Annotated in this window: 61 protein-coding genes; 41 read left to right on the forward strand and 20 right to left on the reverse strand. The window is 66.0% G+C overall.

Annotated elements, in window-relative coordinates; all coding sequences use genetic code 11:
• Window positions 1-88: 88 nt before the first annotated feature.
• The 3 genes from A5688_RS19970 to A5688_RS19980 all read right to left on the reverse strand — a co-directional run bounded on the left by A5688_RS19970 (window position 89) and on the right by A5688_RS19980 (window position 2,828).
• Window positions 89-1,195 (reverse strand): inositol-3-phosphate synthase, encoded by a 1,107-nt coding sequence (locus tag A5688_RS19970; protein WP_067910067.1) that lies wholly within the window; start codon window positions 1,193-1,195, stop codon window positions 89-91.
• Window positions 1,196-1,247: 52 nt separating this feature from the next.
• A complete protein-coding gene (locus A5688_RS19975) occupies window positions 1,248-1,790 on the reverse strand; it encodes a PadR family transcriptional regulator (protein ID WP_067257326.1) in 543 nt (180 codons plus the stop codon).
• 159 nt (window positions 1,791-1,949) lie between these two features.
• On the reverse strand, window positions 1,950-2,828 hold the full coding sequence (locus A5688_RS19980) for a DUF1707 SHOCT-like domain-containing protein (protein WP_067839099.1): 879 nt from the start codon (window positions 2,826-2,828) through the stop codon (window positions 1,950-1,952).
• 120 nt (window positions 2,829-2,948) lie between these two features.
• Between A5688_RS19980 and A5688_RS19985 the strand changes: the two genes are divergently transcribed.
• The 9 genes from A5688_RS19985 to dnaB all read left to right on the forward strand — a co-directional run bounded on the left by A5688_RS19985 (window position 2,949) and on the right by dnaB (window position 12,176).
• Window positions 2,949-3,383 (forward strand): DUF5318 family protein, encoded by a 435-nt coding sequence (locus A5688_RS19985; RefSeq protein ID WP_065029591.1) that lies wholly within the window; start codon window positions 2,949-2,951, stop codon window positions 3,381-3,383.
• A 181-nt stretch (window positions 3,384-3,564) separates the two neighbouring features.
• Window positions 3,565-6,018: a transglycosylase domain-containing protein gene (locus tag A5688_RS19990; protein WP_242660258.1), complete on the forward strand. Its 2,454-nt coding sequence runs from the start codon at window positions 3,565-3,567 to the stop codon at window positions 6,016-6,018.
• Window positions 6,015-7,673, forward strand: coding sequence for a glycosyltransferase family 87 protein (locus tag A5688_RS19995; RefSeq protein WP_067910072.1), 1,659 nt, complete (start codon window positions 6,015-6,017; stop codon window positions 7,671-7,673). The genes A5688_RS19990 and A5688_RS19995 overlap by 4 nt, the downstream gene beginning before the upstream one ends.
• A 108-nt stretch (window positions 7,674-7,781) precedes the next feature.
• Entirely contained in the window at window positions 7,782-8,423 is a 642-nt protein-coding gene (locus A5688_RS20000) for a DJ-1/PfpI family protein (protein WP_067839108.1), read from the forward strand.
• Window positions 8,424-8,556: 133 nt separating this feature from the next.
• Window positions 8,557-8,847, forward strand: a complete 291-nt coding sequence (gene rpsF, locus A5688_RS20005) for a 30S ribosomal protein S6 (protein ID WP_007771721.1) — start codon at window positions 8,557-8,559, stop codon at window positions 8,845-8,847.
• Between the two features lie 110 nt (window positions 8,848-8,957).
• A complete protein-coding gene (locus tag A5688_RS20010; RefSeq protein ID WP_067910075.1) occupies window positions 8,958-9,482 on the forward strand; it encodes a single-stranded DNA-binding protein in 525 nt (174 codons plus the stop codon).
• A 43-nt stretch (window positions 9,483-9,525) separates the two neighbouring features.
• A complete protein-coding gene (gene rpsR / locus A5688_RS20015; protein ID WP_067839118.1) occupies window positions 9,526-9,780 on the forward strand; it encodes a 30S ribosomal protein S18 in 255 nt (84 codons plus the stop codon).
• Window positions 9,781-9,810: 30 nt separating this feature from the next.
• Entirely contained in the window at window positions 9,811-10,269 is a 459-nt protein-coding gene (rplI, locus tag A5688_RS20020; protein WP_067910078.1) for a 50S ribosomal protein L9, read from the forward strand.
• 530 nt (window positions 10,270-10,799) lie between these two features.
• The gene (gene dnaB, locus A5688_RS20025; RefSeq protein ID WP_007771724.1) at window positions 10,800-12,176 is read left to right on the forward strand and encodes a replicative DNA helicase; all 1,377 of its coding nucleotides are present in this window, start codon (window positions 10,800-10,802) and stop codon (window positions 12,174-12,176) included.
• Window positions 12,177-12,182: 6 nt separating this feature from the next.
• Here the strand turns inward: dnaB and A5688_RS20030 are convergent, their stop codons facing one another.
• Window positions 12,183-13,214: a fused (3R)-hydroxyacyl-ACP dehydratase subunits HadA/HadB gene (locus A5688_RS20030; RefSeq protein WP_067910080.1), complete on the reverse strand. Its 1,032-nt coding sequence runs from the start codon at window positions 13,212-13,214 to the stop codon at window positions 12,183-12,185.
• Window positions 13,215-13,361: 147 nt separating this feature from the next.
• Here A5688_RS20030 and A5688_RS20035 point away from each other — a divergent pair, with 147 nt between their 5' ends.
• From A5688_RS20035 to A5688_RS20045, 3 genes are all read left to right on the forward strand, one after another.
• Window positions 13,362-13,835: a GtrA family protein gene (locus A5688_RS20035; protein WP_067910083.1), complete on the forward strand. Its 474-nt coding sequence runs from the start codon at window positions 13,362-13,364 to the stop codon at window positions 13,833-13,835.
• Window positions 13,836-13,917: 82 nt separating this feature from the next.
• A complete protein-coding gene (locus A5688_RS20040; protein ID WP_067910102.1) occupies window positions 13,918-14,202 on the forward strand; it encodes a hypothetical protein in 285 nt (94 codons plus the stop codon).
• Window positions 14,203-14,213: 11 nt separating this feature from the next.
• Window positions 14,214-14,954, forward strand: a complete 741-nt coding sequence (locus A5688_RS20045; protein WP_067910086.1) for an SDR family NAD(P)-dependent oxidoreductase — start codon at window positions 14,214-14,216, stop codon at window positions 14,952-14,954.
• Window positions 14,955-14,963: 9 nt separating this feature from the next.
• Here A5688_RS20045 and A5688_RS20050 read toward each other — a convergent pair whose 3' ends face one another.
• Window positions 14,964-15,593, reverse strand: coding sequence for a DUF5134 domain-containing protein (locus A5688_RS20050; protein WP_067910089.1), 630 nt, complete (start codon window positions 15,591-15,593; stop codon window positions 14,964-14,966).
• A 213-nt stretch (window positions 15,594-15,806) separates the two neighbouring features.
• On the opposite strand from A5688_RS20050, the gene A5688_RS20055 reads away from it, so the two are divergent.
• The 3 genes from A5688_RS20055 (at window position 15,807) to A5688_RS20060 (ending at window position 18,368) form a co-directional block, all read left to right on the forward strand.
• The gene (locus tag A5688_RS20055) at window positions 15,807-17,240 is read left to right on the forward strand and encodes an FAD-binding oxidoreductase (RefSeq protein ID WP_067910092.1); all 1,434 of its coding nucleotides are present in this window, start codon (window positions 15,807-15,809) and stop codon (window positions 17,238-17,240) included.
• Window positions 17,241-17,390: 150 nt separating this feature from the next.
• Window positions 17,391-17,525, forward strand: coding sequence for a hypothetical protein (locus A5688_RS28360; protein ID WP_278185190.1), 135 nt, complete (start codon window positions 17,391-17,393; stop codon window positions 17,523-17,525).
• Window positions 17,526-17,690: 165 nt separating this feature from the next.
• Window positions 17,691-18,368, forward strand: coding sequence for a Crp/Fnr family transcriptional regulator (locus A5688_RS20060; protein ID WP_067839139.1), 678 nt, complete (start codon window positions 17,691-17,693; stop codon window positions 18,366-18,368).
• Between the two features lie 25 nt (window positions 18,369-18,393).
• Here the strand turns inward: A5688_RS20060 and A5688_RS20065 are convergent, their stop codons facing one another.
• Entirely contained in the window at window positions 18,394-19,296 is a 903-nt protein-coding gene (locus tag A5688_RS20065; RefSeq protein ID WP_242660261.1) for an alpha/beta fold hydrolase, read from the reverse strand.
• 391 nt (window positions 19,297-19,687) lie between these two features.
• Here A5688_RS20065 and A5688_RS20070 point away from each other — a divergent pair, with 391 nt between their 5' ends.
• On the forward strand, window positions 19,688-20,041 hold the full coding sequence (locus tag A5688_RS20070; RefSeq protein WP_067839142.1) for a UBP-type zinc finger domain-containing protein: 354 nt from the start codon (window positions 19,688-19,690) through the stop codon (window positions 20,039-20,041).
• 17 nt (window positions 20,042-20,058) lie between these two features.
• Here the strand turns inward: A5688_RS20070 and A5688_RS20075 are convergent, their stop codons facing one another.
• Window positions 20,059-20,910, reverse strand: a complete 852-nt coding sequence (locus A5688_RS20075; protein ID WP_067839145.1) for a LysR family transcriptional regulator — start codon at window positions 20,908-20,910, stop codon at window positions 20,059-20,061.
• Window positions 20,911-21,056: 146 nt separating this feature from the next.
• On the opposite strand from A5688_RS20075, the gene A5688_RS20080 reads away from it, so the two are divergent.
• Together A5688_RS20080 and A5688_RS20085 are read left to right on the forward strand one after the other, a co-directional pair.
• A complete protein-coding gene (locus tag A5688_RS20080) occupies window positions 21,057-22,001 on the forward strand; it encodes a DMT family transporter (RefSeq protein WP_067839165.1) in 945 nt (314 codons plus the stop codon).
• 163 nt (window positions 22,002-22,164) lie between these two features.
• Window positions 22,165-22,839, forward strand: a complete 675-nt coding sequence (locus A5688_RS20085; RefSeq protein WP_242660262.1) for an esterase — start codon at window positions 22,165-22,167, stop codon at window positions 22,837-22,839.
• A 55-nt stretch (window positions 22,840-22,894) separates the two neighbouring features.
• Here the strand turns inward: A5688_RS20085 and A5688_RS20090 are convergent, their stop codons facing one another.
• Both A5688_RS20090 and A5688_RS20095 read right to left on the reverse strand, forming a co-directional pair.
• The gene (locus A5688_RS20090) at window positions 22,895-23,647 is read right to left on the reverse strand and encodes an Mce protein (RefSeq protein ID WP_120312382.1); all 753 of its coding nucleotides are present in this window, start codon (window positions 23,645-23,647) and stop codon (window positions 22,895-22,897) included.
• Complete coding sequence (locus tag A5688_RS20095) at window positions 23,638-24,246, reverse strand: hypothetical protein (protein WP_067839150.1); 609 nt, start codon at window positions 24,244-24,246, stop codon at window positions 23,638-23,640. Before A5688_RS20095 ends, A5688_RS20090 begins: the two co-directional genes overlap by 10 nt.
• A gap of 298 nt (window positions 24,247-24,544) precedes the next feature.
• Between A5688_RS20095 and A5688_RS20100 the strand changes: the two genes are divergently transcribed.
• The 13 genes from A5688_RS20100 to A5688_RS20160 all read left to right on the forward strand — a co-directional run bounded on the left by A5688_RS20100 (window position 24,545) and on the right by A5688_RS20160 (window position 37,196).
• A complete protein-coding gene (locus tag A5688_RS20100) occupies window positions 24,545-25,414 on the forward strand; it encodes an MlaE family ABC transporter permease (RefSeq protein ID WP_067839153.1) in 870 nt (289 codons plus the stop codon).
• A gap of 1 nt (window position 25,415) precedes the next feature.
• Window positions 25,416-26,273 carry an ABC transporter permease gene (locus tag A5688_RS20105; protein WP_067839156.1) on the forward strand — a complete coding sequence of 286 codons (858 nt, stop codon included), beginning with the start codon at window positions 25,416-25,418 and terminating at the stop codon, window positions 26,271-26,273.
• Window positions 26,274-27,836, forward strand: coding sequence for an MlaD family protein (locus A5688_RS20110; RefSeq protein WP_067910095.1), 1,563 nt, complete (start codon window positions 26,274-26,276; stop codon window positions 27,834-27,836). It abuts the gene before it with no gap.
• Entirely contained in the window at window positions 27,833-28,912 is a 1,080-nt protein-coding gene (locus A5688_RS20115) for an MCE family protein (RefSeq protein ID WP_067833503.1), read from the forward strand. The genes A5688_RS20110 and A5688_RS20115 overlap by 4 nt, the downstream gene beginning before the upstream one ends.
• On the forward strand, window positions 28,905-29,951 hold the full coding sequence (locus A5688_RS20120) for an MCE family protein (RefSeq protein ID WP_067833507.1): 1,047 nt from the start codon (window positions 28,905-28,907) through the stop codon (window positions 29,949-29,951). The genes A5688_RS20115 and A5688_RS20120 overlap by 8 nt, the downstream gene beginning before the upstream one ends.
• Window positions 29,948-31,063 carry an MCE family protein gene (locus tag A5688_RS20125; RefSeq protein WP_067833509.1) on the forward strand — a complete coding sequence of 372 codons (1,116 nt, stop codon included), beginning with the start codon at window positions 29,948-29,950 and terminating at the stop codon, window positions 31,061-31,063. Before A5688_RS20120 ends, A5688_RS20125 begins: the two co-directional genes overlap by 4 nt.
• 2 nt (window positions 31,064-31,065) lie before the next feature.
• Window positions 31,066-32,298 (forward strand): MlaD family protein, encoded by a 1,233-nt coding sequence (locus A5688_RS20130; protein WP_067833512.1) that lies wholly within the window; start codon window positions 31,066-31,068, stop codon window positions 32,296-32,298.
• Window positions 32,295-33,545, forward strand: coding sequence for an MlaD family protein (locus A5688_RS20135; protein WP_067910099.1), 1,251 nt, complete (start codon window positions 32,295-32,297; stop codon window positions 33,543-33,545). Before A5688_RS20130 ends, A5688_RS20135 begins: the two co-directional genes overlap by 4 nt.
• A 36-nt stretch (window positions 33,546-33,581) precedes the next feature.
• Entirely contained in the window at window positions 33,582-34,181 is a 600-nt protein-coding gene (locus tag A5688_RS20140; RefSeq protein WP_067833518.1) for an Mce protein, read from the forward strand.
• A 12-nt stretch (window positions 34,182-34,193) separates the two neighbouring features.
• Window positions 34,194-34,979, forward strand: a complete 786-nt coding sequence (locus A5688_RS20145) for a mannan-binding family protein (protein ID WP_067833521.1) — start codon at window positions 34,194-34,196, stop codon at window positions 34,977-34,979.
• Between the two features lie 162 nt (window positions 34,980-35,141).
• Window positions 35,142-36,371 carry a TetR/AcrR family transcriptional regulator gene (locus A5688_RS20150; protein ID WP_207546710.1) on the forward strand — a complete coding sequence of 410 codons (1,230 nt, stop codon included), beginning with the start codon at window positions 35,142-35,144 and terminating at the stop codon, window positions 36,369-36,371.
• 252 nt (window positions 36,372-36,623) lie between these two features.
• Window positions 36,624-36,848: a hypothetical protein gene (locus A5688_RS20155; RefSeq protein ID WP_066995650.1), complete on the forward strand. Its 225-nt coding sequence runs from the start codon at window positions 36,624-36,626 to the stop codon at window positions 36,846-36,848.
• A 12-nt stretch (window positions 36,849-36,860) separates the two neighbouring features.
• A complete protein-coding gene (locus tag A5688_RS20160) occupies window positions 36,861-37,196 on the forward strand; it encodes a hypothetical protein (protein WP_207546713.1) in 336 nt (111 codons plus the stop codon).
• Between the two features lie 40 nt (window positions 37,197-37,236).
• On the opposite strand, the gene A5688_RS27795 is transcribed toward A5688_RS20160, so the two are convergent.
• The 3 genes from A5688_RS27795 to A5688_RS20170 form a co-directional block, all read right to left on the reverse strand.
• A complete protein-coding gene (locus A5688_RS27795) occupies window positions 37,237-37,404 on the reverse strand; it encodes a hypothetical protein (RefSeq protein ID WP_165606927.1) in 168 nt (55 codons plus the stop codon).
• A gap of 114 nt (window positions 37,405-37,518) precedes the next feature.
• The gene (locus A5688_RS20165) at window positions 37,519-38,307 is read right to left on the reverse strand and encodes a hypothetical protein (RefSeq protein ID WP_067833530.1); all 789 of its coding nucleotides are present in this window, start codon (window positions 38,305-38,307) and stop codon (window positions 37,519-37,521) included.
• Window positions 38,304-38,729, reverse strand: a complete 426-nt coding sequence (locus tag A5688_RS20170; protein WP_067833534.1) for a hypothetical protein — start codon at window positions 38,727-38,729, stop codon at window positions 38,304-38,306. Before A5688_RS20170 ends, A5688_RS20165 begins: the two co-directional genes overlap by 4 nt.
• 71 nt (window positions 38,730-38,800) lie before the next feature.
• Between A5688_RS20170 and A5688_RS20175 the strand changes: the two genes are divergently transcribed.
• The 3 genes from A5688_RS20175 to A5688_RS20185 are packed head-to-tail and all read left to right on the forward strand — an operon-like array spanning window position 38,801 to window position 41,333.
• Window positions 38,801-39,385: a hypothetical protein gene (locus A5688_RS20175; protein ID WP_067833537.1), complete on the forward strand. Its 585-nt coding sequence runs from the start codon at window positions 38,801-38,803 to the stop codon at window positions 39,383-39,385.
• Window positions 39,382-39,687: a PE family protein gene (locus A5688_RS20180; RefSeq protein WP_067833540.1), complete on the forward strand. Its 306-nt coding sequence runs from the start codon at window positions 39,382-39,384 to the stop codon at window positions 39,685-39,687. The genes A5688_RS20175 and A5688_RS20180 overlap by 4 nt, the downstream gene beginning before the upstream one ends.
• A gap of 2 nt (window positions 39,688-39,689) precedes the next feature.
• The gene (locus A5688_RS20185; RefSeq protein WP_207546711.1) at window positions 39,690-41,333 is read left to right on the forward strand and encodes a PPE family protein; all 1,644 of its coding nucleotides are present in this window, start codon (window positions 39,690-39,692) and stop codon (window positions 41,331-41,333) included.
• A 21-nt stretch (window positions 41,334-41,354) separates the two neighbouring features.
• Here A5688_RS20185 and A5688_RS20190 read toward each other — a convergent pair whose 3' ends face one another.
• Together A5688_RS20190 and A5688_RS20195 are read right to left on the reverse strand one after the other, a co-directional pair.
• On the reverse strand, window positions 41,355-42,044 hold the full coding sequence (locus A5688_RS20190; RefSeq protein ID WP_067828240.1) for a class I SAM-dependent methyltransferase: 690 nt from the start codon (window positions 42,042-42,044) through the stop codon (window positions 41,355-41,357).
• Window positions 42,045-42,195: 151 nt separating this feature from the next.
• On the reverse strand, window positions 42,196-43,095 hold the full coding sequence (locus A5688_RS20195) for a class I SAM-dependent methyltransferase (protein ID WP_067828244.1): 900 nt from the start codon (window positions 43,093-43,095) through the stop codon (window positions 42,196-42,198).
• Window positions 43,096-43,251: 156 nt separating this feature from the next.
• On the opposite strand from A5688_RS20195, the gene A5688_RS20200 reads away from it, so the two are divergent.
• The 4 genes from A5688_RS20200 to A5688_RS20215 all read left to right on the forward strand — a co-directional run bounded on the left by A5688_RS20200 (window position 43,252) and on the right by A5688_RS20215 (window position 47,339).
• Window positions 43,252-43,674: a nitroreductase family deazaflavin-dependent oxidoreductase gene (locus tag A5688_RS20200; protein ID WP_067828247.1), complete on the forward strand. Its 423-nt coding sequence runs from the start codon at window positions 43,252-43,254 to the stop codon at window positions 43,672-43,674.
• A 324-nt stretch (window positions 43,675-43,998) separates the two neighbouring features.
• Complete coding sequence (locus tag A5688_RS20205; RefSeq protein WP_067828250.1) at window positions 43,999-45,549, forward strand: SulP family inorganic anion transporter; 1,551 nt, start codon at window positions 43,999-44,001, stop codon at window positions 45,547-45,549.
• A gap of 247 nt (window positions 45,550-45,796) precedes the next feature.
• A complete protein-coding gene (locus A5688_RS20210) occupies window positions 45,797-46,762 on the forward strand; it encodes a 2-hydroxyacid dehydrogenase (protein ID WP_067828375.1) in 966 nt (321 codons plus the stop codon).
• Between the two features lie 151 nt (window positions 46,763-46,913).
• On the forward strand, window positions 46,914-47,339 hold the full coding sequence (locus A5688_RS20215; RefSeq protein WP_207546712.1) for an ATP-binding protein: 426 nt from the start codon (window positions 46,914-46,916) through the stop codon (window positions 47,337-47,339).
• A 20-nt stretch (window positions 47,340-47,359) separates the two neighbouring features.
• Here the strand turns inward: A5688_RS20215 and A5688_RS20220 are convergent, their stop codons facing one another.
• Window positions 47,360-48,577 carry a cytochrome P450 gene (locus A5688_RS20220; RefSeq protein ID WP_067828255.1) on the reverse strand — a complete coding sequence of 406 codons (1,218 nt, stop codon included), beginning with the start codon at window positions 48,575-48,577 and terminating at the stop codon, window positions 47,360-47,362.
• 230 nt (window positions 48,578-48,807) lie between these two features.
• Between A5688_RS20220 and A5688_RS20225 the strand changes: the two genes are divergently transcribed.
• Window positions 48,808-49,635: a formate/nitrite transporter family protein gene (locus tag A5688_RS20225; RefSeq protein WP_067828258.1), complete on the forward strand. Its 828-nt coding sequence runs from the start codon at window positions 48,808-48,810 to the stop codon at window positions 49,633-49,635.
• 60 nt (window positions 49,636-49,695) lie between these two features.
• On the opposite strand, the gene A5688_RS20230 is transcribed toward A5688_RS20225, so the two are convergent.
• Complete coding sequence (locus A5688_RS20230; protein WP_067828262.1) at window positions 49,696-51,054, reverse strand: WS/DGAT/MGAT family O-acyltransferase; 1,359 nt, start codon at window positions 51,052-51,054, stop codon at window positions 49,696-49,698.
• 162 nt (window positions 51,055-51,216) lie between these two features.
• Here A5688_RS20230 and A5688_RS20235 point away from each other — a divergent pair, with 162 nt between their 5' ends.
• Together A5688_RS20235 and A5688_RS20240 are read left to right on the forward strand one after the other, a co-directional pair.
• Window positions 51,217-52,224 (forward strand): methylenetetrahydrofolate reductase, encoded by a 1,008-nt coding sequence (locus tag A5688_RS20235; RefSeq protein WP_067828378.1) that lies wholly within the window; start codon window positions 51,217-51,219, stop codon window positions 52,222-52,224.
• Window positions 52,225-52,272: 48 nt separating this feature from the next.
• Entirely contained in the window at window positions 52,273-53,028 is a 756-nt protein-coding gene (locus A5688_RS20240) for a class I SAM-dependent methyltransferase (RefSeq protein ID WP_242660292.1), read from the forward strand.
• 19 nt (window positions 53,029-53,047) lie between these two features.
• On the opposite strand, the gene A5688_RS20245 is transcribed toward A5688_RS20240, so the two are convergent.
• The 4 genes from A5688_RS20245 to A5688_RS20260 all read right to left on the reverse strand — a co-directional run bounded on the left by A5688_RS20245 (window position 53,048) and on the right by A5688_RS20260 (window position 56,258).
• Window positions 53,048-53,251, reverse strand: coding sequence for a hypothetical protein (locus tag A5688_RS20245; protein WP_067828268.1), 204 nt, complete (start codon window positions 53,249-53,251; stop codon window positions 53,048-53,050).
• Between the two features lie 88 nt (window positions 53,252-53,339).
• Window positions 53,340-53,975, reverse strand: a complete 636-nt coding sequence (gene phoU, locus A5688_RS20250; RefSeq protein ID WP_067911131.1) for a phosphate signaling complex protein PhoU — start codon at window positions 53,973-53,975, stop codon at window positions 53,340-53,342.
• A gap of 76 nt (window positions 53,976-54,051) precedes the next feature.
• Window positions 54,052-55,383, reverse strand: a complete 1,332-nt coding sequence (locus tag A5688_RS20255) for an MFS transporter (RefSeq protein ID WP_067828274.1) — start codon at window positions 55,381-55,383, stop codon at window positions 54,052-54,054.
• Between the two features lie 299 nt (window positions 55,384-55,682).
• Entirely contained in the window at window positions 55,683-56,258 is a 576-nt protein-coding gene (locus A5688_RS20260) for a hemerythrin domain-containing protein (RefSeq protein WP_067828277.1), read from the reverse strand.
• Window positions 56,259-56,478 lie beyond the last annotated feature (220 nt).

A 56,478-nucleotide genomic window follows, 5' to 3' on the forward strand; every position in this document is an offset into this window, starting at 1 on the left:
GCCCCGGCCATTAGGTAACTCTCCAAAGCGCTGGCACATGCGCTAGCGAAACCGTGGATCACCTAATGGCCGGGGCGACCGGCCGGCTTTAGCCCTCGATGATGAACTCTTCGAGCTGGGCGCGTGCGATGTCGTCGGGCAGCTGCTGTGGCGGGCTCTTCATCAAATAGGCCGACGCCGGGATCACCGGACCGCCGATGCCGCGGTCCTTTGCGATCTTGGCGGCGCGCACCGCGTCGATGATGACGCCCGCGGAGTTCGGCGAGTCCCAGACCTCGAGCTTGTACTCCAGGTTGAGCGGCACGTCGCCGAAGGCGCGGCCCTCGAGCCGCACGTAGGCCCATTTGCGGTCGTCAAGCCAGCCGACGTGGTCGGACGGGCCGATGTGCACGTCTCTGGTCTTGAACTCCCGCTGCACGTTCGACGTGACGGCCTGCGTCTTGGAGATCTTCTTGGACTCCAGCCGCTCGCGCTCGAGCATGTTGAGGAAGTCCATGTTGCCGCCGACGTTGAGCTGCATGGTGCGGTCCAGCTGCACACCGCGGTCCTCGAACAGCTTGGCCATCACGCGGTGGGTGATGGTCGCACCGACCTGGCTCTTGATGTCGTCACCGACGATCGGCACCCCGGCGTCGGCGAACTTCTTGGCCCACACCGGGTCCGAGGCGATGAACACCGGCAGCGCGTTGACGAACGCCACGCCGGCATCGATGGCGCACTGGGCGTAGAACTTGTCGGCTTCTTCGGAGCCCACCGGCAGGTAGGAGACCAACACATCGACCTTGGCCTCTTTCAGCACCTGCACCACGTCGACGGCCTCGACGTCGGACACCTCGATGGTGTCGGCGTAGTACTTACCGATGCCGTCCAGCGTCGGGCCGCGCTGCACCGTCACGTTGGTCGGCGGCACGTCGGCGATCTTGATGGTGTTGTTCTCCGACGCGAAGATCGCCTCGGACAGGTCGAAGCCAACCTTCTTGGCGTCCACGTCGAAGGCGGCGACGAACTTCACGTCGCGGACGTGATACTGGCCGAACTTCACGTGCATCAAGCCGGGCACGGTGCTGCTCGCGTCGGCGTCATAGTAGTACTGCACGCCCTGAACCAGCGAAGACGCGCAGTTACCGACGCCGACAATGGCGACTCGTACCTCCGACTGCGCCTCTTCCGCCTTCGGCGGCTGATGCTCACTCATATGGGCGTTCTCCTAACCTCTAACCACTGGGATGCTGGGGTCGTACTGGGGTTTACGTTTGCTCGGAGAGGCCGGGCATAGCCCGCTCCGCAGCGATGAGCTCGTTGAGCCACTTGACTTCGCGCTCACTGGACTCGAGCCCCAATTGATGAAGCTGACGGGTGTAGCGGTCGAACGAGCTACTCGCCCGCGCAACGGCGTCGCGCAGACCTTCCCGCCGTTCCTCGACCTGACGGCGGCGACCTTCCAGAATGCGCATCCGCGCCTCTGCCGGAGTCCGGTTGAAGAACGCCAGGTGTACCCCGAAGCCGTCATCGGTGTAGTTGTGGGGACCCGTGTCGGCCACCAGTTCACCGAAGCGCCGGCGGCCCTCGTCGGTTAGCTGGTAAACGCGCCGGGCCCGCCGGACCGGCGTCCCGGCCGGGGCGGCATCCTCGGCAATCAACCCTTCGGCCTGCATGCGCCGCAGGGCTGGGTAGAGCGAACCGTACGAAAACGCCCGGAACGCACCGAGTAGACCGGTCAGCCGTTTGCGCAACTCATAACCGTGCATGGGCGATTCGATCAGGAGACCCAGGATGGCGAGCTCCAGCAATCGGATCACCTCCCGTGAGATAGATATGCATGGCTGGTTACGACGGTTCGACGCCTCGCGCAATCGTATCGTCTCGATATATTAGCCACAACACCACTCACTGTTGGTTTGCCGTTCGTCACAGCGCAGGGGGTGCGAATCGGGCCGGGAGACGGGCCTTTACGTGGGCAGACTCATCTGCTTGACGGTGCCGTCACCCGTGAAGGCGACGTAGCCGCCTCCGTAGTCGCTGGAGACGTACAGCGAGAGCGTGAGCGCCCCGGGCGTGGTCGGGTCGGTTGCCGGCTCGACGATCAGGTAACTGGTTTTGACGTCGGACGGCTTCATGTGCAGGGTCTCGGGCGCGCCGCGCATGATGCCCACGGTCTTGGTCACGTCGAACTTGCTCAGGTCGACGGGGGCGGGGCCGTCCGAGGAACTCTTGGCCGAGCTGGTCGGATCGCCCCACCCGCCGCGGTAGGTATATGCCAGCACCCGGCGATCGTCGGCGGGGTCGGGACGGTCCAGCGCCGCGTAGGTCGGGTAGATCACCAGCCGGTAGCCGACGGTGTCCCCGAACCGCTTGCGCATCTGCTCGAGCAGCCCGGTGAGCCCGCCGACCGAATGCAGTTGTGTCGGTGGAGTGAGCACCACCGCGTTGACTCCGTCGGGTTTGGCGCCCGGGTCGGTCGTGAAGTCCAGCGGCGAGCGCGTGTTGCCGTACAGGCCCCACCCGATGCCGACGCCCAGCAGCACCGACACGACGAAGGCGGCGGCCAGCACTCCCCATCCGCCGACTCGCGGCACCTTCGGCCGCGCGTCCAGGTTGGGGAGTTGCCGCGCGGCGCTGGTCTGCAGATCGGCCACCAGGGCGTGCAAGTCGCCCAGGGTCACCGCCTTGGTGGCCGCGCTGACTCGCTCCCGGTGCTCTTCGGCGGACAGCTCGCCGTCGGCCAGGGCGCCGTCGAGGACCGTGCAGGTGTTTTGGCGGTCGCTGTCCTTGGCCCGGGTAGTCGTCGTCGCTCCGCCGCCCAGCGGTGCCCCGAGCCATTTCGCCACGGGGATGATCGTAGAAGTCCGTTCTCGGTTTGGCGCAGAAATCACCGTCGATCACCTGGCACGGCCCGCCACGGTTCGGTTGCGTATCCCCGCTTGGGATGGCGACGTACTCTGGTGGGCGTGCGACTGCAGCGACAAGTGGTGGACTACGCGCTCCGGCGGCGCTCACTGCTGGCCGAGGTGTACTCGGGCCGCACCGGTGTGTCCGAGGTGTGCGACGCGAACCCTTATCTGCTGCGGGCCGCCAAGTTTCACGGGAAACCGAGCCAGGTCATGTGTCCGATCTGCCGCAAGGAGCAGCTGACGCTGGTGTCGTGGGTGTTCGGGGAGCACCTGGGTGCGGTGTCGGGCTCGGCGCGCACGGCCGAAGAGTTGGTGATGTTGGCCACCCGCTTCGAGGAGTTCGCCGTCCACGTGGTGGAGGTGTGCCGCACCTGTAGCTGGAACCACCTCGTCAAGTCATATGTGCTCGGCGCGGCGCGCACGGCACCTCCGCCCAGGGGTACCGGACGCACGCGGACCGCGCGCAACAACGCCCGCACGGCCATTGAATAACGAAGGACGCCACAGCCAGTCGTCCGGTGACCAACGTGGGCCAGCGAGTGAGCATGTAGGCAATCAGCGTTCTACCGAGCGTCCGGACACCGACCGTCCGGACGCCGGTCGTCGGGATCCCGAACGTCGGGAGCCGCCGCCGAAATTCACCCGTCGCCGTCAGGCCCCGCCCGACGATCGGATGACCACGATCCTGCCGCCGGTTCAGGATGACCGGGCGCCACGGCGCGCGGACCCCATCGAAGAAGTCAAAGCCGCGCTGGCCGGCCCCCCGTCGACACCGTTGCGGCGCGACGCGCTCGACGAGGTCAAGGCCGCCCTGGACGGTCGGGCGCCGACGTCCGGCCGGCGCGAGCGGCCCGGCCACGGCGGCGGTCCGCCCGGCGGACCGCCCCCTCCGCCCCGGCGGCCCGGACGCCCGACAGGACCCGGCGGTCCCGGGGGGCGGCCCGTCCCACCGTGGCGCGACTGGGCCTGGACCGATCAGATCAACTGGCTGTGGGTACGGCGAGGGGCATACCTCTGTGCGGCGGTGCTGGTGCTGCTGCCGATCGTCACGTTCGCGATGGCGTACTTCATCGTCGACATCCCCAAGCCGGGTGACCTTCGCACCAACCAGGTTTCGACCATCCTGGCCAGCGACGGCTCGGAGATCGCCAAAATCATCCCGCCGGAAGGCAATAGGGTTGATGTCAACATCAACCAAGTCCCCGTGCATGTGCGCCAGGCGGTGATCGCCGCCGAAGACCGCAATTTCTACTCGAACCCGGGGTTCGATTTCAGCGGTTTCGTGCGCGCGGTGAACAACAACCTGTTCGGCAGCGGCGACCTGCAGGGCGGGTCGACGATCACCCAGCAGTACGTGAAGAACGCGCTGGTCGGTTCGGCCCAGCACGGCGTCAGCGGCCTGATGCGTAAGGCCAAGGAACTGGTCATCGCCACCAAGATGTCGGGGGAGTGGTCCAAAGACGATGTCCTGCAGGCCTATCTGAACATCATCTACTTCGGCCGGGGCGCCTACGGAATCTCCGCTGCCGCCAAGGCCTACTTCAACAAACCCGTCGAGCAACTCACGGTTTCCGAGGGCGCACTGCTGGCGGCGCTGATCCGGCGGCCTTCCTCGCTGGACCCGGCAATCGACCCGCAGGGTGCCCGTGCCCGCTGGGCGTGGGTGCTCGACGGCATGGTGGAGACCAAGGCGCTGTCGCCGAGTGATCGTTCCGCGCAGGAGTTCCCGCCGACCGTGCCGCCGGATCAGGCGCGCGCGCAGAACCAGACGACCGGGCCCAACGGGCTGATCGAGCGTCAGGTGACCAAGGAGTTGATGGAGCTGTTCAACATCGACGAGCGGACCCTGAACACCCAGGGCCTGCAGGTCACCACCACCATCGACCCGAAGGCGCAGCAGGCGGCGGAGAAGGCGGTGTCGAAGTACCTCGACGGCCAAGACCCCGACATGCGTTCGGCCGCGGTGTCGGTCGATCCGCACGACGGCGCGATTCGTGCGTACTTCGGCGGCACCGATGCCTTCGGTTTCGACTTCGCTCAGGCCGGGCTGCAGACCGGGTCGTCGTTCAAAGTGTTCGCACTGGTCGCCGCGCTCGAGCAGGGCATCGGCCTTGGTTATCAGGTGGACAGCTCCCCATTGACGGTCAACGGCATCAAGATCACCAACGTCGAGGGCGAGAGCTGCGGGACGTGCAACCTCGCCCAGGCGCTCAAGATGTCGTTGAACACCTCCTACTACCGGCTGATGCTCAAGCTCAAGGGCGGACCGCAGGCCGTCGCCGACGCCGCGCACCAAGCCGGCGTCGCAACCAGCTTCCCCGGGGTGGCCCACACGCTGTCCGAGGACGGCAAGGGCGGACCACCGAACAACGGAATTGTGCTGGGCCAGTATCAAACCCGAGTGTTCGACATGGCCTCGGCCTATGCCACGCTGGCGGCCTCCGGCGTCTACCACCGCCCGCACTTCGTCCAGAAGGTCGTCAACTCCGACGGGCAGGTCCTTTTCGACGCCGCCAACTCCGACGACAAGAACGAGCAGCGCATCCCCAAGGCCGTTGCCGACAACGTCACCGCGGCCATGGCACCGATCGCGGCCTATTCACGCGGCCACGCCCTGGCCGGCGGCAGGCCGTCGGCGGCCAAGACCGGGACCACCCAGCTCGGTGACACCACTTCCAACAAGGACGCCTGGATGGTGGGGTACACGCCGTCGCTGTCGACGGCGGTGTGGGTGGGCACGGCCAAAGGGGACAGTCCGCTGGTAACTGCCTCGGGCGGACCGGTTTACGGCTCGGGGCTGCCGTCGGACATCTGGAAGTCCACCATGGACGGGGCCCTCAAGGGCACGTCCAACGAATCGTTCCCCAAGCCGACCGAGATCGGCGGCTACGCCGGCGTGCCGGTTGCGCCTCCGCCGCCCCCGCCGCCGTCGGAGACCGTCATCCAGCCCACCATCGAAGTGGCGCCGGGCATCACCATTCCGGTCGGTCCGCCGACGACGATCACCGCGGCGCCACCGGTGCCCGGCGGTCCGCCGGGGGGCCCGGAGCCGGGCGGCCCGCCCGGTGGCTTCCCGGGTGGTGGCGTCCCGCCGGGTGGGCCCCAAGCGCCGCCGCCGCCACCGTGACCGACGCCGCGGAGCACGGCGCGACCACCTCACCGCAGCGGCTGGCCGCGGATCTGCGCAGCGCCGACAACCGAGATTGCCCGAGCCGCACCGACTTTCTGGGTGCCGCGCTCGCCGACGTCGTCGGGGGCCCGGTGGGCCGGCACGCGCTGATCGGCCGGTCGCGGCTGATGACCCCGCTGCGGGTGATGTTCATGATCGCGCTGGTCTTTTTGGCGCTGGGCTGGTCGACCAAGGCCGCCTGCCTGCAAAGCACCGGCACCGGGACCGGCGATCAGCGGGTGGCCAACTGGGACAACCAACGCGCCTACTACGAGCTGTGTTACTCCGACACCGTGCCGCTCTACAGCGCAGAGCTGTTGAGCCAGGGCAAGTTTCCCTACAAGTCGAGCTGGGTCGAGACCGACTCCACCGGCGCCCAGCAGATCCGTTACGACGGCCGGCCCGCGGTGCGCTACATGGAGTATCCGGTGCTGACGGGCATCTATCAGTACGTGTCGATGGCGTTGGCCAAGACCTACACCGCGCTGAGCAAGCTCGGCCCGCTGCCGGTGGTCGCGGAGGTGGTGATGTTCTTCAACATCGCCGCCTTCGGGCTGGCGCTGGCCTGGCTGGGCACCGTCTGGGCCAGCGCGGGCCTGTCCGGGCGACGGATCTGGGACGCCGCGCTGGTGGCCGGCTCGCCGATATTAATCTTCCAGATCTTCACCAATTTCGACGCGCTGGCAACGGCATTCGCGATGGCCGGGCTGCTGGCCTGGGCGCGACGAAAACCGGTGCTGGCCGGCGTGCTGATCGGGTTGGGTGCCGCGGCGAAGCTGTATCCGTTGCTGTTCTTAGGTCCGATGCTGCTGCTGGGTATTCGGACCGGACGCCTACGTGCGTGGGTCCGCACCGCGGTGGCGACCGGGGCGACCTGGCTGTTGGTGAACCTGCCCGTGCTGGTGTTCTTCCCGCGCGGATGGTCGGAGTTCTTCCGGCTCAATACGCGCCGCGGCGACGACATGGACTCGCTGTACAACGTCATCAAGTCGTTCACCGGATGGCGGGGTTTCGATCCCAAGCTGGGATTCTGGCAGCCACCGATCGTGCTCAACAGCGTTGTCGCGGTGCTGTTCGTGGCGTGCTGTGCGGCAATCGCGTTCGTCGTGTTGACCGCCCCGCAACGCCCCCGCGTGACGCAACTGTTGTTCTTGGTGGTGGCGGCTTTCCTGCTGACCAACAAGGTGTGGAGCCCGCAGTTCTCGCTGTGGCTGGTACCGCTGGCAGTGCTCGCCCTGCCGCATCGCCGGTTGCTGCTGGCGTGGATGACCGTCGACGCGCTCGTGTGGGTGCCGCGGATGTATTACCTGTACGGCAACCCCAACCGCTCGCTGCCCGAACAGTTCTTCACCACGACCGTGCTGCTCCGGGACATCGCGGTTATCGCGTTGTGCGCGTTGGTGATTCGGCAGATATACCGGCCCGGCGAGGATTTGGTCCGCTGGGACGGACGGGTGGACGATCCGGCGGGCGGGCCGTTCGATCGCGCGCCGGACGCCCCACCCGGGTGGCTGCCGGACTGGCTGCGACCGGTCGGGTCGCGCCGCTCGACCGCCCCAGCATCCGACGACGCCGTCGAGCAACCCGCGATGGCGAGCGGAATGGCGCCGTGACTCGCGCCGGTGACGATTATGCCGGCGCAGCCGGGATCGGAGGAATGGCGCCATGACTCGCGCCGGTGACGATGATTCCGGCCCAGCCGGGATCGGAGGAATGGCGCCATGACCCAGGTCGTCATCCCGATCTTTCCGCGATTCACCGCGCTCGACGCGGTGGGTCCTTACGAAGTGCTGCAACGCATTCCGTCGATCGATGTCGTGTTCGTCGGGCATCAGCGGGGTGAGGTGCGCACCGAGAATGGAATGCTCGGTGTCAGCTGTGACACCACCTTCGACGAGGTGAACGCACCCGACGTGGTCGTGTTCCCCGGCGGCATCGGCACCCGCCGGCTGATTCACGACGAGGCCATCCGGGCGTGGCTGCGCGCGGTACACCCCAACACCCGGTTCACCACCTCGGTGTGCACCGGTGCGCTGCTGCTGGCCGCGGCCGGATTGCTGGATGGGCTCACGGCCACCACCCATTGGCGGGCCGCCGACCTACTGAACAGCCTGGGCGCCCGCTACGTGCCGGAACGAGTCGTCGAACACCTACCGCAGCGGATCATCACCGCCGCCGGGGTGTCCAGCGGGATCGATATGGCCCTACGGCTGGTGGAGCTGCTCGTCGATCGCGAGGCCGCCCGGGCCGCCCAGCTGCTGATCGAATACGATCCGCAGCCGCCCTTCGACTCGGGAGCGCTCGCCAAAGCCGACCCCGCGACGGTCGCGCGGGCGGAGGAATACCTGGCCGCCCGCCAGTAGCGGCGTTGCCTGAGCGCTCGGATTTTTCTGGTCAGCCCGGTATCCGGTAGCCTGATGCGGTTGCCGACGCAGGCGACCCTCCTGCCACGGATCGTCCGTGGCCGCACAGACCAGAGGAGGTGGTGAGGTTTCCATGCGTCCATACGAAATCATGGTCATTCTTGACCCCACGCTCGACGAGCGAACCGTTGCCCCGTCCTTGGAGACGTTCCTCAACGTCGTCCGCAAGGATGGTGGATCCGTCGACAAGGTCGACATCTGGGGCCGGCGCCGCCTGGCCTACGAGATCGCCAAGCACGCCGAAGGCATCTACGTCGTCGTCGACCTGAAGGCCGAGCCGGCGACGGTCTCCGAGCTCGACCGCCAGCTGAGCCTGAACGAGTCGGTATTGCGCACCAAGGTGATGCGCACCGACAAGCACTAACACCTGTCGCTGAGTCGTGGGCCCACCGTCGGTGGACTTGCGTAGGCTCAGCCAGGACACGTGCCATCACCGTCGGAATAGCGAGTAGCAGGCGGAACGAGGAGGAAACTGTGGCTGGTGACACCACTATCACCGTTGTCGGAAACCTGACCGCCGACCCCGAATTGCGGTTCACGCCCTCGGGTGCCGCCGTCGCGAACTTCACCGTGGCGTCGACACCCAGGATCTACGACCGTCAGAGCGGCGAATGGAAAGACGGTGAGGCGCTGTTCCTGCGGTGCAACATCTGGCGGGAAGCGGCCGAGAATGTCGCGGAAAGCCTCACGCGTGGTGCGCGGGTGATCGTCACGGGGCGGCTCAAGCAGCGCTCTTTTGAGACTCGTGAAGGTGAGAAGCGCACCGTCGTCGAGGTCGAGGTCGACGAGATCGGCCCCTCGCTGCGCTATGCCACAGCCAAGGTCAACAAGGCCAGCCGCAGCGGCGGCGGTGGTGGCGGCGGCTTCGGCGGTGGTGGCGGCGGTGGCGGATCCCGCCAGCAGTCGGCCCCGGCGAGCGGCGCACCCGCGGACGACCCGTGGGGCAGTGCGCCCGCATCGGGCTCGTTTGGCGGCGGCGACGACGAACCGCCCTTCTGATTCAAGAAAACTTCAGTAATAGAGAACGGAAAGAAAGACAGACATGGCCAAGTCCAATAAGCGGCGCCCGGCTCCGGAAAAGCCGATTAAGGCGCGGAAATGCGTCTTCTGCTCCAAAAAGGGCCAAGAGATCGACTACAAGGACACCGCGTTGCTGCGCACGTACATCAGTGAGCGCGGCAAGATCCGGGCGCGTCGCGTCACCGGCAACTGTGTGCAGCACCAACGTGACGTCGCCATCGCGGTGAAGAATGCCCGCGAGGTGGCGCTGCTGCCCTTCACCTCCTCGGCGCGATAGTCGCCGAAGGCCTACCGAAAGTACGAAACGATGAAGCTGATTCTGACGGCTGACGTCGACCACCTTGGCACCGTCGGCGAAACTGTCGAGGTCAAGGACGGTTACGGCCGCAACTTCCTGCTCCCGCGCGGCCTTGCGATCGTGGCCTCCCGCGGCGCGCAGAAGCAGGCCGACGATATCCGCCGGGCCCGCGAAACCAAGGCGGTGCGCGACCTCGGCCATGCCAACGAACTCAAGACGGCGATCGAGGCGCTCGGTTCCGTGCCGCTGCCGGTGAAGACCGCGGCCGATTCCGGGAAGCTGTTCGGCTCGGTGACCGCCGGTGATGTCGTCGCCGCGATCAAGAAGGCCGGCGGCCCCAACCTGGACAAACGGATCGTGCGGCTGCCCAAGTCCCACATCAAAGCCGTCGGGACCCACCCGGTGGCGGTGCACCTGCACCCCGAGGTCGACGTCGAGGTCGCCCTCGAGGTCGTCGCGCAGAGCTAAGCACCCAACGTTTGCTCGGTTCCCGGCGGCGGCCATGATCGGCCCCGCCGGGCTTCGTTGTGCTGCGGACGGTCGGCCACCCTGCGTTGAGGCGGGTCGCGGACGCGCTTTCCGGCGAACTATTTCTGGGGTATGTTTCGCCACCTCGCTTTACCGGCTCGTAACGCTGGGAAAATATGGCGGAAAGCCAACACGCCCGGCGCAGTAACCTGGGCCGACACGCCGTAGAGATTCTTGTCCACACGAATTTCAGGGCGTTGTATGGCCGGTATCTGCACCGATGTCCTAGCCCTTTGTCTTAATCCACAGGTTCTCCACACCCCGCTCAACACAGGTGTCGACGGATATGCACACACGATGCACAGCTTCATAAACAGCACCCCCTTTGCCTACTCGCCAGCAACGTTTAACGTCGTCCCGGCGCCGAGCGTGTTGGTGCCGTAGGACGCAGGTGTCAGCACCTTGACTTACGCTCGATGTCGAGTATCGAATGTATGTTCGGATGCGTGAATCAGGGGAGGAGGGAATCCGTGGCGGTCGTCGATGACTTGGCGTCGGGCATGGATTCCTCGCCGCCAAGCGAGGACTTCGGACGGCAGCCACCGCAGGACCTGGCGGCCGAGCAGGCGGTGCTGGGCGGCATGCTGCTGAGCAAGGACGCCATCGCCGATGTGCTGGAACGGCTGCGGCCCGGCGACTTTTACCGCCCCGCCCACCAGAACGTGTACGACGCGATCCTCGATCTCTATGGGCGTGGTGAGCCGGCCGACGCGGTGACGGTCGCCGCGGAACTGGACCGCCGCAACCTGCTGCGCCGCATCGGCGGGGCACCGTATCTGCACACGCTGATCTCGACGGTGCCGACGGCGGCCAACGCGAGCTACTACGCGACCATCGTGGCCGAGAAGGCGCTCCTGCGGCGCCTCGTGGAGGCCGGCACCCGGGTGGTGCAGTACGGCTATGCGGGCGCCGAGGGCGCGGACGTGGCCGAGGTGGTCGACCGCGCGCAGGCCGAGATCTACGAGGTGGCCGAGCGCCGGACGTCGGAGGATTTCGTTCCGCTCGAGGATCTGCTGCAGCCGACCATGGACGAGATCGACGCCATCGCCTCCAACGGGGGCGTCGCGCGCGGCGTGCCGACCGGCTTCACCGAGCTCGACGAGGTGACCAACGGTCTGCACGCCGGGCAGATGATCATCGTGGCGGCGAGGCCCGGCGTGGGCAAATCGACACTGGGACTGGATTTTTTGCGGTCCTGCTCAATCAAGCACCGCATGGCCAGCGTCATCTTCTCGCTGGAGATGAGCAAGTCCGAGATCGTCATGCGGCTGCTGTCCGCGGAAGCGAAGATCAAACTCGCCGACATGCGCTCCGGTCGCATGAGCGACGAGGACTGGACGCGGCTGGCGCGGCGGATGAGCGAAATCAGCGAGGCGCCGCTGTATATCGACGACTCGCCGAACCTGACGATGATGGAGATCCGGGCCAAGGCGCGCCGGCTGCGGCAGAAATCCGACCTGCGCCTGGTCGTGGTTGATTACCTGCAGCTGATGTCGTCGGGGAAGAAGGTCGAGTCGCGGCAGCTCGAGGTGTCCGAGTTCTCGCGCCACCTCAAGCTTTTGGCCAAGGAACTCGAGGTTCCCGTCGTCGCGATCAGCCAGCTGAACCGCGGTCCCGAGCAGCGCACCGACAAGAAGCCGATGCTGTCGGACCTTCGTGAGTCGGGATCGCTGGAACAGGATGCCGACATGGTGATCCTGCTGAACCGGCCGGACGCGTTCGAGCGCGACGATCCGCGTGGGGGAGAGGCGGATTTCATTCTCGCCAAACACCGCAACGGCCCCACCAAGACGGTGACGGTCGCGCACCAGCTGCACCTGTCGCGCTTCACCAACATGGCGCGGTGATCGGAGTCAGCGGAAGCGGATGTTCAACGTCGCCAGGCCAAAGATCTTGCGGCCGGCCGACTTTGCGCCGACGATTACGACTCCGGTGCGGGTTTCCGGGTCCAGTGACTTGATCCGGCCGCTGTATTCGATGTCGGCGCCCTCGGTGGCCGACACGATCACGGGCTGGGACAGCCGCACCGCGTAGCGAGTAACCGCACCGGGATCGCCCGACCAGGCGGAGCCGAATCCGGCACCCAATGCCATGGTGAGCATGCCGTGTGCGATCACGTCGGGCTGCCCCGCCAGTTTGGCGAGATTCTCGTCCCAATGAAGCGGGTTGGCGTCGCAGGCCACCCCGGAGTAGTTCACCAGGTCGCCGCGCGACAGTCGGGCGTGGTGCACCGGTAACTCGTCGCCGACCTTTACGTCATCGAAGGATGGTGTCCCCGGGGTCCGGGTTGTGCCTCCGTGGGCGATCCGAACCTCGTCCGCGGGCCGCACCGTCTTCTGGTAGTCCGCTTCGGAGTAGTCGATTCCGGCGAGGTTCACGTCGTGCATCATCACTTGCTGCGCGACCGTCCTGATCGCCGGATCGACATCCTCGGCGGTGACGCCGACGACGGTGGTGTGCAGGGTGTGCACCCGCTCGCCGGCGGTATCGGTGAATGTATTGGTCACGGTGATCAAGTCTCTGCCGGCGATTCTGCGCACCGACGATAATTCGACGTCAATCTGCAGTTCGTCGCCGGCCACGATCGGCCGGTGCTGTTCGAAGACTTCTTCCGTCTGCAGATACATCTCGTAACCGATGACGACCGACTCGAACAAGTGTCGATTGGCTGCCATAGCCGGAGCCGACGTGAACGTCAGCGGGGCCACGAGGTCCGAATATCCGAGTTCAGCGGCAGCGGCGAGTTTCCAGTGCGCAGGGTGATAGTCCTGCACCGCGCGGGCGAACTCGCGCACCTTCTCGCGGCCGACCTGGTAACTGTCGTCGATCTGGTAGTAGTGGCCGACCCGTGATTCGAGCACCGATGTTTCTGCTGCTGCTGTCATGAATAGCCCAACTTTTCTGGCCGCCTGTTCACGGATGTCGACCTACGCACACTAACGTGTCGACACCAGGCCACCGGAGGCCGCGCCGTTCGCCGTTGTTGGCCTACTGATCACGTGGCGGATACCTGGTCATGTCACCGTGCTCAGGTGCGAGCGGAACCGTCGGTGGGCCAATCACGCCTGGCTGGCCGGTTCCATGCCTGGTGTGAGGCGTTCGTCGCGCGTCTGCCGTTCGGGCTCGGGGCAATCGTCGCACCGACGTTCGTCGGCTTCTGCGTGATCAACGCCTTCACCTTCGCCCTCGATCTGACGATCCTCACCAGCCTGCGCGGGGTGCTCGGCCTGGCGGTGCCGATCGCCGTGACGGTTGCGTACGTTTGCGCCTTCGCGCTCAGCTACGCGCTCAATCGCGTTTTCAACTTTCGGTCGCATGCGCCCGTCGGACCCCAGGTGGTGGTCTACGTCGCGGTGGTCGTCGTCAACTACTTGGCGTTCATCCTCGGGGTCACCACCGCGTTGGTGGCCTTCGGATTGCAATACCAGCTGTCTCGACTGGCGGCGGGCATGTGTGAGGCGGTGTACATGTACAGCGCGCTGCGATGGGTGGTCTTTCGCCGCTGAGCCGTGCGCCGACGCGCAGTTGGTGGCCGAGGTGTAGCCCGTGCGTGACCTTGCCGCGACGGCGACGCAGGACGCTCAACACGTGACGGTAATCGCGGTCATCGCCGCGCTCGCGACGGCAACTTGCGTCGGCTACTTTCTCGGACGGCGCGCGGCCTCGACACCGCCAAGCTGGCGGAAGCGCACGAGTCGGATCGCGCTGGGCAGACAGGCCATCAACCTGCTCGCGCTGATCACGGCACGCCGGATCCAGCAGCGCTTCCAGGCCGAGCGCCTGCTCTCCGACCTGGCCGGCAGATACGGGTTGAGAATCACTGCGCCACTTCAACTTCGACGCGGTGGTGTGGTGCGGTCACGGTCCTACTAGAGTGCACTGGCATGGCTGCACTCCAGGACAAGGTGGCGTTGGTGACTGGGGCGTCGTCGGGCCTGGGCGCCGAAACGGCCAGGTTGTTTTCCCGGCAGGGCGCAACGGTTTTCGGCATCGGCCGCGACCCCGGACGCTTGGCCGAGGTGTTCGCCGACGTCGAACGCGGCGGATTTGTCTCGGTGGACATCGGTTCGGCGCAGGCCTGCCAGGATGCGGTCGAGCAGTGCGTCGGTGACTTCGGTGGACTGGACGTCCTCGTCAACGTGGCCGGGCACCACCAGATGCGCCGGACGGAGTCGATGACCGACGACGACTGGGAACACGACCTCGCGGTCAACCTGAACGGGCCGTTCTTCCTGTGCAGGGCGGCGCTGCCACACCTGCTGAAACGCGGCGGAAACATCGTCAATGTCAGCTCCATCGCCGGCGTCGAGGGCCAGGCGTATTCGGCCGGCTACTGCGCCGCCAAGCATGGCCTGATCGGTCTCACCCGCGCGCTGGCGGTGGAGTACACGGCGGATCGGTTGCGGGTCAACGCGGTATGCCCCGGCGGCATGCTCACACCGCAAATCGAACGATTCAGCGCGCCGGACGATCCCAACTACGACCTGATCATGCGAACAGCCTCACCGCGCGGCATGATGCAGCCCCTCGACGTCGCCAACGTCATCGCCTTCCTCGCCGGCGACGCCGCGGCCGCCATCCATGGCGCGGTCTATCGGGTCGACAACGGCAAGGGGGCCGGATAGCCCGGCCGGTCACCAGATCAGCGCGTCGAACATCAGCGCTGTGCCGGCGGCGCTGAAGGCCTGATACACGGGTTCCATGCGCGCGAGGCGTGCCGCCGTCGGTGTCCGGGCCAGCTGCCGTTCGCCGACGAAGCGGTATGCCCAATACAACGCCACCGCGGCAAACCCCACCACCCCTAGCCAATTCGCGGCGGCTACCCAGGACAATCCCGTCGTCGCCGGCGACATGTCGCGTCCCGGCGACTGCATGCCGGGCATGGCCATCACCGCAGAATTCGACCGTGAGTCGATGCCCGGCACACCCCCGCTCATCACCGCGTACATCCACGCCATCGCCGCCATCATCGCCGCGTAGTACCACGTCTTCAGCCGCTGGCGAGATGCCGATGAGGACCACACCGCCACGCCCACAAACCAGACTCCGGCCAGCAAAAAGAAGAGCATCGGTCCTATCGCCGGGAGGCTCATCCCGACCCGCCACACCATCGACACCATCGCGACCGACATCGCCAGATGCAGCAGATGATTGACCCGGCATGTCCACCGATCACCCTGCGCGACAGCGAGGTACGCGTACATCGTGATGCTGACCCCGAAAAGAATGGTGACCGCGCAGCGCAGTGGGACGTCGCCGATCATCGCCTGCAATTTCCTGATTTGGAGAATGCCGCCCGCCGTAGCTCCGTGCCCATGCCCGCTACCGTACCCCTCCGGGGTATCTCGGTACCGACCGCATGTACCCGCGTGCGGTAACGGTTCGAGCACGTTTCAATCACCCCCCGACACGTCGTGCGGCACCGCGCTTCTCGTGGTTGACAATTCGGGGCATGACGCAATCGCGGGAGTCCGACGATGGCGCGTGAAATCTCGCGGCAGACGTTTCTGCGGGGCGCGGTCGGTGCGTTGGCCGCCGGTGCGGTCCTCGGCGCACCCCGGGTGGCGGCCGACCCGAGAGCTACCGGCTGGGAGGGCCTATCCACGGCCCTCGGCGGCAAGGTGGTACTCCCGGACAGCCCCCAATTCGCCGGAGCCAAACAGGTTTTCAACACCAACTACAACGGGTTCACGCCGGCGGCGGTCGTGACCCCGACGTCGGCCGCCGATGTGCAAAAGGCGTTGGCCTTCGCCGCGGCCCACAACCTCAAGGTTGCCCCGCGCAGCGGCGGCCACTCCTACATCGGGGCATCGACCGCGAACGGCACCATGGTGCTCGACCTGCGCCAGTTGCCCGGGGATGCGAACTACGACGCCGCCACCGGGCAGGTCACGGTGACTCCGGCGACGAGCCTGTACACGATGCACCGGACACTGGCCGCGGCCGGCCGGGGCGTCCCGACCGGTACCTGCCCGTCGGTCGGTGCTGCGGGGCACGCGCTGGGCGGCGGCATGGGCGCCCAGTCCCGGCACGCCGGGCTGCTCTGTGACCAATTGACATCGGCGTCGGTGGTGCTGCCCAGCGGCCAGGCGGTCACCGCGTCGGCCGCCAGCAACCCCGACCTGTTCTGGGCGCTGCGCGGCGGCGGCGGCGGCAATTTCGGTGTGACGACCTCGCTGACCTTCGCCACATTTCCCACCAAGGACGTCGACGTCGTCAACCTGAACTTTCCGCCGCAGTCGTTCGCGCAGGTCCTCGTCGGTTGGCAGAACTGGCTGCGCACCGCCGACCGCAACAGTTGGGCACTGGCGGACGCCACCGTCGACCCGATGGGCATGCATTGCCGGATCCTGGCGACCTGCCCGGCCGGGTCGGGTAACAGCGCCGCGGCCGCCATCACCCAAGCGGTGGGACTGCAACCGTCGGGCACCGAGAACCACACGTTCAACTACATGGACCTGGTCAATTATCTGGCCGTCGGTAACCTCAACCCGTCGCCGCTCGGGTATGTCGGCGGATCCGATGTCTTCGCCACCGTGAACGCCGGCGTGGCGCAGGGGATCGCCTCGGCGGTCAACGCCTTTCCCCGCGGGGCCGGCCGCATGTTGGCCATCATGCACGCCCTGGACGGCGCGCTGGCCACGGTCGCGCCGAGCGCCACGGCGTTTCCGTGGCGTCGGGAGGGGGCGCTGGTGCAGTGGTACGTGGAGACGGGCGATCCCGCGGCCGCGACGAACTGGCTCAACTCGGCACATCAAGCGGTGCAACAATATTCGGTCGGCGGCTACGTGAACTATATCGAGGCCAACCAGTCGCCGTCGCGCTATTTCGGCCCGAACCTGTCCCGGCTGAGCGCGGTGCGGCAGAAATACGATCCCGGCCGGGTCATGTTCTCTGGGCTGAATTACTAGCCGGCGAGCGTCCCGCCGGGCGGGATCCGCGGACCGCCGACACTCGATGGTTAGTCGGACTTGGCACTGGGTACTTCCACTATGTCTGTGGCGAGTTAGAGGGGTTGGCGAATGGCAATCGAGCACGGTCGTGCACGGTGCCCGCGTTGCATGGCGTGGGCGCAGTACCGGTTTCTTGAGCGGGATGCCGACAAGCTCGAGTATCAGGTCCACTGCGATGCGTGCGGCAACCTGTACTCCGAGGTCACCGTCGCCTCGACCGTCGTCACCACGCCGGCCGCGTAGGCGGCCGTCCTCGGGGGTCGTTACGCCTGCCGTTTGCGGGCGTGACCTGCTACATTACGGATCTCGTTGCTGGTGTAAAGTCTGGACCGCGAGTAAAGACGCCCCCACACTGGAGCAGCGCCTGGTGCGCGCAGACGCAGTGCGCAACTCGCTGAAAGGGGCGGCGTGAACGAAGTATTGGCGCGGGCCGGCATCTTCCAGGGGATCGCCCCGGATGCGGTCGAGGCGTTGGCTCGCCACCTGCAGCACGTATCGTTCCCGCGTCGGCGCACCGTCTTCGTCGAAGGCGAGGAGGGCGACGACCTCTACGTCATCCTGTCGGGCGCGGTGAAGATCCGCCATCAGACACCGGACGGCCGCGAAACCGTCTTCGCGGTGCTGGGTCCCGGCGACGTGTTCGGGGAGCTCGCGCTGTTCGATCCGGGTCCGCGGACGTCGACGGTGATCACCCTGACCGAGGTGGAAGCCGTCCGGATGGACCGTCAAGCGTTACGGACATGGATCGTCGAACGTCCCGAAATCGCCGAGCAGCTGCTGCGGGTGCTGGCCCGCCGGCTCCGGCATACCAACAACACCCTGTGCGACCTGATCTTCACCGATGTCCCCGCCCGGGTGGCCAAGCAAATCCTTGACCTGGCAATGCGATTCGGCAGCAGCAACGGCGGCTCGGTGCTGGTCGAGCACCACCTCACGCAGAAGGAACTCGCGCAACTCGTGGGATCCTCGCGTGAAACTGTGAACAAGGCGCTGTCCGACTTCACCCAACGCGGATGGATCCGGCAGCAGGGCAAGGCCCTCATCATCGACCAGCCGGCGAAACTGGCCCGCCGGGCGAGGGCCTGACGCCCCGGGTAAACCCCGTGACGCCCTAGGTGATCGACCAGAATTCCAGGAGCGTCCGCAACGTCGCGACCAGCGACAGCGGTTGATCCAGCATCGGATGGTGGCCGGCCAGCGCTAACTCCACGAATGGGCCACGCAGCTGAAGCAGGGAACGGATCCGTTCGGCCATAGCCGGAGGTACCAATCCGGCTTCGCAGCGCAAATATCCCATGCGGCAACGTATTGCGGCCATCATGGACTCCAATGAGTCCTCATCGGCGGGCGGCGCATCGAGAAACTCACCGCCGAATATCGCCGGGTCGAATTTCCAGATCCAGCCGTCGTCGGTTTTGCGCACCGACTCGGCGGCGATGTGCTGCCGGACATAGGGCAGGATCAAATCCTGCGAGGGCACGGCCGTAAAGCGGGCCAGGATCTCATCTTTCGTCCGGTAGTGGTTGCGCTTGCGCCTGCGCAGCCGTCCTTCCTCCGGCGCACGCTCCCACAGCGGCGAGTCGATCACCAGCATGCTGTTGATCTGGCGGCTGTAGTGCATCGCCGCCGTGGATACCACCCAACCGCCCATGCTGTGGCCGACGATCGTCGGTCGCCCCGCGGGCCCGGCGGCCGCAGCGGCCGCCATCACTTCGCTCGCCCAGATCCGCAGGTCGTAACTGCCCCGCGCTTCGCTGTCGCCGTGCCCGGACAGATCCGGCGCGATCACCCGATGGGTGCGGGCAAAGAACGGTGCGACGTGATCCCACCAACCGGAGTGCGCCCCGCCGCCGTGGACGAGCACCACCGGAGGTTGGTCGGCGTCGCCCCAGACGCGCAGGTGAATGCGACACCCGTCGACGTCGACGTCGCTGTGGTCTGGCTGTTGGCCGATTGCCGCGGTGAACCAGGATGGTGTGATCGGCGTCTGGGGCGAACGGGAAAACAGTTTCAACCTCCGAGGATTCAAACGCTTTGTCTTAGTCTGGCTTTCGCGCCGTGCGGCCAATAGCGGTTCGCCCGGGCAGAAAATGTGGGATTCAAGAATTCGCCTCGGCGAGCCGGACCGTGACGGTGACTCGTCCCTTGTCGTCCTGCGTGGCGACGGCATGTCCGGCGCGATCGGTCTGGTCGAGTCGCCAGCGCCGCCACCGGCGCATTGAAAACGGGCGCGGCTCGCATCAGGAGACGGCCGATATCGTCGGGACCCACGCGGAAAGTATCGCAGTAATTCCCAACGAATAGTCGACCGTGGGAGTTCGACGTGATGCCGGTTCGGTGGACATGGAGGTAGCATCCCCGCGCAGATGCTCCAGCGGTCGCCGTAGGCGAGGAAGAGGGCGCTGATGACTGCTCATGTCGACCCATCGGTGCCGCCCAGCGGTGCGGGCTGCGTCGAGTGCGACGAGGCCGGTGGCTGGTGGGTGCACCTGCGGCGCTGCGCCGCTTGCGGGCACGTCGGTTGTTGCGACGACTCGCTCTCTCGTCATGCGACCAAGCACTGGCAGCAGACCGGACATCCGATAATGCGATCGTTCGAGCCGGGCGAAAATTGGTTCTGGAACTACGAGGCCAACGACTACTACGAGGGCCCCGAACTCGCACCACCCGAGTCCCGTCCGGAGAACGAGTCGGTTCCCGGGCCGCGCGGGCGGGTGCCACATGACTGGTTCGAGCTGCTCCGCCACCGCGACGACTGACGATGTGATCGGCCGGTTTATGTTGCGGCAGCGAGCAAGTCGCGCACCGCGTGGTCGACGGTGTCCAGCAGGCCAGGGTCGATGCCGGCGCGGCCGCGCACCAATACCGAGGCGCTGTTGGCGGACGGCAGTCCCTCGGCCGGGCTGAGCCCATCGGGAAACTTACCGATCATCGGCAGCAGCGCTACTCCGAGCCCCGACCGCACCGCAGCGTACAGGCCGGAGAGATCGCCGCACTCGGCGGCGATCTCATACTCGATGTGGTGGTTTTCCAGTATCGCGAAGGCCGGCTCGCGAAGCGTGCACGGCTCGGAAAATATCACCAGTGGCAGCGGGTCTTGTGGCGAAATACTAAGTGTGCGCGCTGAGATCCATTGCAGTCGAACAAGTCCCGACGCGTTAGCACGATCCAGGCCCGACCCGTCCAGCATGATGGCCAGATCGACCAAACCGCGATCGATCGAGTCGGCCAGCGATACGTTGCGATCGAGCCGGAAGCGCACTCGCAGGTCGGGAAGCCGCTCACGCAGCACGCGCGACAGGCCGGCCAGCATCACGTCGGCCCCGTGTTCGGTGGCGCCGATGGTCAAGAGCTTGTGCTCGGTCGCGCCCAGGTCGTCGAGCGCGTTGTCGTGCGCGGCCAATATCGTGCGGGCATGACGCAGAGCCTTCTGGCCGACCTCGGTGAAAATGATCCCGCGTCCAGAGCGTTGCACTATCGGTTCGCCGACCACGGCTTCGATCCGGCGCAGGTGCTGACTGACTGCGGACTGGCTCAGGTGCAGGGCGGCGGCGGCGCGATGGAAGCCGCCGCAGTCGGCGACCGCGACAAGGCTGCGCAGCGGCGCGATATCGAGCACCTGGGCCATAGCAGCAACTCTAATCCGATCATCCTCGGTGATCAATCACCAGGAGCTCGGCCTGAATCACCCTGTCTCTTCGGACTATCGATAAGACAGTGCGATCAATCACGATCACCAATAATCGTTGGACTGTGTCGGTCGTTCACGCGAACATGGGTGGCATGCCTTTGCCCCGCATGCCGGCGACCACCGCCACAGCGGTGACCTTCTTCTACGCGCTCGGATATCCCATCGGCACGCTGGCGGTAACGGCCATGACACCGATGGCCGCCCTGGTGCTGCGGTTCAGTTTGGCCGCAGCGATTCTCGCGAGCTGGTCGCTGGTGGCCAGGGCCCGCTGGCCACGGGGAGCGCAACTCGGGCACGTCATGGTGACGGGCCTGCTGATCCAGGGCGTGCAGTTCTGTTGCCTGTACGAGGCCGTTCAGCTCGGAGCGCCGGCGGTGCTGTGCGCGGTGGTGATCGCGATGAATCCGGTGGCCACCGCGATTCTGGCGGCCACGTTTCTCCGCGAACCGCTCGGCCCCTTGCGCGCGGTGGCGTTGGTGCTCGGCGTCGTCGCGGTCTTGGCCGCCTGCTCCCAAAGACTGATGAGCACGCACGGTGCCGACCCGGTGATCGTGTTGCTTGTCGTTGGCCTGCTTGGCCTTTCGGCGGGCGGCGTCTACCAACAGCGATTCTGCAGCGGCGTCGACTTCCGCGTGATGAGCAGCATGCAAAATGCCGTCGGCTTGATACCCGCGTCGGCGCTCGCGATCGTCACGCCCTTTACCGTGCACGACGGCGTCAAGGCGGCGATCGCGGTCAGCGGCATGGTGCTGTTGAACGCCACGCTGGCGGTGAGCCTGTATGTGCGAGCCATCAACACCCACGGCGTTACGGCGGTGGCGATGCTGTTCGCCGTCATTCCCGCGGTGGCCGGTGTGCTGTCGTGGATCATCCTGGGTCAGCGTCCCGACGCGGGTATCGCGGTCGGCCTGGTGTTGGGCGGACTCGCGTGCTGGATCAACACCCGGGCGTCCGGGCGCCGTCCGGCGAGGGCGAGCGCGCCCGATGCGACGCTGCCGCAGGTAGAGCTGCAGGACGCACCGCGCTGAGAACCCGAACGCCTCCTGCGGGGCGCATTGCCAATAGGCTTGTCCACCATCCGCTCATCCACCGCAGCCGATCTGTGACAATCACCCTGCGGAAATATTCATCGGAGGCGTGGTGGACTTTGGTAGCGGGCGGCGCGTCGGGTCGCGGCGGGGAGCGGCGGCGGTGGCGGTCCTTGCATCGGCGGCCGCATTCACCGGCACCGCGGTGGCCAACGCGGATGCGCAATTGTGCAATCCGGCGAGTGTCGATGCGAATCAAATGTGCCACTTCGATGCGTCAGGCCCGTTCTCGGACATCAGCATGGTGTTTCCGGCCAACTATCCCGATGAGCCGACGATGATCGGCTACTTGTCCAAGGTCGACGACGATTTCCAGAGCGCCCGCGGACCGCTGAACACGCTGGAATCGCCGACCGCGCTGAAGATCACCGGCACCCGATACAGCTCCGGGCCCCAGGCGGCGGGTACCCAATCGGTGATCACCGAGATCTATCAGAACCTCGGCGCCGCTCACCCGCTGGTCTGGTACAAGTCCTTCAACTACAACCTGGTCAATCAGCAGTCGATCACCTTCGATTCGTTGTTCCAGCCGGGAACCCAACCGCTGCAGGTCATCTTGCCGATAGTGCAGAAGACGTTGGCCGACCGGTATCGGGCGACGGTGTCGATTCCGCCGGCCACCGGTCTGCAGCCGGCGAATTACCAGAGTTTCGCCATCAGCAATGACGCGATCGTATTCTTCTTCGACCAGAACGCGTTGCAGCCGGCGATGGAGGCCACGCAAGTATCGGTGCCGCGCAGCGCGATCGCGTCGATGATCAGCCCCGACATCGCATAGCCGGCCGAACCGGCGGTGCGACGCTCGTGAGGAGATCGCCGACCGCGCAACGGACTTAGGGCAGCTCGACCTTGCTGGCCAGCCACCGACCATCCACCTTCTCCATGGTCATCTTGACGCGGCTGCGGTCCAGCTGGGGCGCGGGCGCGGCGCCATTGCTGACCGACTGGTCGACGAACAGCACAACGTCCACCTTGTCCTGGGTGGCGGACTGGACCGCGGCGTCGATCACGTTCCCATGCGCCGCAGCCTTGTTGGCGATGAGCGCCTGTCGCAGCTGCGCACTGGATTTGGTGTACATGTCTTTGAATTCACCGGTTGAACCGTCGAGGACATCGGCGAAGTTCTTATCGATCGCGTTGGTGTCCACGCTGGTCAACGTAAGGATGTATTTCTTCGCCGCATCGAGTGCTTGCTCGGCGGCAACCTGCTTTTGGTGATGCTGAAACAGTAGCCAGCCCTCATAGCCCGCGCACGCAAGCACGGCCGCCAATACTCCAGCGGCGACCGCGCGAGTCACGCTGCCGCGCCGACGATTTCGGCTACGAGATTGCTGTTCGTCGGCGGCGTCCTCGTCGCCGTCGCAGGCCTCGTCGGGCTCGGCTGGGTCCGCGGCGTCGCTGTCCGTGGCGGGCGATGCAACGGCCGGTGTCGTGTCGTCGCCGGCCTCATCGGCCTCGGCCACCGCGATGGCCGGCGGTTGCCCCACTTCTTCTCCGGCCCCCTCCGCGGCGACGCGGAAGCGATTTACCAACCAGGTTCCCGGGTTGCCGGCTGTTCGTAGCGATTGACGGTTCATCAGTTGCACGCGCCAGAGTCACGAAGTGCGTTCGCCCAGCCGGTAGCGGCGACGATGTTCGCGTGGGTGACGCCCGACGGATCCTTTCTCTTGATGCTGTCGCTGATCCGCGACAGTTGAAATGCCAAGTGGGTCATCGATTCCCCTCCGTATACCGGCGAATACGGCCCGAAATTGTCGGGCTGGTTGGTGATGATCAGCGGCTTCACTCGTGGTGCAAGAAACGCCGTCGACTGGTCGATGTTCGCTACCACAGCGTGGGCGTTTCCCTGCACACCACCGGCGGAGTAATCGTCGTGCTGGTCACCGAGGTAGCGGTTGAAGTTACTGATCTGGCCCATCAGCGGATCGAACTGCGACTTGAACCATTGGCAGGAGTCCGACATTCCGCCGATCATTTCCGGCGTCACCCGTGCCGTGAAGGTGTTGTACGGCCAGATGTCGAAGTTCGGTGACCAATCGCTGGGCGCCGGTGTGAACACCGGCAACGGCGGCGGAGGCTGGCCAGGATCAGCGGCGGCGTGGCCGGAGATCGCGAGGGCGGCGACGAGCGCCGGCGCGGCACACGCTAGGCCGCTACCTGCCCGTCGCAACCTCGTCAGATCCATCCGCTCGTCCCCAACAAAACGATAGCCCTGGGCCCCCCAATACCGAACCATCAATTCATCTACGAAATGACGGTTAACATCAGCGCCCTGACAGGGGATCCTCTCGCGAAGTCGGCGGCGCGTCAAGGGCCCGCCACCAGGTGAGTACGGCGAATGACCACCAGTCATTACGGCACGCCGACCGCATTTCGGCCCTGGCATCGGCGCAACTCCGCACAGTCAGACCTTCCGCGGATGCCGAGTAGCCGTTAACATAACCGGCCGTGGGGGCACAACCGACCATTAGGTGCATCCGGCGATGACCGCCCAGGACCAGCGCTCGCTCAACGACGGCCGAACGCCCGACGGCGTGGCCGCCATCCAAGAGTGGTCCGCGGGCTATGTCGTGCGGCACCCACTGGCCTCGCTCAACACCCTCGGTGAGCAGTACATCCTTGCGATCCGCACGATCGAGTACTGCATGGTCGACCTGTTCACCGGCCGCTTCCAGTGGGCCGAGTTCATCCGCCAGGGCGCATTCATGGCTGCCACGGCGGTGTTGCCGACCGTGCTGGTAGCGCTGCCGATCGGGGTGACCCTTTCCATCCAATTCGCCTTGCTGGCGAACCAAGTCGGTGCGACGTCGCTCGCCGGTGCGGCCAGTGGACTCGCGGTGATCCGCCAGGCCGCCTCGCTGGTGGCTGCGGTGCTCATGGCATCCGCCGTCGGCTCGGCGATCACCGCCGACCTTGGTTCCCGCACCATGCGCGAGGAGACCGACGCGATGGAGGTCATGGGTGTCTCGGTGATCCGGCGCCTGGTCGTGCCCCGGTTCGCCGCGGCCATCATGGTCGGTGTCGCACTCACCGGAATCACCTGCTTCGTAGGATTTTTAGCCAGCTACCTGTTCAACGTCTACTTTCAGCGCGGCGCACCGGGCAGCTTCGTCGCGACATTTTCGTCGTTCGCCACCACGGAGGACATGATCGTCGCGCTACTCAAGGCCGTCATTTACGGGGCGATCGTGGCGGTAATCGCTTGTCAAAAAGGGCTTTTCACCAAAGGCGGCCCGGCGGGCGTCGCGAACTCGGTCAACGCCGCGGTGGTGGAGTCGATTCTGGTGCTGATGATCGTCAATGTCGGGATCAGCGAGCTGTACAACGCCCTATACCCCAGGACGGGACTGTGACATGACGGCCTCCGCGTACGTCCCCACCCTGGCTCGACCGTTACTCGGTGCCTATCGGGCCGCGGCCACCCCGACCATGCGGTTGGGGCACATGCTGTTGTTCTTCGTGCGGGCCGTGCTCGCCGTGCCCTCCGTGCTGCGGCAGTACCGCACGGAATTCGTGCGCCTGCTCTCGAATATCGCCTGGGGCAACGGCTCGATCGTCGTCGGCGGCGGCACGGCCGGCGTCGCGGTGGTACTCGGCTTCACCGCCGGCGCACTGGTGGCCGTGGAGGGTTACAACTTCCTCAACCTGCTCGGCTTGGGTCCCGCGACCGGCATCATCTCGTCGCTGGTCAACACCCGCGAGCTGGCACCGATCATGGCCTCGCTGGCCTTCGCGATGCAGGCCGGCTGCCGGTTCACCGCACAGCTGGGCGCCATGCGCATCGCCGAGGAGATCGATGCGCTGGAATCGCTGGCCATCCGCCCTATCCCGTTCTTGGTCACGACGCGGCTCATGGCCTCCGTCATCGCGGTGATCCCGCTCTACATCGCCTGCCTGGCGGTGACCTATCTGACTTGCCAGGTCGTCGCCGGTGTGATCAGCGGTGGCTCCCTCGGCCCGTACCTGCACTACTTCACCATGATGCTCAGCGCCAAGGACATCGCCTATTCGGTCCTCAAGTGCGTTGTCTTCGTTTGGCTTTCGTCCACCGTGCAGTGCTACTACGGGTTTTACGCCGCGGGCGGGCCGGAGGGTGTGGGGGTGGCCGCCGGCCATGCCATGCGGGCGAGCATCACCGTCGTGATCATGGTCAACATGCTGCTCACGATGGCGCTGTGGAGCATCGACGCCGGCGCGAGATTTGGTGGCTGAATGCCGAATTCGCTAGATCTCGACGGACGCGGGCCCTCCGATCAACAGCTGCTGGGCATGGGCGTCGCGGTGCTGTTGATAGCGGGACTGATCACGGGCAGCCTCCTGTTGAAGTCCAGCGGCCGGCTCAACGACTACATCCGCGTCGTCGCGGAGTTGACGAACGTGGGGGACGGGCTGCCGGCCCGCTCGGATGTGAAGTATCACGGGCTGCTGGTCGGCGCCGTCGACAACGTGGTTCCGGCGGCGTACGGCAAACCCAACTACGTCCAGATCAACCTCAAACCCGAATACGCCAAGGACATTCCGGGCGCGGTGACCGCCCGCGTGGTGCCCAGCAATGTGTTCGCGGTGTCGTCGGTGCAACTCGTCGACGGCGGCCCCAGCCCAAGCATCCGCAGCGGGGCACGCATCCCCGAAGACCTGCAGCTTTCGACCGTGATCTTCCAGACGACGATCAGCAAGCTCCGTGACATCCTCGCCGCGACCGGCCGGGGCCGCGAGGACCACAGCGTGGGCATTCTGGCCGCCGTCGCGGCCGCTACCAACAACAGGCGCGGCGCGCTGCTCACCGCGGGTGCGCAGATGACCCACGTTCTCGATGAGCTCAACGGCATCGTCACCACCGATCCCGGACCGTCGACGGTGTCCGCATTGCTCGATGCCACTCGCGGCCTGCAGTCCACTGCTCCCGACCTCGTCGACGTCTTGCACGATGCGGTGAAACCGATGCAGACCTTGGCCGAAAAGCGCGAACAATTCCGGTCGCTGGTCACCGGATCGCAGCACACCTTCGGCGTCAGCCGGCAGGCGTTCGACAACCACACCGATCAGCTGATCGAGATGACGCAAAACCTCACACCCGCCCTGGGCGTCTTCGCCCTGCACAGCGACAAGTTCGTGCCCATCTTCACCAGGCTGAACCGGCTGTCCGACAAGTTCTTTGAAGAGGTGTGGGACCCCGAGCTCGACACGGGAAACATGCGGGTGAATCTGGCGCTGACGCCGACCTACACCTACACCCGCGCCGACTGCCCGCGCTACGGGCAGTTACTGGGACCGAGCTGCTACACCGCACCGACGATCGCGGTCCGGCCCGATCTGCCCGAGGTGCTGCTTCCGCAGAACTATCACCCGCCCGCGGATCTGGCACCGCCCCCGGGCACACAGGTCGGACCCGACGGCAATCTCGTCGCGGTCGGCCCGCCGCTGTACAACCCCAACCCGAGCCTGCAAGACCCCAACCCGCCCCTGCCGTGGTGGCCGTGGCCGATCGGCCCGGCTCCGCGAGTCCCGGGAACCGCCGATCCCGATGACGCACCACCCCCGCCGCCCGGCGCGCCACCTTCCCAGCCCCCGGGCCCGCCCGCTGCGGTCGCACCATCGGGCTACGGCGGCAACGTCGGACCCGTTGGCAGCCAACACGAGCGCGAGCAGCTGGGCATGATCACCGGCCAGGGCCGATCCGCGTCGGTGGCGGCCCAACTGCTGCTCGGTCCGCTGGCTCGCGGTACGACGGTCTCGCTGCAACCCCGGGAACAACCGGCGGGCGGCCCGAAATGAAAGTGCGGGGTCCCCTGATCGGCCTGTCCGTCTTCATGGCGATCGCCATCGCCGTGACGTGGATGGTGTACGCCACCCTGCGGCGAGACGTGGCGGGGCCGACCACGCCGTACGCGGCGATGTTCACCGACGTGTACGGGTTGCGCATCGGCGACGACGTCCGGATGGCCGGTGTGCGGGTCGGCCGCGTCGAAAACGTCGAACTCGCCGGTAAATTGGCGAAGGTCTCGTTCATCGTCGAGAACGATCAGCACCTGTATGGGAACACCGTGGCATCGGTGACCTATCAGAACATCATCGGACAGCGGTACCTGGGCCTGTCGCTGGGCGAAATCGGCAACAGGGGCCCGCTGCCCGCCGGCGGCGTAATACCCGTGCAGCAGACCGACCCGTCCTTCGATGTCGGGAAGTTGCTCAACGGTTTCGAGCCGCTGTTCACCTTGCTCAATGCCAAGGACGCCGACGACCTGACCAAGGGCGTATTGCAGTCGCTGCAAGGCGATCAGGCGTCCATCCCGTTGCTGGTGGAGCAGACATCGACGATCACCCGGACGTTGTCCGCACGCGACCAATCCTTGGGCGACCTGATCAGCGGACTCACGAGGGTCACCGACACCGTCGCCCGCCAAGACGACGACCTCGACCACGCGCTCGACCAAACGCGCGATGCGGTAACCCATTTCGATGATCGCCGCGCCTCGTTGCAGGACTCGGTGGGCTCAATCGCCCGGGTGACCCGCCGTCTCTCGGCGATCGCTGACGACGTGGATCCGGCGCTGAACGAACTCATCACCCGAGAGCCGGGGTTCAGCAAGCACATGGTCGGCATCGAACCGCAGCTGGCGTTCACCGGCGACAACCTGCCGTTGCTGCTGAAGGGCTTTGCGCGCGCCACCAGCGAGGGAACCTACGGCAATGCCTACGCGTGCGACCTGAACGCCACGGGTTTCTTCCCGGGGCTCAACGACATCACCACTTTCATCGTCAACGCGGCCACACCGGGCAACGCCTATCCGATCACCACCAAGAACATGGGGTGGCACACCCCGCGATGCAGGAACATGGCCAATGGCTGACTCGCTCAAGGCTCGGTGGTCGCGGCGCCGACCGCTCGAGTCGTACAACCGGACCTGGCTGGGGCTGGCGGGACTGGCGGTGGTCGCCGTTCTCGTCGCGGTGTCGTTGGGGATCAGGCTGCTCGGTATCGGCTACACCCACTACACCGCCGAGTTCCTGCAGGCCGCAACGCTGCGGCCCGGAAACCCGATCACCATCGCCGGCATCGAAGTCGGACACGTCACCAGCATGAAGCTCGATGGCGACCACGTCGAGGCCGGTCTGAGCGTGCGCGACAACGTCTCGCTGGGCAGGGACACCCGGGCGGTGATCAAGGTGATGACCATCCTAGGTTCGCGCTATCTCGAGCTGGCGCCCGACGGCCCTGGCTCCCTGCCGGGCAAGACGATCAACCTGGCTCACACGGAGGTGCCCTACGACCTGCAGTCGCTACTCGAGGACGCCACAACCACCTTCGAGCAGGTCGATTCCGACCAGTTCGCGCAGTCACTTGCGGTGCTGGGCAAGCAGCTCGGCGGGGTGCCGCCGCTGGTTCCGCAGGCCGTCGCGAATCTGCAGACGTTGTCCACGATCACCGCCGACCGACGAGGCCAACTCGGCACGCTGCTGAAAAGCACGGAGCGCGTGGTCAATACCCTGCGGCGTCAGCAGACCAACATCGGACATCTGATGGATCAGGGGCAGGATCTGCTCGGTCATCTAGTAGCGCGCGAGGCCACTTTTCACGCCATGTTCGCAGGGCTGACGGACCTTGTCGACCAGCTCGACAAGATCGTCGTCAACAACCGGCCGATGCTCGACGAGCTGTTCGCCAACCTGCACCAGCTGACGAATATGGTCGGCCAGCACGACGACCTGTTACGCAATCTGCTGCAGGTCGCGCCGGTGACACTGCGGGGCCTGACCAACGCCACCGGCTACGGGCCGGTCGTCGAGTTCAACCTGCCCAACGGCCTCGCGATCGATTCCTGGATGTGCGCGATCAGTGGCCGCGCCAAAGAATTCAAGATGATCCAGTACTTCAAGGACTGCAAATGACCTCCGGTAGGCGCAAACTCATCGCCGTGGGCGCCGCGATAGCGGCGGTGGCCGCCGTCGCGATCGGGGTAATCGGCCACTACGTCAAGTCCCGCCTGGACACCATGACCGTGACCGCGCAATTCGACAGCGCCGCCGGCCTTTACGAAGGAAATGTCGTTGCGGTTCTCGGCATGCCGGTGGGCAAGGTCAGCAAGGTCACGTCCAAAGGCAGTTACGTCGAAGCCGAGCTGACGGTGGACAAGAAGGTCAAGATCCCGGCGGGCGCCCGCGCGGTCACCATCACCACCTCGATCCTCACCGACCGGCAGGTTGAACTCACCCCGCCCTACCGGAGCGGCCCGGTGTTGAAGAACCACGACACGATAGGGCTCACCCGAACCAAGACACCGGTGGCTTTCGATCGCGTACTCGACATGCTCGACAAGGTGTCCAAATCGCTGAAGGGCGACGGCAAGGGCGGCGGACCCATCGCCGACCTGACTGACTCCGCGGTCGCCATCACCGACGGCAACGGGAAGAAGATCCTGTCGGCGCTGGACGAACTTTCCAACGCGCTGCGGCTCAGCTCCGAGCGGGGCGGAACCACCCGCGAGCAGTTGACCACGATCATCACCGACCTCAGCTCGATCACGGACGCCGCCGCGCGCAACGACGCCAAAGTACGCCAATTCGGTTCCACGACACGCCAGCTCAGCCAGATACTCGCCGACGAAAAATTCGGCACCGGAACCACCGGACACACCATCAACAGGATCCTCGAAGAAGTCACCACGCTGCTCGAGCAGAACCGGGAGAACCTCAAGCAGGCGGTGCACAACGGCGACACCGTCGCCAAGACGATCGTCGAGGATCAGCGCGGAGTGTCCGAAATGCTCGATGTCCTCCCCATGACGCTGGAAAACCTCTACAACACCGTCGATCAGAACAACGGCGCAATACGCGTGCACGGGCTGCTCGACAAGGCCCTGACCGACAGCCAGTCCGCCAAGGAGCTCTGCAATCTCATGCACCTGCGCCAACTCGGCTGCAGCACTGGCACATTGCAAGACTACGGACCCGACTTCGGCCTGACCTACATCCTCGACGGTCTCTCGGCGATGGGGCAATAGCGATGGATACGGCTAAACGCAAAGCACTGGCGGTGGCGCTCAGTGCGGTCATGGTCAGCTCCGGTTGCGCCACCAACGGGCTGTCCAGCCTGCCGCTACCGGCACCGGGAATCGGCGATGGGGGATACCTACTCAACGCCGTCTTCTCCAACGCGCTGAACCTGCCGGCCCACGCAAAGGTCAAACTCGCGGGCGCCGACGTCGGGCAGCTCGAATCGATGGTGGCGCGCAACTACACCGCGGTCACCACCCTGCGAATCATGGACGGCGTCCGTGTGCCCGTCGGCAGCACCGCCGAGCTGCGATCGGCGACCCCGCTTGGCGACGTGTTCGTCGCGATCAAGCCGCCCACCCCGATGGACCCCAGCGCGCCACTACTGAAGAGCGGGGACACCATCGGCCTGCCCGCCACCCGCGCCGCCGCCACCGTGGAGAGCGTGCTGAGCTCGGCCGCGCTGCTCGTCAACGGTGGCTCGGTCCGCAACTTCACCAATATCGTCAACGGCGCCGGCAAGGCGACGGGCGACCAAGGGCGCGCCTTCGGCGACCTGATCAATCGAACGAACTTGCTGCTGGGCAAGCTCAATTCACGCTCGGCGCAGATCGACGCCGCGGTGACCGAAACGGCGGCCCTCGCCGACCGGCTGGACCAGAAGAATCAAGCACTCACCGACGTGCTGCAGGCCATCGGGCCGGCGACGAATGTGCTGTCCAGCAACGCCGACGACATCGCCGACGTGGTCGACGAGCTCGGCGCGACCACGCATCAGTTATCAAAATTCCCGTCGATCGCCGGTACCGACAAGACCGGCCGCAGCGTCATCAAGGACGCCAACACCATCGCCGCCGCGTGGAACGACGTTGTCCTGAGCCCCGACACCAGCCTCGCCGGCCTCAACCGGCTGATTCCGCCGTTCGTCAAATCCACCCCCAGCCAGGCGATCTCGGTGCGCGGCAGCTTCGACCGGCTGGTCATGGGATCGCGGCCGGGTACCGGAGCGGAGACCGGGGGCTTCAAGGGCGATCCGGCGTTTCATGGCCCCATGCGCCGCGACTGGAACTACATGATCGGTTCCATCAAATACGTCCTGTGGCGCCTGCAAGAACGGGTCGTGGGCCGGGGCCCACAAACGCCGATGGGGCAAAGTCCCTGGACGCCGGTCGGCCCGCCGCTTCCGCCGGCACCCGCCGGGGAGGCCCCACCGGATCCCATGATCCCGGAGCCACCGCGGTGATCGACAGCATCGGCCGGTTCATCGTCAGAGTGGTCAGAGCGGGCCACCACCGGCGCGCCTGGCTCTCCGGCCTCGCGCTGGTAGTCACGCTGGTGGTGGGCGTGACCTACCTGGCGATCGGAGCGCTGCGCATCAACCCGCTCAACTCGACCTACCGGATCACGATCCGGCTGCCCGAATCCGGTGGGCTGCTGGCCAATCAAGACGTGTCGGTGCGCGGCATCCCGGTCGGGCGGATTCAATCGCTGCGGCCCACACCCACCGGCGTCGAGGCGATCGCCACCATCGATGCGAACACCAGGATCCCCCTCGCCAGCCCGGTGCGGGTGTCCGGGCTGTCGCCCGCGGGCGAGCAGTACATCGATTTCGAACCCGCATCCAACACCGGTCCATTCCTGTCGAATGGCAGCGTGATCGGCCCACAGCACACCGCCACACCCATCCCGCTGTCGCAAGTGCTCGCCGACGCCAACGGACTGCTGGCCCAAACCGATCCGAAGAAGCTCGAAATCGTCAAGCGGGAACTGAGTTTGAGCAAAGAAGGCCCGCAGAAGCTCACCGACATCATCGACGGTGCCACCTTCCTGTTGTCGACCATGGACCCTGTGCTGCCGCAGACCGTCAGCATGCTCAAGACCAGCCGGGTGGTCCTGACCACGCTCGCCGACAAAAATGCCGGACTCGGTGCGACGTCCCGCAATGTCGGCGACCTGATGACCGGCGTGAACAAAATGGACCGCGGCTACCGCAAATTCGTCGATCAGACCCCTCATGCGCTGTCCTCGGTAGACAACCTGTTCGACGACAACTCCGACACCATGGTCGGGCTGTTGGCCAATCTGGTGACCACCGCGCGGATCATCTATGTCCGGGTTCCGGCGCTGAACGCGGTCTTTCCCGACTATCGCGGCTCGACGCTCGAGGCCCTGATGACGACCATGCACGAGCATGGATTGTGGGCGACCGCCGATATCTACCCGCGCTACACGTGCGACTACGGCACCCCGCGCCGGCCGTCGTCATCGGCCGACTACCCCGAGCCCTTCCTGTACACCTACTGCCGAGACGACGACCCACAGGTACTGATCCGAGGCGCGAAGAATGCGCCCCGACCGGGTGGCGACGACACGGCGGGCCCACCCCCCGGGGCCGACCTCGGGCAAACCGCCGACCCAACCCCCAAGGGGCGCTTCACTATTCCCACGCCGTACGGCGGTCCCGCGCTGCCGATAGAGCCGCCCCACTAAGCCCACGAGCATTCAAGACCGCAAGGAGAAATTACTGTGACGATTATCGACGACCAGGAATGCGACACGAGCGAAGACACCGAAAATCCGGCTGGCGACGAGCGGGAAGCGGCGGTGGAGGCCGACGAGGAGCGAAAGGCGAACGGCCGAGCCCGGCCGTGGAAACGTTACGCCCGCTGTGCGCTCGTCGCTGCCGTCTACGCGGGAGCTTTCGGCCTGGCGGGCGGGCTGGGCTGGAAGCTGTGGGATGAGCACGCGGTAAGCCAGGCCGGGCAGGCAGCACAGCGGACCGCGATCAACTATGCCCAGGTACTGACGAGCATCGACTCCAACCAGGTGGACCAGAACTTCTCCGCTGTACTTGACGGCGCCACGGGCGAATTCAAGGACACGTACACCAAAGCAAGCGTGCAGCTTCGGCAGTTGCTCATCGACAACAAGGCCGCCGCGCACGGCACCGTGGTCGACGCCGCGATCCAATCGCAGACGAAAAACAAGGTGGTGGTGTTGTTGATGGTCGACCAAACCGTGAGCAATGCAGTGCGTCCCGACGGCCGGGTCGACCGCAGCCGGATGAGGATCACCATGGAAAATGCCGGCGGCCGTTGGCTGGCCAGCAAAGTCGAACTACCGTAGGACGTTTCGATCGTGCGGGTGATTCGGCTCTCGGCCAGTGTGGCGGCGGTGGCGGCCGCGGTGCTCAGCGCACCGGAGGCGTCGGCGTCGGCACAGTCGTTTTGCGGCGATCTCGGCGGTGACTGGGACGGGCAGTATTGCCACACTACGGTCCTGTCCGAGCGAAAAGCGGTCCGTGACATCAAGATAGGGCTCCCCGGTGACCTGGTCGAGAACCCCACCAGCGGGCCGCCCATCCGCGAATACCTGCGCAACCTGATGGACAACTGGCGCACCAAGGGCGCCTCGATGGTTCAGGACAGCTGGGGAGAGGAGAACTACCAGGTGTTCTCGCACGGGCGCGCCCTCAGTGTGGCCTTCCACGAGGACTACCACGCCGACGGCCCGGCGTTCAACAACGCTTATCGCACGTTCACCTTCGACATGGCGGGCGGAAAGCGGCTACAACTGGCCGACATCACCAAACCGGGGGTCGATCCGCTGACCGCCATCCCGCCGCTGGCCGAGCCGTTCGTTCAGGAGGCACTCGACCGCGCCGCATGGCAGCACAACCCCGGGACGTATCCGTTCACCGTCGACCGGTGGACGCCCGACAAGGTCTTCTCGGGCGGCTACAAGGCGTGGGCGCTGACACCCGATGAGCTGGTCCTGTACATGCCGGATTACCCGGTCGGACACGACTCCCCGATCCAGTACGGGCAGTCCGAGCAGTGGTCGATGGACGGGGGCGCCGTCGAGCCTCACATCCCACTCAGCGCGCTCGGCCCGGTCCTGCGTCCGGAATTCGGCGGGGCGTAACGGGGTTAGCTGTCTGATGACCTCAGGTACGACGCCGCGCCCAGCTGCGCGCGGCCAGCATGCCGGCTCCGCAAACCCGGTCGTCCGCCGATCGCCCGCACCGCCGCCGCTGCGGCTACGGTGATCTGTATGCCGTCGGCTAGCCGCTCGTCCGCAGATGAAGTGAAGCGGCGCCCGAAGGACCGCAAGATTCAGATCGCCCGCGCGGCCACCGACGCATTCAGCGAGCTGGGTTATCACGCGGTCAGCATGGAAAACATCGCGGCGCGGGTCGGAATCTCCGCTGCCGCGCTGTACCGCCACTCGCAGGGCAAATACGACCTGTTCCGCGACGTCTTCTTGGCGCTGGGTCAGCAACTGGTCGACGCCACGGCGTTCGCCGACGCTCTGCCCGCCGATGGCGATCCCGAGGAGCAGCTCAGCGCGCTGACCGGTGCGCTGATCGACACCACGATCGTCAACCGCACTGCCGGCGGGCTGTATCGGTGGGAGGGCCGCTACCTACGCGGCGACGATCAGCGCGCCCTGGCCGAACAGATCAAACTGATCAACCGGCGCCTGCAGCGTCCGCTCACGAGGCTTCGGCCGAAATTGACGTCGCGGCAACGCTGGATCCTGTCGGCGGCCACGCTGAGCGTCATCGGCAGCATCACCGACCATCGGTCCCGCCTGAACAACGCCGAAATCCGCGCGGCACTGAGCGATATCGCGAGCGCGGTGTTGCACGCCGAGTTGCCGACGCAGCGCGGACGCGGATCCGACCGGTCGCAGGCAGCGACGCTGACCAGTGTCGCCGGAAGTTATGAGCTTCTCCTGCACGAATCGATGCGCCTGTTCAACGAGCGCGGCTATCGCGAAACCGGAATGGAAGACATCGCCGCGGCGGTGGGCATACCGGTCGCCAGCATCTATCAATACTTTCCGGGGAAGGCCGCCATTTTGGCGGTCTACTACCGACGCGCCGCCGACCAACTCTCCGGTGACCTCTCCAGCATCCTGGCCACCAACGCCGACCCGGAACAGGCGCTCGCGCAACTCATCGAGGCTTATGTCACCCGGTCCTTCGCCAACCCCGAACTGGCCTGCGTGTACTACACCGAGCGGCACAACCTGCCCGACACAGACGCCGTGCTGCTCTACAACATTCAGCGCTCCACCGTCGAATCCTGGGCCACCCTCGCCGTCACGGCCAACCCGGAACTCACCCTCGGCCGCGCCCGATACGCCGTCCACGCGGCGTTCGCGCTTGCGGTGGACATCGGACGCCTGGTTTACCCCAACACCAACGCGACCGCCGGCCTCACCGTGCGCCGCCTGATGGAGGTCACGGTGCTGGGACGACCGGCCGAAGCCTGCCGCAATGCGCCTCGCGGCAGCCGACAGCGCCGCTGACCGGGCTTCGCTCGGCATGAATCCCAAACAGGAATCGATCTCCACTTGCGGGATTCGACACCGGGTTCGCCGATAGACCCAGGTGAGCCGAACGTCTTTTTCCGGCAGTGAATCTCCGGCTTTCGGGGCCGTATCCGAGCGCTGCCGATCGGGCCGCCGGACTTCCGATCGGTCCGAATGAGCATTAACATAGATGCGTCCGGACGCCGGGTCGACCTCGAACCCGGCAGCGCCCGCGCGAAAGGCACGCCCATGCTCAGCAGGATCCGCACACTCCTGGAGTATCAATTGACCATCGCCGAACTGCTGGGCCTGGCGATCCTGCTCGGTACGCCCTACCTGATCGTTGGCGTCATCTGGTCGAGCACCCACACCCAACATCTGCACGACATGCACGGCGTCGATTTGGTGGTGTCGTTTCTCGGCTCGATCGTGTCCTGGCCGGTGCTGCTGTTCGCCAACGTTTGCATGACCTAGGGGACTCGCATGATCCACCGCGGGCCGATGGTCGTCTTCGCCGCCGTGGTGTTCCTGGTCGGTGGGCTGTTCGCCCTGCATCTTCCCGTATTCATCGACGCCTACGATCAGTACGGCTGGCAAGTCAAGTGCGGCAACGGGTTTACCGCCGACTTGACCCAGGCGTCGAAAGCGGTCGGCACAACGAGCATCAACTATGTCGGTTCATGTAACGACGCCCTGACGGTTCGCCGGTCGTGGGCCATCCCCGCGGCGGTCCTCGGCGGGATGGCGTTGACCTGGCAGGCAGGGGTCGCACTCACCCACGACCGTCGCCCAAACAGGACGAAATATCCTGTCAGCGACTAACTCTCACCAGTCGGAATCCGACGAGAACCACCCGCGCGCACTACCGCGTGCTTTCGTCGGGCAGGTCGTGCCGAGACTGGTGCAATCCCGGGCCGTCGGGGTCCTCGTCCTGGTGCTCGAGTTGTTCCTGCAGCTTGCGCTGTTCGTCGGTTGCCTCGCGGGCGTCCTCGGGCGCCGCGGGCGGGTCGAAGTTGACTTTCTGATCCACCGAGATCTCCTTTGAACGTCTGCACTGCCTTTCTGCAGGATCTCCCGAATGACCGGCGCCGAAACCCGGCCGGATCTCTGGATGCCGATCGCACTGCTCACGGCGCCGCGAGAATCAATATCGCTTGACCACCGCGCGCGGCGCCGTCCGCCACATTCTGTTGCCGTCGTCCAGCTGGCAGGGCGGTTCGAGAAGTAAGACGGCCAGCCCGTCGAGCAGCACTGGACGCACCCAGTCGCCCAACTCGATCATCTCGCCGGACCGGGGCCGGCGGTGCATGTCGTCGCGAGCCACATCGATGGGTGCCAGCGCGAAAATGGTCTCGATGGTGGCCTGGTCGGGCAACTTGCGGATGCCGGGCAGAGTGATGAACAGTCCGTCGTTGCCGGACAGGTGCAGGCCAATCGCCGCGAGTGCGCCGGTCATTCCCTCCCGGGTGCCGCCATGTCCGGACAGGTGCACGCCGAGCGCCGCGGCGAGCTCACGAGCCTCGTTGGCGTGCAGTACTTCTCGCTTGGCGCGGCGACCGAACTCGATCAGCTGTGCCGCGGCGGCGGCGAGTTCGCCCGGAACGACGACGGCAAGCCCGGGGTCGGCGTCGGGTGGGCATACCCGTTCCAGGAATTGCCCGGCGAGCTCGGTGATTCGGGTTCGCACCGCGTGCGGATCGCCGTCGGGGCTCCGCCAGGCCAGGCACGCGCTCGAATTGTGGGACGTATACGGGATCCGATCGTCGACGAGCAGCTGGTGCCGAGTTGCGCCCGCGGGGGAGCCGAGTCCCGCCGCGTGCAGCTCGTGAAGCAAGGCGCGGGCCCGCCGGCCGGTGCCGGGCGTGTAGGGGTTGTCGGTGTCGTCGATCCCGATGAGCAGGTCCACATCGGCCAGCGCGGTGCGGCCGATCACGGATTGACCACGAGGTCGGTGACGTCGCGAACCCACTGATCACGGCCGAGCGTTGCGCCGGTCAGCTTGAGCGTCTGCCGTTTGGTGAACGCGAGGATGGTCTGATCGTCCAGCCCGGCGACGGTCAGGGTCTGGGCGGGGTCGCGCCCTTCCACTCGGACCCTGACGGCGCCGATCGCGCCCGCGGCCTCGAGGATCGACCGCACGCTGGGTCCCGTCTGGACCTGTGCGCCGCGCGATTGCGGCGTCGCGACCTCCACCTCAGGGAGCTGCTGGAGCTGCGGAACGGTGAACTGATCGAGCACTCGGTGGTTCTCCTCGACGACCAGCTGAACCTCGCCCCTGGACGCGCCGCACCCGACGAGCACAGCGCTCATGGCGAAAACCGCAACCTGTCGAACAACCACGATATTTCTTCGCATTTACGGGTCCATTCCTGTGAATACTCCGTAAATAAGGATCAGTGTAGGTGTTGGCGACTTATGCTTTCGGAATGACCGTGATACAGCGACCCGCGGCCGGGTTGGCGGCCGTTCGGGAGGCGGCGTTGTCTGTCGTTGCAATCGCCGTCATCATCGCGTCCACCGATATCCGGATTCCAGTGGGACTCCCCGGACACCGGGGATTGGTCTGGTTGACCGTGCTGGTGGCGGTTGCGCTGGTGACGCCGCGACGTGGGGCGGTGCTGGCGGTCGGTGCGGCGTCATCCATCGCGTCGTTGCCGATGCACGGGTTGGGTGATCCGCTGTGGAGCGGTCGTTATGTGGCCGCGGCGGCCCTGCTGTATGCCGCGGGCTCGCTTCCGGTGGTGTGGCGGCGCCGTTGGTTATTGGCCTTGGCGGCTGCGCCCATCCACCTTGTTGCGCTTGCGAGTTCGCTCTTTTCATGGCACGCCGGATCCGGTATGTCGGCATGGGCGTCGAACGGGATGCTCGAGCGGGCAGGCTGGCATCTGGTCTTCGGCTGCGTGGCTGGTCTGCTCGCTTGGGTGGTGGCACTTGGTCTGGATCGCGCCGCGTCGGCGAGTACGGCCGGTTTGTTCTCTGACAGAAGCAGATACGAGGAGCGGCCACTATGACGTTGCGAGTGATTCCCGAGGGTCTGGCCGCGACGAGTGCCGCGGTCGACGCGATCACCGCCCAACTTGCGGCCGCGCACGCGGCAGCGGCGCCGGTGGTCTCGGTGGTGGTTCCGCCGGCGGCCGATCCCGTGTCGCTGGCGGCCGCCGCCGTGTTCAGCGAACGGGGCGGCCAGCATTCGGCCGCTGCGGCCAAGGGCGTCGAGGTGTTGGGCCGGGCCGGGTTAGGGGTGAGTCTGGCCGGCGTCGGCTACGCCGCGGGCGATGCCGCCGGCGCGTTGAGCTATCTGGGCACAGTCTGACGATGACCGCACCGGTGTGGATGGCCCTTCCACCAGAAGTGCACTCGGCGCTGCTGAGCAGCGGCCCGGGGCCGGGTCCGTTACTTGCGGCCGCAGCGACGTGGACCTCGTTGAGCACCCAATATGATTCGGCAGCAACGGAATTGACGGCCGTGCTGACGGCATCCGTTCCGGTTTGGGACGGCCCGACCGCCGACAGGTACATTGCCGCCCACCTGCCGTATGTGGCGTGGCTGGAGCTCGCCGGTGCGTTGAGCGCGGAGGCGGCCGCACAACATGAGGCGGTGGCCACCGCATACACGGCCGCCCTGGCCGCGATGCCGACGCTGCCGGAATTGGCCGCCAACCATGCCGCGCACGCGGTCTTGGTGACCACGAATTTCTTTGGGGTGAACACGATTCCGATCGCGCTCAACGAGGCCGACTACGCGCGGATGTGGACCCAGGCGGCCACCACCATGACGACTTACCAGGCGACGACCGGCGCCGTGCAGATGAGCAGCGTCGCCGGATCGGGCACCGGCGGGAAAACAGGAAGCGGCAGCGGCTCTGGCACGGGGACGGGCACGGGAACAGGAACCGGCGCCGGAACGGGAGCGGGAAGCGGCACCGGCGGAGGGGCCGGCGCGGGGGGAGGGGGCGGCGCGGGCTCCTTCCAGTTGCCCACACCGGAAGAGATCTGGGAAATGCTTTTCGGGCCGGACGGGGAGCAGATCCCCGGGCAGGGGCAGCCCAACTGGAGCCCGTCGGAGTACCTGCAGAACCTGGGGAATTTCTTCAACGGCAACGCACAGGCCGTGGCCTGGCTCCAGCAGAACCTCCAGGGCCTGCTCAACCCGTCGCAATTCCCGGCCCTGATCACGTATTTCATCGAGTGGCAGCTCTACCGGATCGTCAACTGGACGATCCGGACGCTGCGGTTCATCCTGCAGGAGCTGCCGCTGCTGCTGCAGGTTGGTTTGAGCCTGTCCATCAGCTACTTGGGAGGCTTGGCCGGCCTGGCGGGTTTAGCGGGCCTGGCCGCGGTGCCGGCGTCGGCGGGCGTTCCCCCTCCCGCGGCGCTGCCGCAGCCCGCCGCGGTGGGCGCGCAACCACCGCTCGTGTCGGCCGCTCCGGCGATGGCTCCGATGGCCCCGAACAGCCCGGTGGCACCGGCGACGTCGGTCGCCACGGCTCCCGCGCCCGTGGCCTCCGCGGTCGCGGCGCCACCGGCGCCGCCCACACCCCCGGCCCCGGTGACCGGGGCCGAGGGCTTCGGCTACATGGTGGGCGGCGTTGGCCTCGGCATGGAGTCGAAGGTGCAGACCCGGACCAGAAGCGCGGTACCCGCCGCACAATCCGCGGCGTCGGCGGCGGGCGCCAAAGCGGCGGAGCAGGAACCGGGGCGCGCACGCCGGCGTCCACGCTCGGTAGTCGACCCCGGTTACCGCTACGAATTCATCGAGGCCGACGCAGATTCCATCACCGTGGCATCGGCGTCGCCCGATCGGCCTCGGCCCTCGGACACCGGGGGCTCGATACAGGGCTTCACCGGGACGCTGCCCAAGCCCGATGTGAGCGCGGCGGGTCTGATTACGTTGGCCGGCAACGAGTCCGGCGACGGCGCCCGCATGCCGATGCTGCCGGAGAGCTGGGACCGTTACTAAGCCGTGCGCGGCAATGCGCCGCTAGCCCAGATGCGCGGAGAGTAACCAGGCGCCCACAGACTTGCGGCCGTTGTCCTCGTCGCGAATGTCGGCACCGGCGAAGGCCTCAAAGCCCGCCAGGAAACTCTCGGGCACGTTGGCGTGGATGCGGGCCGGCCGGATCGCGTCGATCACCCAGTACTTGGACACCACATCGCGCAGCTCGTCCTCGGTGACCGCATTGACCGGGCCGTCGGCCGGCAGCGCGGCACGGTCGAAGACCAGGACGAAGTACGAAGCTCCCGGCGCGGCGGCCCGCACGATCGACTGCTGATAACCGTCGCGCAGTTCCACGGGCATCGAGTGGAAAAGGGTGCTGTCGACGATGGTTCCGAAGCGGCCGTCATAGCCGGTGAAGTCGCTGATGTCCGCGACGTCGAAGGTGGCGCTGGTCAAACCGCGCCGGGCGGCCTTCTCGGTTGCCAGGGAGATGGCGGTGGGTGACTGGTCCAGGCCGACCGTGGTGAAACCGCGCTCGGCGAGGTACAGCGACACCGCCGCCTCCCCGCACCCGGCATCGAGCACGTCGCCGTGGAACTTGCCGTCCTCGATGAGCGCCGCGATCTCTGGCTGCGGCTCGCCGATGCTCCACGGCGGCCTGTTGCCCTCGCCCATCTCCGGAGCCTCGCCCCGATAGGCGGATTCGAACATCTCTTGAGTGGGTTGCGTCATGCCACCGTTTATATCAACCCCGCTTATATATGTCAACTAAGTTGATATATAGGCTGGCCGGCGCTGCCGCGTTGGATCGTTGGCGGAATAAAGTGCCGCACCGGCGAACCCGGCCGCCTCGGCGGCCGGGCCCGGTCGGTGGTGGATGCTGCTACTTGAGCGTCGCCGTCAGGTAGCCGGACGCGTCGCCAAAGGAGGCCAATTCGTCGTTCGGCACCGCGAAGCCGTGTGCGCCGAACGCCTGCTCGGTTGTCCGTATCTCGATCTGCCACCCATGTGCGGCCAGGTATTCGGCGGCAGTATTGCGCTCGCCGGTGTAGAACAACTCGGCCAGATTGATGTTGGAGCCAATGCGCCGAGACCGTTCGGTCAGCTTCTGCGCCCAGTCCGACGGGATGTTGCGCAGGTCCATGTGTTCGGTGGCGATCCGGCTGCCCGGCGCCGACGCGGCGACGATGTTGTCGAACAATCGGTCCTGCGCCTCGGGCGGCAGGTAAACGAGCAGTCCCTCGGCGCTCCACGCGGTCGGCCTATTAGCGTCGAAGCCGGCCGCCGCGAGGGCCGACGGCCAGTCGTCGCGCAGGTCGATCGACACCGTGCGGCGCTCGGCCGTGGGTGTGGCACCCAAGTCGGCCAGAGTGCGCGTCTTGAATTCGATCACCTCCGGCTGATCGATCTCGTAGACGACCGTGCCCGCCGGCCAGGGCAGCCGGTAGGCCCTGGTGTCCAGGCCGGACGCCAAAATGACCGCTTGCGGGATGCCCGATTCGGTCGCTTGTACGAAGAAGTCGTCGAAGAACCGGGTGCGCACCGTGATCTGCTCCCGCACGGCCTGGCGGTTCAGCAGTGGATCGTCGCTGCGGTCAAGCTGGTTGTCGAGGAGTTTGATGAAGACCTCGCTGCCCACCGCGCGGACGAGTGCGTCGGCCCAGGGGTCGTTCAACAGAACTCCCGGGCCTTGGGAAGCGATCGCCCGCTGCGCGGCGACCGCTGTCGCGGTGGCTCCAACGCTGGACGCCAAATCCCAGGTGTCGTTCTCGGTGCGGGCCACGCCCAACTCCTTTCCGCGACTTCCGCGCGATTAGTTAGCTCATATAAGTGACGAGTCAACTGTACCCGTCGCGCAGCGCGCAGCCGGTTCGAGCGGCGGGCGCCGCGGGCGCGACCCGGGGAATGCAGTAGCAGCTCCCGGGTGTTCGCTGTAGGTATGGCTGAAGAAATCGAGTTGAGCCCAAGGGGCTGGGTGCGCGACCAGACCGAACGGATCTTGAGTCAGGGCACGACCGATGGAGTCGAGGTTTTCGACCGGCCCGTCGTTCTGCTGACCATCACCGGGGCGAAGTCCGGCAAACAGCGCTACGTACCGCTGATGCGGGTCGAAAAAGATGGCCGCTATGTGATCGTTGCCTCACATGGCGGCGCCCCCGAACATCCCGTTTGGTACTTCAACCTGAAGGCGAATCCGACGGTGATACTGCAAGACGGCGACAAGGTTGTCACGCTGACGGCTCGCGAGCTCGAGGGCGCCGAGCGCGAGCAGTGGTGGCAGCGGGCCGTTGAGGCGTTTCCTCCCTACGCGGAATACAAGACCAAGACGGCACGGGAGATCCCGGTTCTCGTTCTGGAATAATCACCTTCGTCCTGTGGCCCTGATGCACGCCACGGGTATCGGAAAGATTTGCGTTCGATATGCGCTCGGCCCGTCCGGTTGACCCGTTGCGCTCGTCCCACCTAACTTCGAACGCATAGGCCAGGCCTGCCCAGCCGGACAACGATGTTCGTGGCATCTGTAACCGCCTGAGCTGCAAGGCTTTACGTAATTTCCATCCGCTGTGATCGGGTGGAAGTCTAAAAGCCCACCGCTAATGACCAATTCAGGGGAGGGCCGGTGCAACAGGTGGAAGAGCCAGGTCAACGGGGCGTGGAGGACGGGGCCCCGTCCCGAATCGACCGGATGCGCGAGACGCTCCAGTACGACCTGCCGGCTTCATTGGTGGTCTTCCTGGTAGCCCTTCCGCTGTCACTCGGCATCGCGATCGCTTCAGACGCACCGGTTCTCGCTGGCCTGATCGCAGCGATCGTCGGGGGAGTGGTCGCCGGGTGGATAGGCGGGTCACCGCTGCAGGTGAGCGGCCCGGCCGCCGGACTTACCGTAGTTGTCGCCGACCTCGTTTCCCAGTTTGGCTGGGCGATCACATGTTTCATCACCGTGATCGCCGGGATCTTGCAAGTCCTGTTGGGGTTCAGCCGAATTGCCCGGGCCGCCCTGGCGATCTCGCCAGTTGTCGTGCATGCCATGCTGGCCGGCATCGGAATCACGATCGCGTTGCAGCAGGTGCACGTACTGCTGGGCGGCGCGTCGGAAAGCTCGGCCTGGAGCAATGTCACCGGCCTGCCCGCGCAGATCGTCGGTGCTCACCGGCCGGGCCTTGTCCTGGGCCTATTGGTGATCGCCATCCTGGTCGCCTGGCGCTGGGTCCCTGCCCGGGTGGCCAAAATCCCGGGCCCGCTCGTCGCAATCGTCGCGGTTACCGCCATTTCGGTGGTCTTCCCGTTCAACGTTTCCCGCATCGTCCTGGAGGGCTCCGTCCTCGAGGCGCTGCGCTTGCCGTCGCTGCCGCACGGGAATTGGGGAGCCGTCGCTGTCGCCGTCATCACAGTCACCTTGATCACCAGCGTGCAGAGCCTGCTCACCGCCGTGTCGATAGACCGCATGCACACCGGTTCGCGAACCGACTTCAATCGCGAACTGATCGGGCAGGGCGCGGCGAACATCGCTTCAGGCGCGATCGGCGGGCTCCCCATCGCCGGTGTCATCGTGCGCAGCGCGGCCAACGTGAATGCCGGTGCGAAATCGCGCGCCTCGACAATCCTGCATGGCGTCTGGATCTTGCTTTTCGCCGTACCGTTCGCGGGGCTCGTCGAGAAGATCCCCACGGCGGCCCTTGCCGGTCTGCTCATCGTCATCGGTATCGAGTTGTTGAAACCCGCGCATATCGAAACCGCTTTACGCAACGGCGATCTCGCTGTCTACCTGGTGACTGTCGTCAGCGTCGTCTTCCTCAACCTGCTGCACGGCGTCATGATCGGACTCGCCTTGGCCGTCGCCGTGACCGGATGGCGGGTGGTGCGAGCCAGGATAGAGGCCAAGCCGGTCGGTGACGGGTGGCACGTCGTCGTCGAGGGCGCGTGCACCTTCCTGGCCCTGCCCCGACTGACGGGCGTCCTGGCGTCCGTTCCCGAACGAACGTCGGTGACCATCCACCTGCTCACGAATTATCTCGATCACGCGGCACACCAGGCGATCAGCGACTGGCAACGACGCCACTGCGCGACCGGCGGACAGGTACATGTTCGCGACTCTGTCGACGCGAGTGCATCTGATGGCCTGGCCACCAGTAGCCTCATGGAACCCGTTGGCCCCGTGAGGAAATCACCGAAGGCCAACCGTCGCAACGTGCACCTGAGCCTGGTCGAGGAATTGTCGGCGTCGGCGGGCAGCTAAGGCCGGCGCCGCTACTTCAGGTCGGTGGCCACCTGCTCCAAACGCGGCGCGCTGGTCCGCTCGGCAGAAGATTTCCGGGGCGGTGCCGCCTTCTCACCTCTGGCGCAAGTGGTCGCTCGAAGCGACGGTTCTGGTGTGGTACCCGGGGGAATGGCCGACACCGCCGGGTTGGTCAACCACGGCCGTTGTCGGGATATTCCACGGCCGGATGACCGGGCCCGGTGCTGCCGTCAAGGATGATGTACTCGTGACGGTGAAGAAGGTCAGTGGGGTGCTGAGGGTCGGCGAGATGGAGCCGACGTTCGAACAAGAGTTGGCCGCGCGATACGAGATTCCGACGCTGCCCGACGGCGCCGCGCGAACCGAATTCCTGGCCGGGCACGGCGCCGACGTGCGTGTGCTGGTGACGTCGGGATCGCCCGGCGTCGATGCCGCCACGATCGCGGCGCTGCCCAACCTCGAGGTCATCGTCAACAACGGGGCCGGGGTGGATCTGATCGACCTGGGTACGGCGAAACGGCGCGGCATCGGTGTGAGCAATACCCCCGATGTGTTGTCGGACACCGTCGCCGACACGGCACTGGGCCTGATCCTGATGACGCTGCGCCGTTTCGGCGCCGCCGATCGCTACGTGCGCGCCGGCCGATGGGCCCGCGAAGGGCCGTTTCCCTACGCCATGGACGTTAGCGGCCTGCAGGTCGGCATCTTGGGTCTAGGCCGGATCGGTTCGGCGATCGCGACCCGGTTGCTCGGATTCGACTGCGCCATCGCCTATCACAACCGCCGCCGCGTCGACAGATCGCCATTCCGCTACGCGGAGTCGCCCGTCGAGCTCGCCGAGTCGGTGGACGTCCTGGTCGTAGCCACCACGGGCGACCCCAACACGCACAAGCTGGTCGACCGTGCGGTGCTGCAGGCGTTGGGTCCCGAGGGTTACCTGATCAACATCGCGCGGGGCGGCGTCGTCGATCAGGACGCGCTGGTGGAATTGCTGGTCGCCGGGGAGCTGGCGGGAGCGGGGCTGGACGTCTTCGCCGAAGAGCCGCAGGTGCCAACCGAGCTGTTCGACCTGGACAACGTGGTACTTCTCCCGCATATCGGCAGCGCCACCGCGCGGACTCGGCGTGCCATGGCACTGCTGGCGATCCGCAATCTCGACGGTTACCTCAACACAGGCGAGCTGGTCACACCCGTTCTCGCGCCGCGCCGCTAGGGCCGAACACGACGCACCCGAGCGAGTGACCTGGTGATTCTGGACGGCTACTCATCTGTGGCCTAAGCGATACTCCCGGCAGGTTATCGCCGGAACCGCAACTGGGTATGCGGCTTTTATGAGTCCACTTCTGTCGGAGACTGCCACGCCGGTGCGGCTGACGCTCGCCGGCACAGCCCGCCCCGATACGGTGGCGGAGTGGCGTCGTGCGCTGCAACGGTGGCTGCAGCACGAGGTGCACGCGTCGGAGGAAGTTCGTGAAGACGTCGTCTTGGGAGTCAACGAGGCGCTGGCGAATTGTGTTGAGCACGCTTATCGCTCGCATCACCAGGTCGGCGTGATGAAACTCCAGGCCAGCTACGACCCAGAGACCGAGTCGATTCGGGTTTGCGTCAGCGACCGTGGAAGTTGGCGGAACCCCTCGTCGAGGCATCCCAACGATCCCCGCGCCTCGCGCGGCATCATGCTGATGCACAACCTCGCCGACCACTGCACCATCCATGCCCGCCCCAATGGCACCAGCGTCTACCTGGATTACGCCACCGACGCTGGGCAACCGGGTCGCCGCCAGAGTTGAAGTCGCCGTTCAGCCCGCGATCAGGCGCCTGAACGCGCCGTCGGTGTGAATACCACCGGCATCTTTTCCAGACCGCTGACGAAGTTGGCCGGCCGTAGCGGCAGGGGGTCGTCCGAGGCCAGCCGCAGATCCGGAAGGCGTTTCAGCAGCCGCTCGAGCATCATCGACAGCTCCAGCCGCGCCAGCTGATTGCCCAGGCAGAAGTGGGTTCCGAACCCAAATGCCAGATGGTTGTTGGGGTATCGGTCGATGCGGAAGTTCTCCGGATCGCCGAACACCGCCTCGTCGAAGTTCGCCGATTCGAACAGCAGGATGATCTTTTCGCCCTGCTCGAGCTGCGTGCCGTGGAAGTCCAGGTCCGCGGTCAGGGTGCGGGCCATGTTTTTGACCGGGGCGGTCCACCGCAGCATCTCCTCGATCGCGTTCGGCAGCAGGGCCACGTCGTCGACCAGTTGCCGGTGCTGTGACGGGTGGCGCAGGATCTGCGCGGTGCCGCCGGACAGCGTGTGCCGGGTGGTCTCGTCGCCGCCGATCAACAGCAACAGCACCTCGGTGACGATCTCATGGTCGGCCAGTTTCTCGCCGTCCACCTCCGCGTGCACCAGCACGCTGACCAGGTCATCGGTCGGATCCGCCTTGCGCGCCGCGATCATGCCCGTCATGTATTCGGCATAAGCGGCGAATGCGTCCACCGAGACCTGAAAATCCTCTTGCGCGGTCGTGCTGCTGAGCAGGGTCACCATGTCGTCGGACCAGCGAAGGAACATCTGGCGTTCCTCCGGAAGCACCCCGAGCATGTCGCCGATCACCGCCATGGGAAGAGGTGCGGCGAGATCCCAGACGAAGTCGCACTCGCCCCGTTCGCAAACATTGTCGATCAGCGCATCGCACAACGCGCCGATCGAGTACTCCCTGTCCTTGACTCGTTTGCGGGTAAAACCCGCGTTGACCAGCTTGCGCCGCAGCAGATGAGTCGGATCGTCCATCGCGATCATCATCGGTGGCGCGTCCTGATCTGGCCGGATACCGCCGGCGTTCGAGAACAACTCCGGTGCTCGCTCGGCGTCGATCACCGCCTGGTAGGTCGCCGCGGCCGCCAGCCCGTTGCGGTCCCGAAAGACCGGTTCGTTTTCGCGCATCCATCGATAGACCGGCCGCGAGTCGCCCGCATAGAAGGCGCCGTCGGTCAGATCGATGTCGGGCCGCAACTGGTTGCCCGTCTCAATGGTGCTCGGCACGGCTCACCCCTCTCCCTGCATGGGCTGACTTACCGTGGACCTTACAGTAGGCGCTGTGGTATTCCGCACACAAAGTTTCGGCGCGGCCGACGTGAAGCGACGCCCCAGATGGCGGGTCACCATGCCGGCGCCGTGCCTGTGGCGCAGCTAACGTCTCGCACCGCGGCGGCACGGCCCGCGAATTGGGTATAAGACGGTTTCTCCGGTCGTTTAACTGCGAGGAATTCACCATGAACCAGACCATCCAGCGACAGCTCGGCAAAACGGACAGTCCGATCGAGGACGAGCTCGAGGACGCCTTCAGCAGGATGCTGAGCGAGGGCACTCAGCGCCTGCACCGCAGCTGGCGGGGCGTCCTGATCACCGGGTTTTTCGGGGGCACCGAGGTAGCGCTCGGCGTGCTCGCCTATCTGTCGGTGCTGGACGCCTACCACCGCCCGCTGCTCGCCGGATTGGCTTTCTCCATCGGCTTTTTGGCCCTGCTGCTGGGCCGCAGCGAGCTGTTCACCGAGGGCTTCATCATTCCCGTCGTCACGGTGGCGGCCAAGCGCGCCAGCCTCGCCCAGCTACTCAAATTGTGGGGCGGCACGATGTTCGCCAACCTTGCCGGCGGCTGGGTGATCATGTGGCTGATCATGACCGGGTTTCCCGAGTTGCATTCGCAGACGGTCGAATCCGCGACTCACTTCGCCGCCGCGCCACTGTCGGTACAGAGTTTCTGTCTGGCGGTGCTCGGCGGAATGGTGATCACGTTGATGACCCGGATGCAGCACGGCACCGACTCGGTGCCCGGCAAGATAGCCGCAGCCGTCGCGGCGGCGTTCCTGCTCGCCGGTTTGCGGTTGTTCCACTCAATCCTGGATTCGCTGCTCATCTTTGGTGCCCTCGTCACCGGGAAGGCCCCGTTCGGCTACCTCGATTGGTTGGGCTGGTTCAGCTACACCGTGGTCGGAAATTTGGTTGGCGGCTTGTTGTTCGTCACGCTGCTGCGGTTGCTGCGCAGTAAGGATCGGTTGGAGGAAGAGCGCGCCGAAGCCGCTGACGCCGATGCCGCCTGAGCGACGACCGCTCGCGCGTCATTGCACCCGAGCGTGACGACTCAAGCGTCGCAGCGTATCTCAGATGCCCGCAATAAGTTCCAGATCCTTCAAGGATGCCTCCAGGTGGCCGAGCATCCGCTGTAGGTGCGGGACGCTGCGCCGGCATCCGACCAGACCGAAGTCGAGGTTGTCGGCGTTGTTGGTCACGGTGATGTTGACCGCCTGGCCGTCGAGCGGGATGGACAGCGGATAGTTTCCGTCCAAACGCGCTCCGCGCCAATACAACTGGTCGGAGTTACCGGTCGACACGTTCGAGATGACGATGTTGAACGGCGGTGATGCCGCCGACAGGTAGCCCGGGATCAGACCGAAGAACAGTCCCCCGATGTTGAAGGCGGACAGCGCCAACTGCTGAACCGCAGGCAGCTGCCAGAACACCTCTTTGGTCTGCTGGATGGACGCGCTGATCGTCTCGAGCCGCTTGGCCGGGTCGTCGAGGTCGGTGGCGAGGTTGCACAGGAAGGTCCCGACGTTGTTCCCGCCGCGGTCGTCGTCGTCCTTGCGCAGATTCACCGGAACCATCGCCGTGAGCGGAGCGTCCGGCAGGGCGTTCTGATCGAGGAGATAGGCGCGCAGGGCCCCGGCCGACATGGCGAGGATGACGTCGTTGACCGTCGTACCGGTGGCTGCCTTGACCGCTTTGATGCGCTCCAGCGAATACGACTGTGCCGCAACCCGCCGGGCGCCACCGATTCGGACGTTGAACATGGAGCGCGGCGCCCGGAACGGCAGGGTCAGTTGTTGTTCGAGCAGCGCGGCGCGCGCGAGCTTGAGCGTGGACGGCGCCAAGGCGAGCGCCGACCCCGCGGTGCGCCCGACCCGGTCAAACAGGGACGACCGCTGCCGACGGCCGCCGTGTTTCCGCGGACCCAGGCCCCACGGAACCCGCACCTCGTCGTCGTCGGGGTCGGACGTGAAGGCGCGCTGCATCAGTCGCAGCGCCGAGACACCGTCCATGAGGGAGTGGTGATACTTCGTATAGACCGCGTAGCGCCCGTCCTGCAGGCCCTCCACCAGGTGCGCCTCCCACATCGGACGGTGCCGGTCGAGCAGGCCGCCGTGCAGCCGGGAAACCAACTCGAGCAGGTCACGGACCCGCCCGGGTTCGGGAAGAGCAGAACGGCGGAGGTGGTAATCGAGCTCGACCTCCTTGTCGAAGGACCACGCGACATTGGTGACGCCGCCGAAGAAGGCCGGATGCTTACGGAAGGATGGCTGCACGTCGGTGCACTGGAGCATTGCCTGGTAGGCGTCGCGCACGAAGTGGGGACCGGCGTCGGCCGGGGGTTCGAAGAGCTGCAGCGAGCCCACGTGCATCGGATGCTCGCGTGACTCGCCGATGAGGAACAACGCGTCCATCGGTGATATCGGTTCCATAGTCGTTCCCATCCACTCCGCTGCACCGTCCATCCAGCACATGCCCCTTTCGTATTAGCCGCAGGAAGCGATTGCTAATCGCGATGGAGCGTTCGGACTCGCGTGGGGCAGGGCGCTTGCGTGCGGGTTCGTTTGGGTATTGACGCTCAAAAGGGGGTGAAGATGCCGGCGGGTGCGGGTTGTCCCAAGCGGATGCAGTTCGGGCCGTGCGGCGGCGTGCGACCGGACGGACAGTGCGAGATGCTCCCGAGTCCATGCGTGTTCGACGACGTGGTGCCGTGGTCGGGGCAGCACCCGGCGCCTCGTCCCGCGCGTGCTCCGCGGGTACTCGCCGACTTCAGCGCTGCCCCATTCGATCCCGACGACATCGTGGCCACGGCAGCCGTCCTGGCGCCCGGCTGCGACGCCGTCCTCGTCGGCGAGCATCAGAACAAACCCGACTTCCCGCCCACGCTCATGGCGTCGTTGTTGCTCGACGCCGGCGTGACGCCCTGGATCACGTTGTCGTGCCGGGACCGCAACCGGGTGGTGCTCGAGCAGGAGTTGAGGGGGCTGCGCAGCATCGACGTCGACACGGTGTTGTGCGTGACCGGCGACGGACGCGGATACGACGTGCGCCCGGACGTCACGCAGACTTTCGACCTCGACGGGCCCCGCCTGGTGTCGCTGGCCGCCTCGGTCGGCATGGTGGCGGCGGTGCCCGAGACGCCTACCGCTCCGCCCGTACACCGTCGGCCCGCCCGTTTGGTCGAGAAGCAGCGAGCCGGAGCGAGCCTGGCCGTCCTGAACCATGTGCCTTTTCCCGACATAATCGCCGACTTCATGAAGACGGCGCGATCGGCCGGCTTGACGATTCCGGTGATCGCGGCGGTCGCGGTGTTCACCGACAGTATCTCGGCGGCGGTGCTGGAGGGTTTGCCCGGGCTGGAACTCGATCCCGTTGTGACGCAACGGGTTTTGAGCGCGCCGGATCCGGTGGCCGCCGGCATCGCGGCGGCGGTCAGCGAGGCGCGAGCGCTGCTGGCGATCGAGGGCGTCGAGGGCGTCAACGTCTCAGGGCTGGCGTCCGCGTCGGGCCCCCGCATCGGCGCAGAGATCAAGGCAGAGGTCGGTCGCCGCATCCGGGAGGAAGCGACGGGCGGACGCGATGAGGAGGAGCGGCGCCGATGACTCGCGCCGGCGACGATGCAGAGCGGAGCGATGAGGAGGAGCGGCGCCGTGACTGAAGCGATGGAGGCCGAGTTCGACACCGTCGCCGAATGGACCGCGCAGGTCGCGGCCGAACTCGGGCCCGACTATCACCTCCCCGCCGGCTGCCGGGGAAGCGGCAGTCCGGCCGCCCTCGACTGGCTCATCGAGCGGATGGAGCTCACACCTCATGCCACGCTGGTCGACTCCGGCGCCGGCGTGGGTGGCCCTGCGGCCTACGCCGCGCGATCCGGCGCGGTGCGGCCCGTTCTCGTCGAGCCGGAAACGGGGGCGTGCCGCGCGGCGCAGAAATTGTTCGGCTTTCCGGTGGTGTGCGCAATGGGATCGGCCCTGCCGATGAAGGACTCGAGTTGTGACGCCGCCTGGTCGCTGGGCGTGTTGTGCACGACGCCTGATCAACTGGCGCTGCTCACGGAGTTGCGCCGCGTGGTGCGGCCGGGCGGGCGCATCGGATTGCTGGTTTTCGTCGCGCACCGGGACATACCGTCAAATACATTGGAAGGCAATCACTTTCCGACACCCAGTGAATTGCGTGAGTTGTTGACCGGGGCTTCGCTTCACGTCGATGAGTGGGTCGGCACTGCGGCCCTTCCACCGATCGCGGACTCGTGGAACGAGCGTGTCGACACCGTGGAGAGCGTCCTGCGCGATCGGCATGGGCACACGCAGGCCTGGCAGCTGGCCGAACGGCAAAGTTCGAGGATCGGTCGGTTGCTCGAGGATGGCACCCTGACCGGCGAGTTGTTGGTGCTGCGTCACGCTTGAGCGACTACGCGAGACCACATCATGCGCGAAGCGCCATAAGGATCCCGACCCGCCCGGCGTCGGCTTCGCTGCGCAAGGCGGTGGTGCCCAGGTCGAACTTCACACCGGGGACCGCCGCGTTCACCGACGGGTTGCCGGTCCACCACGTGATGCGTACCAGGGCGTCGTCGTACCATCCGGTGCCGTCCCAGAGCGGGTTGTCGCCGGCCGCGCGACGGAGCAAGCGCCAGCCGCCGTTGCAGAAGCTGTTCGCGCGGTCGCCGGTGCGGTGACCGATGTCAGCACATTGTCACCGAGCCGGAGACCGGCGGTTAGCGCCCGGTGGCCTGGAAGATGACCCGCCGCGCGATCTGGACCGCGTGGTCGGCGAAGCGTTCGTAGAACCGGCCCAACAGGGTGGCGTCCACCGCGGCGGCGACTCCCTGCGTCCAAGCGGAATCCTTGAGCACCGCCAACAGCTGGTGGTGCAGCTCGTCCATCGCGTCGTCGTTGTGGCGAATCTGGGCGGCCTCGCGCGGGTCCTGCGATACCAGCACTTGCCGCGCTTCGAGCGCCAGCGCTTCGGCCGCTTCACCCATGGCGGCGACGTGTGGGCGCAGCTCGGCGGCGACGGCCGGATAGGGGTGGCGGCGGCGGGCGATCTCGGCGATGTGCACCGCCAGCTCGACCATCCGTCGCGCATCCGCGGCGATCCGCAACGCGCTGACGACCGCGCGCAGGTCGGTGGCCACCGGCGCCTGCAATGCCAACAACGCGAACGCGGTCTCCTCGACGTGCGCGTCGAGGGCGACGACGCTTCGCTGGCGGGCGATGACGGATTCGGCCGTAATCAGATCGGCTTCCAGCAGCGCCTGGCCGGCCTGGTCGATCGCCTCGGCGGCCATCGTGCACATGTCCGCGACCTGATCGGTCAGCATGTCGAGCTGATGGTGGAAACCGGTCCTCATCTTCAAGGGATAGCCCGCCAGAACCAAATAAACGCCCACGCGCAGAACGGCAGAAGATCCTGCCCGGGGTTGCCCGCTAGCTGATGCCCTCGGCGAGCGCGCGAGCCTCCTGCTCGGTTTCGACGGCGGGCCCGGAACCGGGCAACGGCTTGCCGGCGACTTCCGGGGTGAACAGCAACGTGACGGCTCCCACCACGCCGCCGAAGATCAACATGTACGCCGGCACCATCACGTTGCCGGTGCCGGACACCAGCGCCTGGGCGATCAGCGGCGTGATACCCCCGACGAGGGAAATCGAGATGTTGTACGAAATCGCCAGGGCGCCGTAGCGCACGTTGGTGGGAAACAGGGCCGGCAGCATGGCCGGCCCGGTGCTGTCGAAGCACAGTTCCATCAGGCCGATCAGCAGTACGCCCAGGAAGATCACCGGGTACACGCCACCGAAGCGGATCAGCAGGAATGCCGGGATGGAGGCCACGATCAGCAGCCCGCAGCCTGTCCACATGATCGGTTTGACGCCGATGCGGTCGGACAGGCCGGCGACGAGCACGACCGTGACCATCAAAATCGCCAACGTCGACACGATCATGACCAGTCCTGCGGTGTGCCCGACGCGCACGAAGAGCCTGAGGTACGTCGGCAGATACCCGGTGAGCATGAAGTCGGCGACCTGTGAAGTCAGCACCAGCGCCGCGCAGATCAGCATCGGACGCCACTGGGACGCGATCGTGCGCAGAACTTGCTGTCGGCCTTGGCCGCCCGGCACGGCAGCACCCTCATGCGCGCTCTGGTAGGCGGAGGACTCCTTGAGCCGGAGGCGCAGGTACAGCGCGACCAGGCCGAAGGGCAAACCCAGTAACAGCGGAATCCGCCAGCCATACGTGAGCATGGCGTCGTCCGGCAGCCAGGTCTGCAACCCCGTCACCAGCAACCCGGCCAGGACGAATCCGACCAGGTTGCCCATCGGCAAAAATCCGACCATCAGGCCGCGTCTGTGGTCGGGGGCCTGCTCCACGAGATAGGTCATCGCGCCGACATACTCACCACCGGTCGACAGGCCCTGAAATATTCGCGCGATGACGAGCAGGATCGGCGCCCAGATGCCGATGGTGCTGTAGGTGGGCAGCAAGCCGGTCATGGTGGTGCTCACCGTCATCATGAGGATGGTGACCACCAGCACCCGGTGACGTCCGATGCGGTCACCCAGCGGGCCGAAAATGAACCCGCCGAGCGGGCGCACCACGAACGCTGCCGCCAGCGTGCCGAAAGTCGCGATGAGGTGGACTCCGCTGACGCTCTTGCCGGGATAGAACACCTGGGCGATCGTGGTGGCGATATAGCCGTAGACCCCGAAGTCGTACCACTCCATGAAGTTGCCGATGGCGGTACCCATGATGGTTTGGCGCATCGCCGGATCGGCGACCCTGATGTCCTTACGTGCCCATTTCCTCCGGCGGCGGCGAATAACCATCGAATGATGGCTTACCCGAAACATTCTCGGGACGAACCAGCGGGGTCGGTTAATTGCGTCTTTCGTCGGGTTCGCGGCAGGCCGCGGCGACGATCCGGCGGGGCGGTGGCCGACCGGGATCGGGTCCAAAAAGTGCCAGCTAGTCCGGCGTCGCCGGCGCCGGTGGCGACGGCATCGGAGCCGCGCCGGCGCCGGGTTTGGTTATTCGCGTCACGTTCGGCCGGGGTGACGGTGGCTCATTGGCCTTTCAGGCTTCCGATGCGCAGCGAGAAGTCGGTGCGTTTGGGCGGCGGTGAGTCCTCGAACTGCTCGACGTAGCGACGGGGGTCGCGATCGGTGATCGGCAGCCCCTCGGTGGTGGGGTGCTCGGCCATGAACTCGCTGTATTGGCGGCCGAGCGCTTCGCGAAGCCCGACGGGTGCGTTGCGGCGAAAGTCCGACAGCCCTTCGCGTTCCTCCTCGCCCATGTGATCGTCGTTGGCCTGCCGGGTGCGCCCCACCGCGGCCCACCATTGCTCACTGCCGAGTGCGGCGGCGTTGGCCTCGCGCACGCCGTCGCGTATGTCGTTGTGATCGCCGATCGCGTCCAGCGTCTCGCCTTCGGCGTCCGCACCGCCGCGCTTCAGCAACTGCGGGTAGAAGATCTTTTCTTCGATGTATGCGTGCACATCCAGCTTGTCGGCGAGCGGACCCCACACGCGCTCGAGCGCGGCCTGATCGTCCGGAAGCTGCGCCTGCAGCTCATCCAGCCGCGCGAACTGTTCGCGGAACCATTCATGGTCGGCAAGGATCAGCATGGTGATGTCAGCCATTGGAGGGTCCCGCCTGTCTGAATGCCGGTCAGCCGGGGCTTACCCGGTTTACCAGCTGAGGTAACAGCGCGACGCGGGATCCGTCAACCGCGTTCATCGGCTCGCTTGTGCCTTTCGGCCGAGTTGGTGTGCGCCGCATAAGTTTCCAATTTGACGCGCGCGTTAGTCATTTGGTGGCCGTGCCCCACCGGCATTACCGTCGGTCCCGCGCTCGTCGCCA

Origin of the sequence: Mycobacterium mantenii, from assembly GCF_001667865.1 — a bacterium.
GTDB lineage: Bacteria > Actinomycetota > Actinomycetes > Mycobacteriales > Mycobacteriaceae > Mycobacterium > Mycobacterium mantenii_A.

Bases quoted from the DNA above. Each gene is read 5' to 3' on its own strand.
- A5688_RS19970 (WP_067910067.1), bottom strand. From the start codon at position 1,195: ATGAGTGAGCATCAGCCGCCGAAGGCGGAAGAGGCGCAGTCGGAGGTA.
- A5688_RS19990 (WP_242660258.1), top strand. From the start codon at position 3,565: ATGACCACGATCCTGCCGCCGGTTCAGGATGACCGGGCGCCACGGCGC.
- A5688_RS20000 (WP_067839108.1), top strand. From the start codon at position 7,782: ATGACCCAGGTCGTCATCCCGATCTTTCCGCGATTCACCGCGCTCGAC.
- rpsF (WP_007771721.1), top strand. From the start codon at position 8,557: ATGCGTCCATACGAAATCATGGTCATTCTTGACCCCACGCTCGACGAG.
- rpsR (WP_067839118.1), top strand. From the start codon at position 9,526: ATGGCCAAGTCCAATAAGCGGCGCCCGGCTCCGGAAAAGCCGATTAAG.
- rplI (WP_067910078.1), top strand. From the start codon at position 9,811: ATGAAGCTGATTCTGACGGCTGACGTCGACCACCTTGGCACCGTCGGC.
- A5688_RS20030 (WP_067910080.1), bottom strand. From the start codon at position 13,214: ATGACAGCAGCAGCAGAAACATCGGTGCTCGAATCACGGGTCGGCCAC.
- A5688_RS20045 (WP_067910086.1), top strand. From the start codon at position 14,214: ATGGCTGCACTCCAGGACAAGGTGGCGTTGGTGACTGGGGCGTCGTCG.
- A5688_RS20050 (WP_067910089.1), bottom strand. From the start codon at position 15,593: ATGATCGGCGACGTCCCACTGCGCTGCGCGGTCACCATTCTTTTCGGG.
- A5688_RS20055 (WP_067910092.1), top strand. From the start codon at position 15,807: ATGGCGCGTGAAATCTCGCGGCAGACGTTTCTGCGGGGCGCGGTCGGT.
- A5688_RS28360 (WP_278185190.1), top strand. From the start codon at position 17,391: ATGGCGTGGGCGCAGTACCGGTTTCTTGAGCGGGATGCCGACAAGCTC.
- A5688_RS20070 (WP_067839142.1), top strand. From the start codon at position 19,688: ATGACTGCTCATGTCGACCCATCGGTGCCGCCCAGCGGTGCGGGCTGC.
- A5688_RS20075 (WP_067839145.1), bottom strand. From the start codon at position 20,910: ATGGCCCAGGTGCTCGATATCGCGCCGCTGCGCAGCCTTGTCGCGGTC.
- A5688_RS20080 (WP_067839165.1), top strand. From the start codon at position 21,057: ATGGGTGGCATGCCTTTGCCCCGCATGCCGGCGACCACCGCCACAGCG.
- A5688_RS20095 (WP_067839150.1), bottom strand. From the start codon at position 24,246: ATGGATCTGACGAGGTTGCGACGGGCAGGTAGCGGCCTAGCGTGTGCC.
- A5688_RS20100 (WP_067839153.1), top strand. From the start codon at position 24,545: ATGACCGCCCAGGACCAGCGCTCGCTCAACGACGGCCGAACGCCCGAC.
- A5688_RS20105 (WP_067839156.1), top strand. From the start codon at position 25,416: ATGACGGCCTCCGCGTACGTCCCCACCCTGGCTCGACCGTTACTCGGT.
- A5688_RS20110 (WP_067910095.1), top strand. From the start codon at position 26,274: ATGCCGAATTCGCTAGATCTCGACGGACGCGGGCCCTCCGATCAACAG.
- A5688_RS20115 (WP_067833503.1), top strand. From the start codon at position 27,833: ATGAAAGTGCGGGGTCCCCTGATCGGCCTGTCCGTCTTCATGGCGATC.
- A5688_RS20120 (WP_067833507.1), top strand. From the start codon at position 28,905: ATGGCTGACTCGCTCAAGGCTCGGTGGTCGCGGCGCCGACCGCTCGAG.
- A5688_RS20125 (WP_067833509.1), top strand. From the start codon at position 29,948: ATGACCTCCGGTAGGCGCAAACTCATCGCCGTGGGCGCCGCGATAGCG.
- A5688_RS20130 (WP_067833512.1), top strand. From the start codon at position 31,066: ATGGATACGGCTAAACGCAAAGCACTGGCGGTGGCGCTCAGTGCGGTC.
- A5688_RS20155 (WP_066995650.1), top strand. From the start codon at position 36,624: ATGCTCAGCAGGATCCGCACACTCCTGGAGTATCAATTGACCATCGCC.
- A5688_RS20170 (WP_067833534.1), bottom strand. From the start codon at position 38,729: ATGCGAAGAAATATCGTGGTTGTTCGACAGGTTGCGGTTTTCGCCATG.
- A5688_RS20175 (WP_067833537.1), top strand. From the start codon at position 38,801: ATGACCGTGATACAGCGACCCGCGGCCGGGTTGGCGGCCGTTCGGGAG.
- A5688_RS20180 (WP_067833540.1), top strand. From the start codon at position 39,382: ATGACGTTGCGAGTGATTCCCGAGGGTCTGGCCGCGACGAGTGCCGCG.
- A5688_RS20185 (WP_207546711.1), top strand. From the start codon at position 39,690: ATGACCGCACCGGTGTGGATGGCCCTTCCACCAGAAGTGCACTCGGCG.
- A5688_RS20190 (WP_067828240.1), bottom strand. From the start codon at position 42,044: ATGACGCAACCCACTCAAGAGATGTTCGAATCCGCCTATCGGGGCGAG.
- A5688_RS20200 (WP_067828247.1), top strand. From the start codon at position 43,252: ATGGCTGAAGAAATCGAGTTGAGCCCAAGGGGCTGGGTGCGCGACCAG.
- A5688_RS20205 (WP_067828250.1), top strand. From the start codon at position 43,999: ATGCGCGAGACGCTCCAGTACGACCTGCCGGCTTCATTGGTGGTCTTC.
- A5688_RS20225 (WP_067828258.1), top strand. From the start codon at position 48,808: ATGAACCAGACCATCCAGCGACAGCTCGGCAAAACGGACAGTCCGATC.
- A5688_RS20230 (WP_067828262.1), bottom strand. From the start codon at position 51,054: ATGGAACCGATATCACCGATGGACGCGTTGTTCCTCATCGGCGAGTCA.
- A5688_RS20235 (WP_067828378.1), top strand. From the start codon at position 51,217: ATGCCGGCGGGTGCGGGTTGTCCCAAGCGGATGCAGTTCGGGCCGTGC.
- phoU (WP_067911131.1), bottom strand. From the start codon at position 53,975: ATGAGGACCGGTTTCCACCATCAGCTCGACATGCTGACCGATCAGGTC.
- A5688_RS20255 (WP_067828274.1), bottom strand. From the start codon at position 55,383: ATGCGCCAAACCATCATGGGTACCGCCATCGGCAACTTCATGGAGTGG.
- A5688_RS20260 (WP_067828277.1), bottom strand. From the start codon at position 56,258: ATGGCTGACATCACCATGCTGATCCTTGCCGACCATGAATGGTTCCGC.